Genomic DNA, 56,928 nt, shown 5'->3' on the forward strand with positions numbered 1-56,928 from the left:
CCGGAGCCGCGGGGGCGGCCGGAGCCGGGGCCGGAGCGGCCGGGGCAGCGGCGGCGGGGGCCGGGGCGGCCGGAGCCGGAGCGGCGGCCGGGGCGGCACCCGGGGCGCCGATGACGGCGAGCTTGGCGCCGACCTCGGCGGTCTCGTCCTCGCCGACCACGATCTCCAGCAGGACACCGGCGACCGGCGCCGGGATCTCCGTGTCGACCTTGTCGGTGGAGACCTCCAGCAGAGGCTCGTCCTCCGCGACATCCTCGCCGACCTGCTTCAGCCAGCGGGTGACGGTGCCCTCGGTGACGGACTCACCGAGCGCCGGGAGGACCACGTCCGTGCCGGTCGCGCCGCCGGCCGGGGCGGCCGGGGCAGCGGCGGCGGGGGCCGGAGCCGCGGGGGCCTCGGCGACCGGGGCCGGGGCGGGCTCGGCGACCGGGGCCGGAGCCTCGGCGGCGGCCGGGGCCGGGGCGGCCGCGGGCGCGCCCGTGCCGTCGTCGATGATGGCCAGCTCGGCGCCGACCTCGACCGTCTCGTCCTCGGCGACCTTGATGGAGGACAGCACACCGGAGACGGGCGAGGGGATCTCGGTGTCGACCTTGTCGGTCGACACCTCAAGCAGCGGCTCGTCGGCCTCGACGCGCTCGCCCTCGGCCTTCAGCCAGCGGGTGACAGTGCCCTCGGTGACGCTCTCACCGAGCGCCGGAAGGGTTACGGAAACCGCCATGGTTTCGGTTGCTCCTTACGAAATTGCGGAAGTCTGTGTCGTCGCGCCCGTTGACCGAAGGCTCAGTCGTGGGAGTGCAGCGGCTTGCCGGCCAGCGCCAGGTGCGCCTCGCCCATCGCCTCGTTCTGCGTCGGGTGGGCGTGGATGAGCTGGGCGACCTCGGCCGGCAGCGCCTCCCAGTTGTAGATCAGCTGGGCCTCGCCGACCTGCTCGCCCATGCGGTCGCCGACCATGTGGACGCCGACCACGGCACCGTCCTTCACCTGGACGAGCTTGATCTCGCCCGCGGTGTTCAGGATCTTGCTCTTGCCGTTGCCCGCCAGGTTGTACTTCAGAGCGACGACCTTGTCCGCGCCGTAGATCTCCTTGGCCTTGGCCTCGGTGATACCGACGGAGGCGACCTCCGGGTGGCAGTACGTCACCCGCGGGACACCGTCGTAGTCGATCGGAACGACCTTCAGACCGGCCAGACGCTCTGCCACCAGGATGCCCTCGGCGAAGCCGACGTGCGCGAGCTGGAGCGTCGGGACCAGGTCACCGACGGCGGAGATGGTCGGGACGTTCGTCCGCATGTACTCGTCGACCAGGACGTAGCCGCGGTCCATGGCGACGCCCTGCTCCTCGTAGCCCAGGCCCTGGGAGACCGGGCCACGGCCGACGGCGACGAGGAGGACCTCGGCCTCGAACTCCTTGCCGTCGGCGAGGGTGACCTTCACGCCGTTCTGCGTGTACTCGGCCTTCTGGAAGAAGGTGCCGAGGTTGAACTTGATGCCGCGCTTGCGGAACGCGCGCTCAAGAAGCTTCGAGGAGTTCTCGTCCTCGACCGGGACGAGGTGCTTCAGGCCCTCGATGACCGTGACGTCCGAGCCGAAGGACTTCCACGCCGAGGCGAACTCGACGCCGATGACACCGCCGCCCAGGATGATCGCGGACTGCGGCACGCGGTCCAGGACGAGGGCGTGGTCGGAGGAGATGATCCGGTTGCCGTCGATCTCCAGGCCCGGCAGCGACTTCGGCACGGAGCCGGTCGCCAGCAGGACGTGGCGGCCCTGGACGCGCCGGCCGTTCACGTCGACGGAGGTGGGCGAGGACAGCCGGCCCTCACCCTCGATGTAGGTCACCTTGCGGGACGCGATCAGACCCTGCAGGCCCTTGTACAGGCCGGCGATGACGCCGTCCTTGTACTTGTGGACGGCCGGGACGTCGATGCCCTCGAAGGTGGCCTTGACGCCGAACTGCTCGCTCTCGCGGGCCTGGTCGGCGATCTCGCCCGCGTGGAGCAGGGCCTTGGTGGGGATGCAACCCCGGTGCAGGCAGGTGCCGCCGACCTTGTCCTTCTCGATCAGGGCGACGTCCAGGCCCAGCTGCGCCCCGCGCAGGGCCGCGGCGTAACCACCGCTACCACCGCCGAGGATCACTAGGTCGAAAACGGTGCTGGCGTCGTTCGCCACGTCACGTCCTCCATGCATGTGCGCCTTGCGCCGATCTCCAGTGACCGGCGGGCGGCTGGTGTCCGGCCGCTTGATGCTTCGGCCCTTCGGTGGGGGCCCTGTCCTGCCGGGCTCCATCTTTGCACTTGTTCGAGGCGTACGAGACGCCGGGCCGGGGTGTGAGACGTCCCACTAGAGCGCCCGAAGGGGCGCGGGGCCGTATTCGATGTGCGGCTCCGCCGCGTGGGCGCGACCGGCCCCCACGCGGCGGAACGGCGATACGGCAGTGAGCCCCGAGCTCACGGACGAACGTCAGCCCAGGTCGCCGGAGGCGGTCTGCTCGGCCAGCCGGACCAGCGTGCGCACCGCCGAACCGGTACCGCCCTTCGGCGTGTACCCGAACGCCCCGCCCTCGTTGAACGCCGGGCCGGCGATGTCGAGGTGCGCCCAGGTGATGCCCTCGCCCACGAACTCGCGCAGGAACAGACCGGCGACCAGTCCGCCGCCCATCCGCTCGCCCATGTTCGCGATGTCGGCGACCTGGGACTCCATGCCCTTGCGCAGGTGCTCCGGCAGCGGCATCGGCCAGGCCGGCTCGCCGACCTCCTCGGCCGCCTCGTGCAGCGCGGAGCGGAACGCGTCGTCGTTGGCCATGACACCGAAGGTGCGGCTGCCCAGGGCCAGCATCATCGCGCCGGTGAGGGTCGCGACGTCCACGATCGCGTCCGGCTTCTCCAGCGAGGCCGCCCACAGCGCGTCGGCCAGCACCAGCCGGCCCTCGGCGTCGGTGTTGAGCACCTCCACCGTCTTGCCGCTGTACATGCGCAGCACGTCACCCGGGCGCACCGCGGAGCCGGAGGGCATGTTCTCGGCCAGCGCGAGCCAGCCGGTGACGTTGACCTCCAGGCCGAGGCGGGCGGCGGCGACGACCGCGGCGAACACGGCGGCGGCACCGCTCATGTCGCACTTCATGGTCTCGTTGTGGCCGGCCGGCTTCAGCGAGATGCCGCCCGAGTCGTAGGTGATGCCCTTGCCGACGAAGGCCAGGTGCTTGTCCGCCTTCGGGTGCTTGTACGACAGCTTCACCAGGCGCGGGGTCGCGGCCGAGCCGCCGCCGACGCCGAGGATGCCGCCGTAGCCGCCCTTGACCAGGGCCTTGTCGTCGAGCACCTGCACCTTGAGGCCGTGCTCCTTGGCCGCGGTCTGCGCGAGGTCCGCGAAGATGGCCGGCGTCAGGTCGTTCGGCGGGGTGTTGATCAGGTCGCGGGCGCGGTTCAGCTCCTCGGAGACCGCGACGGCGCGGGCGAGGGCACTCTTGTGGGCGGCGTCGCGCGGCTTGCCGCCGAGCAGCGCGGCCTCGGCGAGCGGCGCCTTGCTGTTCTTGCCCTTGGCGGAGCCGTTCGCGGCCTCCTTGTAGGCGTCGAAGGCGTACGCGCCGAGCAGCACGCCCTCGGCGATCGCGCCGACGGCGCCCGGCCCGTCGACGGGCAGCGCGAACGCGGCCTTCTTGGCACCGGCGAGCGCGCGGGCGGCCACGCCGGCCGCCTTGCGCAGCGCGTCGGCGTCAAAGCCGTCCGCCTCGCCCTTGGCGTCGGACTCGGCGCCCAGGCCCACCGCCACCACGAGCGGGGCCTTGAAGTCCGCCGGAGCGGGCAGCTTGGTCAGCTCGCCCTCGGCACCCGAGGCGCCGAGGGTCTCCAGGACGCCGGCCAGCTTGCCGCCGTACGCCATGTCCACGGCCTCGGCGCCCGGCGCCACGACGGGGCCCTTGGTTCCCTTGGCGACACCGATCACGATCGCGTCGGCCCGGAGGCCGGGCGCCGCGGAGGTGCTGAGAGTCAGAGCAGTCACGGTGGTGAATTCTCGCTTCCGATGTGAAGTTGCTGTGGCCGATGCGGGGTGGGTCGACCGGGCCCGGGAGCCGACCCTAGGTCCAGGCCTGGGGACAGGTGGCGACCGGGGCCTTCACCGTGTCGGCGGACACCCGCAACGAGACTACGCGCGTGCGGGCGTCCACTCATTCCCCCGGGTATTCACCGGACTGTGATGTCACGGCCACTCACCACCCCTTGGGCACGCCGCCCGGCGCACCGGAACCGGCCCGCCGCAAGGCGCCCTCGACGGAGGTGCCGGCCAGCCGGTCGGCCAGCGAGCGGCGGCCGGGGAAGAGCACCGGCAGCGCGTTGACCAGGAACAACACCATCGCGGCCGCCCAGAGCAGCAGCGACAGAAGGAAGTGGCCCTCGATCAGCAGCACGCAGGCCAGCGCGAACACCGCGACGTCGGCCGCGGTGGTGACGGCCGCGCGGCGCAGGGTGTGCCGGGACCGCCGCGGGGTGACCCGCAGGCCGAGCAGGCCCTTGCCGAGGGTGCGGCCGAGCAGTCGCAGACAGGCCCACTGGTACAGGAACGTGACGAGAACGAGTGCCCCGAAGGCCTCCTCCACGTCCAGCACCACCGAGTCCCACAGGGACAGCCCGAGGTGTTCGGAGGCGCCGACGACGTCGCCGCGCGAGGTGACGAGGTCGAGGCCGCCCTTCGTGGCCAGGGACGGGACGTCGGTGACGAGGGCGGTGATGCGGTGGAAGGTGAGGACGGCCAGCAGCACGGCCGCGCCCGTCACGAGTGCGAAATCTATGAACCAGGCCGTCCCGCGGCGCAGTTTCAGCACGGAGATCCCCCGATCGTGCTCACTTGTCCGTGTACGGGCGGAGAGCTTAGCGCTCAGTGGCCGAAGGCCAGTACCACCAGCGCCGCCGTGGCCGCCGTCTCCTCCAGCGCCCCGAAGACGTCCCCCGTGACCCCGCCGAACCGCCGTACGCAGCGCCGCAGCAGCAGCTCGGCCGCGGCCAGGGACAGCAGCACGGCGGCCGCCGCGCGGACGGTGCCGTACGCCCCGAACGGCACGCCCCCGGCCGCCGCCGCGAGCGTGCACAGCGCCGCGGCCACCAGCGCGCCGCGCGTCGGCACGACTTCGGCGACCGCCGCGCCGAGCCCCTCCGGGCGGGCCGACGGTACGCCGGTGCGGGAGGCCAGGGTGAGGGCGAGGCGGGCGGCCACCGCGCAGGTCAGGGCGGCCGCCGCGCCCCGGCCCCAGGAGTCGCCGTAGAGCTGGGCCAGCACGGCGACCTGGGCCAGCAGGGTCAGGACCAGGGTGAGGACGCCGAAGGGGCCGATGTCCGACTGCTTCATGATCCGCAGGGCGTCCTCCGCGGGCTTGCCGCTGCCCAGCCCGTCCGCCGTGTCCGCGAGGCCGTCGAGGTGCAGGCCGCGGGTCAGCGCCGCCGGTACGGCGACGGAGCCGACGGCGGCGAGCAGCGGGCCGGCGCCGAGGGCGAGCAGCAGCAGGCCGAGGCCGGCCGCCGCCGCGCCGACCACCAGCCCGGCCGCCGGTGCGGCCAGCATGCCGCCGCGCGCGGCCCCGCGGTCCCAGCGGTGCACCCGGACGGGCAGCGCGGTGAGGGTGCCGAAGGCGAAACGGAGGCCGTCGAGAGGCGAGGGTGACGAGGTCGTGGGCATCGGCGCAGGGTATCCGGCGGCCGTCGGGCCTCCCCGACCCCCGGCTGAAGCTCGGACCGGGCAGAGCTGAAGAAGACGGCACTTATGCGGGTAATGTGCGCACATGGGGCACTGGTGGGAGCGGAACATCCTCGAACCGGGCAAACTCCCGCTGCTGCTCGCCCTCGCGGCGTTCGTGCTGACCTTCCTGGTCACCCGGGTGATCACCCGCCTGATCCGGGCCGGCAAGGGCCCGTTCGGCAACGTCAGGGCGGGCGGGCTGCACATCCACCACGTCGTGCCCGGGGTCGTCCTCACCGTCGTCGGCGGCTTCGGCGCCGTCGCCAGCGACCGGCACGGCGTCGCGGGGGCGGGCTCCGCGGTGCTGTTCGGCATGGGTGCCGGGCTGGTCCTGGACGAGTTCGCGCTGATCCTGCACCTGGACGACGTCTACTGGAGCGAGGAGGGCCGCAAGAGCGTCGAGGCCGTCGTCCTCACCGCGGCGCTCGTCGGGCTGCTGCTCGCCGGGTTCTCCCCGTTCGGCGTCAACGACCTGTCCCAGCAGGAACTCCAGAGCCGGGGCACGGTCGCCGCCAGCATCACCGGGAACTTCCTCCTCTCGCTCATCGCGCTGAGCAAGGGCAAGGCCCGCACCGCGGTCTTCGGCGTGATCGTGCCGCTGGTCGCGCTCGTGGGCGCCGTCCGGCTGGCCCGGCCCGGCTCCCCCTGGGCCCGCCGCTTCTACGGCCGCCGCCCCCGCACCCGCGCCCGCGCGACCCTGCGCGCCTACCACCACGACCGCCGCTGGGCCGGTCCCCGGCGGGCGTTCCAGGACTTGATCGGCGGCAAACCCGATCCACGCCCGGCGCGGTCACCGGGCGGCCGTGGTTGACGGTGCCGCGGGCGGCTGCGGTACGTCTGCCGTGGCGGCGCGGCGGGGGCGGTCCCCGGGGGGAGGGCTTGACCGGCGGCAAGCCGGATCCAGGGCCGGCGCGCTGCCCGGTGGTCGCGGGTGACGGTGCGGCGTGGGGCGGTCCCCGGGGGTTTCAGTGCTTGACCGGTGGCAAGCCGGATCCAGGGCCGGCGCGCTGCCCGGTGGTCGCGGGTGACGGTGCGGCGTGGGGCGGTCCCCGGGGGTTTCAGTGCTTGACCGGGGGCAAGCCCGATCCGCGTCCGGTGCGGTTGCCGGGCGCGTGGCGCAGGCGTTGTCGCAGTTCGTGGCCGAACCGGTGGCGGACCGCCACCGCCAGGCACAGTGTCCCGACGGCCATCAGTGCGGCCAGGTGCTCCTTGCCCGCCAGGTTCTCCTTGACGAGCACCTCGGCCACCATGGCGACGGTCACCGCGCCCGCCGTGGCGTACGCGCCGTACCGCCAGGCCACGTACACGGCGAGTCCCACCACGGCCGCCGACGGGCCGGTGTCCACCACCTGTGCGTCCGTCCAGGGCAGCCCGAACGGGGCGTGCGTGCCGAGGGAGATGCCCACGCGCGCGTACAGGGTCCCGGCGAGCGTGGCGACGTACGCGATGGTCAGCGTCCGCCACCAGCCGATGCACACCTCGGCGATCCCGAACACCAGCAGGATCTGCGCGAGCGCACCCCACACGGGCAGGTCCAGCGCCGGCACGAAGAGGGAGAGAGGGGTGCGCAGCAGGGCCAGCCACAGGGGGTCCTCGGCCCGTACGGCGCCCATGTTCTGCACGAACTGATAGCCCCACTGCTGGTTCTGCACCCACTGGAGCAGAGCCGTCAGGCCCACTGCCGAGAGTGTCATCGGGATCGCCCGCAGGCGCCGCTTCAGCAGGGCGTCGCGCAGGGTGACGCACAGCAGCCCCCACTCCTCACGGGCCCAGCGGGCGAGCGTGCTCATCAGGTGTTCCTCATCCCCGTCGTCCCCGTGATCCCCGTACGGTCATCGGTGCGTGTCGAGATGCCTGCGGTGCAGCCACTTCGGCAGTCCCGGCGCCTCCAGGAAACCCTCCGCGCGGGCCGAGGCGAGTCCGATGCGCAGCAGGTCCGCGCTCTTCTCGAAGAGCAGGAACCGCGGCTCCCAGATGGGCCGGTACTTGGCGTTGGCGCGGTACAGCGACTCGATCTGCCACCAGCGGGAGAAGAAGCTGAGCAGCGACCGCCACAGCCGCAGCACCGGACCGGCACCGAGGCGCGCGCCACGTTCGAAGACCGAACGGAACATGGCGAAGTTCAGTGAGACCTGCGTGATCCTGATCTCGCACGCCCGGCGCAGCAGTTCGATGACCATGAACTCCATCAGCCCGTTGTCGGAGTCGCGGTCCCGGCGCATCAGGTCCAGGGACAGTCCGTGCGGGCCCCACGGCACGAAGGACAGCAGCGCGCGCAGCCTGCCCTCGGCGTCGGCGCACTCCAGCATCACGCACTGTCCGTCCTCGGGGTCCCCGAGCCGCCCCAGCGCCATGCTGAACCCGCGCTCGGTCGCCCCGTCGCGCCAGTCGTCCGCCCGCTCCACCAGCTGCGTCATCTCGTCCGCCGGGATGTCCGCGTGGCGCCGGATGCGCACCGTGTACCCGGCCCGCTTCACCCGGTTGTGCGCCTGGCGCACGGTGCGCATGGCCCGTCCCTCCAGGGTGAACTCGGCCACCTCCACGAGCGCCTCGTCGCCGAGTTCGAGCGCGTCCAGGCCGTGCCGGGCGTAGATCGTGCCCGCCTCCTCGCTCGCGCCCATCACCGCCGGGATCCAGCCGTGCGCCCGCGCCTCGGCCAGCCACGGATCGATCGCCCCCGGCCAGGCCTCGGGGTCCCCGATCGGGTCCCCCGAGGCGAGCGAGACCCCGCCGACGACCCGGTAGGCGACGGCCGCCTTCCCGGTCGGCGACCACACCACGCTCTTCTCCCGGCGCAGCGCGAAGTAGCCCAGCGAGTCCCGCTCGCCGTGCCGGTCCAGCAGGGCCCGCAGCCGTTTCTCGTCGTCCTCGGTCAGCGGGTCGACGGCGCGCCGGGAGCGGAAGGCGGCGTAGAAGACGGCGAGGACGAGGGCCGTGCTGAGCACGTTGATCGCGACGTTGGCCCAGTTCGGCGGGTCGATGCCGGGGAAGCGGGACTCGTCGGCGGCCACCGACACCAGGCGCAGGGCCCCGTAGTGCCAGCGCTCCAGGAAGGTCGAACGGGCCGCGTCCGGCGCCTCGTTGGTGAGGGTGATCAGCAGCCCGGCGAGCAGGGAGGCGGCGAGCCCGCCGCCGGTGGCGACCGTCGCGGCGAGCCGGGGGTTGGAGCGGTCGCCCTTGGCGTAGAACTCCCGGCGGCCGGCCAGCAGCGCGCCGACGAAGACGGCCGTGAGGCCGAGCGAGATCCAGTTCTGCGTGTACCGCCGGATCTCCGGGAACACCATGGCGAACGCGAACAGCGCCAGGAACGCCCCGCTCATCACCAGGTTGAGGATCCACGCCGCCCGTTTGCGACGGCGCATGGTGATCGCGAGGAACGCGGTGAAGACGCCCGAGGCGAAGCCGGCCGTCAGCAGGTATGGCGTGAAGTAGTCGTCCTGGTTGTGCCGGCGCACGTCCTGCCCGAGCGAGACCCAGACCGCGCTGAGGAAGTTGATGAAGGCGACGGTCCGCAGGTACCAGACGGCGAAGGCGGCGGCCCGTCGGGAAGCCCCGGTGGACCGCCGCCCCTGCTCACCCGGGCGCCCCGGTTCGGCTTGCGGTGGTACGGCAATTCGGGCATCTCCCATGGGGCAGGATCATATGGGGGCCGCCCTGGCGAACCACACTTTTCCGCCGGGGCGCCCCCCTCGTCCCGCTGACCCCGGGCGCTGCCGCTCTACTCCTCTTCCGCCGGTTCCCCCGCTGTCCCCGCCACCTCTGCTTCCCCGGGTTCCTTCGCGGAATTCCCGGAAAGTTCCTCCGGCTTCTCGGGCAGCTCCGCCGCCAGCGCCGCCGCGGAGCGGACCAGGGGCAGCGCGAGCAGCGCACCCGTGCCCTCGCCGACCCTGACGCCCTGCTGCAGCAGCGGCTCCAGCGCCATCCGGTCCAGCGCCTTCGCCTGCCCCGGCTCCCCGCTGTCGTGCCCGGCCAGCCACCAGTCCGGCGCCCGGAAGGCGATCCGCTGCCCGACCAGCGCACAGGCCGCGGCCACCACGCCGTCCAGGATCACCGGCAGCTTCCGTACGGCGCACTGGAGCAGGAACCCGGTCATCGCGGCCAGGTCCGCGCCGCCCACGGCCGCCAGCAGCTGCAACTGGTCCCCGAGCACCGGCCGGGCCCGCCGCAGCGCGTCCCGGATCGCCGCGCACTTGCGCATCCACGCCAGGTCGTCGATCGCGAGCCCGCCGCGTCCGGTCACCACCGACGCGTCGGTCCCGCACAGCGCCGCGATCAGGACCGCCGCCGGGGTGGTACCGCCCACGCTGATGTCGCCGAGCACGACCAGGTCCGTACCCGAGTCGGCCTCCTCGTCGGCGATCGCCATGCCCGCCCGCAGGGCCGCCTCGGCCTCGTCCGCGGTGAGCGCGTCCTCGATGTCGATACGGCCGCTGCCGCGCCGCACCCGGTGCCGTACGACGTCCTCGGGGAAGGCGTCCGGGTCGCAGTCCAGAGCCATGTCCACGACCCGTACGGGGACCTCCTGGCGCCGTGCGAGCACGGACACCGGGCTCGCGCCCTCCAGCACCGCCCGCACCAGCTGCCCGGCGCCGCCCGCCGGCCGCGCCGAGACGCCCAGCTCGGCGACCCCGTGGTCACCGGCGAAGAGGATCACCCGTGGCCGCTCTACCGGCCGTACCGGTGCGGCGCTCTGTGCGGCGGCCAGCCACTCGCCCAGCTCGTCGAGGCGCCCCAGTGCCCCGGGGGGCACGATCTGGCGCTCCCGCCGGGCCTCGGCGTCACGGCGAACACCCCCGTCAGGGCGCTCGATCAGATCGGTGAAGTCGTCCAGATTAAGCCTGCTCATTCGCCGAACAGTACCGCCAGCGAACGGCTCCTTCCGCGCCACGTCGCCACCACACCCGCATGACGTCTTTGCACCCAAGATCGGTATCCCATACGTTCCGTTTTGCAGCGGAATGTCGCACAGGGAGCCGCCCATGCCGACCTCGCCCCCCACCCCGCACACCGGGTCGCCCGCCGACCCGCACCACGAGCCGCGCCGCGCGGACTGCCCCTGGTGCGGCGGCAGGCGGCTGCGCACCCGGGCGCGGGCCACGCCGCCGCGCCGCCGCGGCCCGGGCACCTGCGCCGTGCAGCAGTGCCGCGACTGCGGGCACGCCTTCCAGAACCCCCGGCTCACGGCGGAGGGCCTCGCCCTGCGCCACCTGGCCTTCTACGCCAGCCACCTGGGCGACTTCGCCGACCGGATCCTGTCCCCGGGCGCCGTCCGCCGCCGGCACCTGGCCGCGGCCCATGCCGTGCTGGCGCTGGCCGAGCCGGAGAGCTGGCTGGACGTGGGCACGGGGCACGCCCGCTTCCCCGAGACGGCCAGGGAGGTCCTCCCGTACACGTCCTTCGACGGCCTGGACCCGACCCCGCGCGTCGAACAGGCCCGCCGGGCGGGCCGCGTCGAGGAGGCGCACATCGGCGATCTCACGAACCCCTGGGTCCTGCCCCGGCTGCGCTCGCGCTACGACGTGGTCAGCGTGTTCCACCACCTGGAGCACAGCCCCGACCCGCGCGCCGAACTCCGCGCGGCCCTGGCGGCGCTGCGCCCCGGCGGCCTCCTGCTGATCGAACTCCCGGACCCGCGCAGCCTGTTCGGGAGGCTGCTGGGCCGCCGGTGGCTCCCGTACGGCCAGCCCCGCCATCTCCACCTGCTGCCGCTGGCCAACCTGTGCGCGGAGCTGGAGGCCCAGGGCTGCACGATCCTCACGACGGACCGCCGGGCACCCCACATCCCCTACGACCTGTCGGCGGCGCTGTCCCTGTCCCTGGCCCAGGCGCCCTCGTTCCTCCGGCGGGCCTTCGGCCCCGCCGTCGCCGCGGCCTCGGCCCTGGACCACATCCTGGCGCCGCTGCTGCGCCGCACCCGCTTCTCGAACGCGTACCGCGTCCTCGCCCGCCTCGACCGGGCGCCCGGCGCGGGAGCCCGCCGCGATCAGCCCCGCAGCACCAGCGCCTGACCCGCCACCACCAGCAGCACCTGTTCGCACTCGGCCGCGAACGCCGCGTTCAGCCGCCCGAGTTCGTCCCGGTAGCGCCGCCCGGAGGCGGTGGCCGGGACGATGCCCGAGCCCACCTCGTTCGAGACCGCCACCACCGTCCGGCGCGTCGCGCGCACCGCGTCCGTCAGTTCGCGCACCCGCTCCCGCAGCAGCTTCTCGCCGCCGCCCGCCCACTCCGCGTCGTCCCACGCCCCCACGGCGTCCATCGCGTCCGTCAGCCACAGCGACAGGCAGTCGATCAGCAGCGGCGGGCCGTCCCGGCCCAGCAGCGGCACGAGGTCGGTCGTCTCCGTCGTACGCCACGAGCCCGGCCGCCGGTCCCGGTGCAGGGCCACCCGGGCCGCCCACTCGGTGTCCCCGCCGCGCACACCGCCGGTCGCCACGTACAGCACGTCCGGGAAGGACTCCAGGCGCCGCTCGGCCTCCACGGACTTGCCCGAGCGCGCCCCGCCCAGCACCAGGGTGCGGCGCGGCACGTCCGGCACGTCCTCGTACACCCCGACGGTCAGCGTCGTACCGTCCGGCACCGCCCGCGCCCCGGCCGCCGCCAGCCGCCGCCGCGTCTCCGGGCCGGGCGGCACGTCGTGGTCCAGGTGGACGGCGACCACGTCCGTCGTCGGGCCGGCCGAACCCACCGCCCGCAGCCGGGCCAGCGCGTCGGGCCGGCCCGCCACGTCCGCGAGGACCAGGTGGTACGACTCCGCCCTCGGCCCCTCCAGACCGGCCGGGGCGCCGCCCGGCGGCAGGTACAGCAGCCGCTGCCCGTCCGGTCCCGTCACCGCGTACCCGGTGCCGCCCGCGTCCATCGCGACCGCCCGCACCCGATGCCCCGTCAGCAGCGCCAACTCCCGCCCGTCCGGGACCCGGCCGGGCTGCGGCAGCCCGGCCGGCACCTCCACCGCCGGGCCGTCGTGCGGATGCGACAGCAGCACCTGCCGCAGCCCGCCGAGCGAATGCCCGGCCCGCGCCGCCGCGAACGCCACGCCCGGCGTGAGGTCGAGCAGCAGCGCCCCGTCCACCAGCACGGCGGTCGCCGCCCGGGCGTCCGGTCCGAGCGCACTCGCGCAGGCGGCACAGGGGCAGTCGGGGCGGGGCAGTCCGGCCGGGGCGCCGGTACCGAGCAGAGTCACTTCCACGGAATCGATTTTCGCCCGTCTGATCAGGTCTCGCGCTTCCGGCTAGTCTGCCAGCACGTGTTGGATCGAAGGAGGCCCTGCATGACGGCATGGACGTGGCGGTTCGAGAAGGCCGACGGGACGGAGGTCGAGCCCGCCGTGGAGCCCGAGGAGTTCACCACGCAGGGGGATGCCGAGTCCTGGATCGGCGAGCAGTGGCGGGCGCTGCTGGACGGCGGCACCGAGCAGGTGCGGCTGTTCGAGGACGGCACCGAGATCTACCCGGCTCCGATGAGCCTGCGCGCCGCCGCCGAGAGCTGAGGGCGGCGGGGGTACGGCCGTACGGCCGTACCCCCGGCCTCCCCTTCGCCGGTCCCTCACTGCTCGCCGAGCGTCACGTGCACCGTCTTCGCGGCGCCGCCCCGCTCGTACGTCACCGACGTCTTCTGGCCCGGCCTGTCCGCCGCCAGCGCCTCGGCGAGGGAAGTGATGGTGCTGATGGGCTGGTTGCCCAGCCTGGTGATGATGTCGCCCTGCCGCAGGCCCGCCCCGGCGGCCGCGCTGCCGGGCTTGACGCTGACCACCGCCACCCCGGCCGGCCGGTAGCTCGCGTCCACGACCGTCCGCCCGATGACGCCGAGCGCGGCCCGCCCCGAGTCGACGACCCTGCCTTCCTTCACGATCTGGCCGGCGATCGTCCTCACCATCGACGCCGGGATGGCGAACCCGATGCCGGGCGCCGCGCTGCCCCCGAGGGCGGGGTCGGCGGCGGCGAGCGTCGGGATGCCGATGACCTCCCCGTTCAGGTTGACCAGGGCGCCGCCGCTGTTGCCGGGGTTGATGGCGGCCGAGGTCTGCACCAGGTTGGCGAGCGTCGCGCCCGTACCGCCGCGCGAGCGGGTCTCGCTGACGGTCCGTCCGACCGCCGAGACGATGCCCTGTGTCACGCTGGACGACAGGCCGAGCGGCGAGCCCATGGCCAGCACGATCTGGCCGACGTCCACCTTCTCGGAGTCGCCGAACGTCGCCGCCCGCAGCCCGTCCGGCACCTTGTCCAGCTTGATCACGGCCAGGTCCTGCACGGGATACGAGTACACGAGGCTCGCGGTGAGCGGCTCCTCGCTGTTGGCCGTGGTCACCCTGAAGGTCTTGTCCTGCCCGACCACGTGCGCGTTGGTGACGATGTGTCCCCGGTCGTCGTACACCACCCCGGAGCCGAGCTCGTCGCGCGCCTGGATCTGCACGACCGACGGCAGGACCTCCTTGATCACCTTCTGGTACTGGCCCTGGAGATCGCTCGCGGCCATCGGGACGTCCGCCCGTGCCGTCGTCGGGGAGTCCTGGGCCGCCGGGGCGGAGGCGGGGGAGCAGCCGGCGACGAGGGCCGCGCAGCACACCAGCGCGGCAGCGGCCACGGCCCGGCCGAGGGCACGGGTACGGGTAGCGTCCATGCCCCGAGTCTCACCGGCCGCCGGTCACCCGGCCCGCGCTGTTCCTCCGAACGGGCGCGGGTGCCCGGCTCCGCCGGATCGGGGCGTCGTCGGCGGCCGTGTCCGTGAAGACCCGCACGCCGTACCGGGCGTGCGTCGGGGTCGTGTGGCCGGAGGTCCGGGCCGTGGTCGTGGGAAGGGGTGGGGGCGGCTGGTTCAGCCGCGTACGCCGCACAGGTGCAGCAGTGCCGCCACGCCGCGGTAGGGGTCGGTGCGGCCGGCCCGTTCCTCGGCTGCCAGGAGTGTGTCCAGGTCGTCCGGGATCGGGGCGTCGTCGGCGGCCGTGTCCGTGAAGACCCGCACGCCGTACCAGGCGTGCAGCGGGGCCGCGAGGCCGGCGAGCGTCGCGGTCAGCGTGGCCAGCCGGTCGGCCCGGACGTCCAGGCCCAGACGGTTGTGGTACGCCGTCGTGTCGTACGCGGCCAGGGCGCCCGCCCAGTCACCGCACAGGCCCGGGCGCATGGCGAGCGCGTCGCCGTTGCGCACCAGCAGGGAGAGCAGGCCGCCGGGGGCCAGCATCCGGGCCAGGCCCGCCACCAGCGGGTCGGGCTCCTCGACGTACATCAGCACGCCGTGGCACAGCACCACGTCGAAGCTGCCCGGCAGGAAGTGCACACCCGTGTCCCGCCCGTCGCCCTGCACCAGCCGGACCCGCTCGCGGATGCCCTCGGGCTGCGCGGCCAGCGCCGCACGGGCGGCGTCGATCATCGCCGCGTCCTGCTCGACGCCGGTGACCTGGTGACCGAGCCGGGCCAGCCGCAGCGCCTGCGTGCCCTGGCCCATCCCCACGTCGAGCACCCGCAGCCGCTGTCCGACCGGGAACCGCCCGGCTATCTGCTCGTCCAGCTGCCGGGCCACCAGCTCCTGCCGGACGACATCACGCAGCCCGCCCAGCCTGCGCAGCCAGGCACCCGCCGCATCCCCGGTGAAGGCGTCTGCGCTCAGGGCCGCTCTCCGCGCTTGACCTGCGGCTTGGGCAGCCGGAGCCGGCGCATCTGGAGGGAGCGCATCAGGGCGTAGGCGACGGCGCCCCGGGTGTTCTGCCCGGAGAACTTCTCCTTGAGGCGCTTCTTCAGCCGGAAGCCGCTGATCGCCCCGTCCAGCACGATGAGCACGATCACGATCAGCCACAGCAGCAGCGCGATGCTCTGGATCGCGCCCACCCTCACCACGCTCAGCACGAGGATGACCACGGCCAGCGGCAGGAAGAACTCCGCCACGTTGAACCGGGAGTCCACCCAGTCCCGGGCGAAGCGGCGCACCGGGCCCTTGTCCCGGGCCGGCAGATACCGCTCGTCGCCGGTGGCCAGGGCCTGGCGCTGGCGCTCCAGCGCCTGGCGCCGCTCCTCGCGCTGGCGCTTGGCGGCGTCCTTGCGGGTCGTCGGGGTATGGGCGACGCTGCGGCGCTGGGACTGGGCCTCACTGCGCTTGGGCGTGGGCCTGCCCTTCTTGGCCTGCGGGTCACGGGGCTGCTTGGAGTCGGTCACCTGCGCCTTGTCGGCGTGGGCCTTCTCTTCCTTGGCACGGCTACGGAACACAAAGACCAAGGGTAAGCGCTGCACCGGCATGGACCCCAGCCCAGTGGGGAACGATCCGGCAACGCCAGTCGTCGTTAGGGGACAGAGGGGACGTCACGACAGGGGGTCACCTACTCCTCACGCCGGAGCGGTACGGTCCGCAGTCGTCCTTGGGGATGAGCGCATCACTCCCCGAACAGTGCGGTAATGGAGTCAGGGCCCGTACTGTGGGTCCTGTCGCAGGATCTGTGAGCTGGAGTCCGTCAGAAGGGGGCGCGCGAAGCCCATGAGCGGTGTCATGAAGCGTATGGGGATGATCTTCCGCGCGAAGGCGAACAAGGCCCTTGACCGGGCCGAGGACCCGCGCGAGACCCTCGATTACTCGTACCAGAAGCAGCTGGAGCTGCTCCAGAAGGTGCGCCGGGGCGTCGCCGACGTGGCGACCAGCCGCAAGCGTCTGGAACTCCAGCTCAACCAGTTGCAGCAGCAGTCCTCCAAGCTGGAGGACCAGGGCCGCAAGGCGCTCGCGCTCGGCCGCGAGGACCTGGCCCGCGAGGCGCTGTCCCGCCGCGCCGCGCTCCAGCAGCAGGTCACCGACCTGGAGACGCAGCACGCGACCCTCCAGGGCGAGGAGGAGAAGCTCACCCTCGCGGCTCAGCGCCTCCAGGCCAAGGTGGACGCCTTCCGCACGAAGAAGGAGACCATCAAGGCCACCTACACCGCCGCCCAGGCCCAGACCCGCATCGGCGAGGCCTTCACCGGCATCTCCGAGGAGATGGGCGACGTCGGCCTGGCCATCCAGCGCGCCGAGGACAAGACGCAGCAGCTCCAGGCCCGCGCCGGCGCCATCGACGAACTCCTCGCCTCCGGCGCCCTCGACGACCCGACCGGCACGGCCAAGGACGACATCGCCGCCGAGCTGGACCGGCTCTCCGGTGGTACGGATGTGGAGCTGGAGCTCCAGCGGATGAAGGCCGAACTGGCCGGGGGTTCCCCGCAGCAGGCCATCGAGGGCGGTACCGCGCAGGGGCAGCCCCAGCAGCAGCCGCAGGACACCCCGCGTTTCGACAAGCAGTAGTCCGGCACCGGGGCCCGAGCCGAGGAGGCCGACGTGATCGTGCGGATCATGGGGGAGGGCCAGTGGCAACTGGCCGACTCCCACTTCCCTGAGCTGAACAAGCTGGACGACGAGCTGCTGGACGAGATGGAGAGCGGCGACGAGGAAGGCTTCCGCCGTGTCCTCGGCGCCCTCCTCGACGCCGTCCGCCGCCTCGGCGCTCCGCTTGCGGACGATGCGCTGGAGCCCTCGGAACTGATCCTTCCGTCGCCGGACGCCTCGCTGGAGGAGGTCCGGGAGATGCTCGGCGACGAGGGGCTGATCCCGGGCTGACCTCCGGGTGAACCGGGTGGTGCGTGACCACCCCGCCCGGCACGAGGACAGGGTGGCGCGAAGCCCCCGTACTGTTCCTCCTGTGAGCACTCTCGAACGCGCCCGTTGCAGCGTCAGGGCGCACCCGTGGGCCCTGGACGCGGGCCTCGCCGCGGGCGTGCTGGTGTGCATGATCGCGGGATCGTTCGTGACGCCGCGCGGGACCGACGGGGTCGCCTGGGGCGCCCGCACCCCGGCCGCCCTGAGCCTCCTCCTCATGCTGCTCGCCGCGGGCGCGCTCGTCTTCCGGCGCCGCACCCCCATGCCGGTGCTCGCCGTCACCGGCACGCTCGCCGTCGTCGAGTGCGTCACCGGTGACCCGCGCGCCCCGGTCACGATGGCCGCCGTCGTCGCCCTCTACACCGTCGCCTCGACCACCGACCGGACCACCACCCTGCGCGTCGGCCTGCTCACCATGACCGTGCTGACGGCCGCCGCGATGCTCGGCGGCCCCCTGCCCTGGTACGCGCAGGAGAACCTGGGCGTGCTCGCCTGGACCGGAATCGGCGCCACCGCCGGGGACGCCGTGCGCAGCCGGCGCGCGGTCGTGCAGGCCATCCGCGAGCGGGCCGAACGGGCCGAGCGGACCCGTGAGGAGGAGGCCCGGCGCCGGGTCGCCGAGGAGCGGCTGCGCATCGCCCGCGATCTGCACGACGTCGTCGCCCATCACATCGCCCTGGTGAACGTGCAGGCAGGGGTCGCCGCGCACGTCATGGACAAGCGGCCGGACCAGGCCAAGGAGGCCCTCGCCCACGTCCGCGAGGCCAGCCGCAGCGCCCTCGACGAGTTGCGCGCGACCGTCGGCCTGCTCCGGCAGTCCGGCGACCCCGAGGCACCCACCGAGCCCGCGCCCGGGCTCGGTCGGCTGGAGGAGCTCGCGGGCACCTTCCGCAGCGCCGGGCTCCCGGTGGAGGTGGCCCGCGCCGGACCGGACGCCGATCTGCCCGCCGCCGTCGAGCTGGCCGCGTACCGCATCGTCCAGGAGGCCCTGACCAATGTGCAGAAGCACGCCGGGACCGGTGCCAGGGCCGAGGTCAGCGTCGTCCGCGTGGGACCGGACATCGAGGTGACCGTGGTGGACGACGGCCCGGGCGGGCCGAGCGCACCCGGCACCGGCGGCGGGCACGGGCTGCTCGGCATGCGCGAGCGGGTCGCCGCCCTCGGCGGCACCCTCACCACCGGACCCCGCTACGGCGGCGGCTTCCGCGTCCATGCGATCCTGCCCGTCAAGACCCGCACCGAGACCCGTACGGCCTGAGCGCCGTACGACGGCCCCCGGGGGAGCCCGCATGACGATCCGTGTCCTGCTCGCCGACGACCAGGCCCTGCTGCGCAGCGCGTTCCGGGTGCTCGTCGACTCCGAGCCCGACATGGAGGTGATCGGCGAGGCCTCCGACGGCGCGGAGGCGGTCCGGCTGGCCAGGGAGCAGGGCGCCGACGTCGTCCTCATGGACATCCGGATGCCCGGCACGGACGGGCTCGCCGCCACCCGGATGATCAGCGAGGACCCGTCCCTCTCCGAGGTCCGCGTGGTCATCCTGACGACCTTCGAGGTCGACGACTACGTCGTCCAGGCGCTGCGCGCGGGCGCCTCCGGCTTCCTCGGCAAGGGCAGCGAGCCGGAGGAGCTGCTGAACGCCATCCGGGTCGCGGCGGGCGGCGAGGCCCTGCTGTCGCCGACCGCCACCAAGGGGCTGATCGCCCGCTTCCTCGCCCAGGGCGACGGCGACGACGGCCGCGACCCCGCGCGCTCCGAGCGGCTCGGCGCGCTCACCGGACGGGAGCGGGAGGTGCTGGTCCAGGTCGCCGGCGGCCACTCCAACGACGAGATCGCCGAGCGCCTGGAGGTCAGCCCGCTCACGGTCAAGACGCACGTCAACCGGGCCATGGCCAAGCTGGGCGCCCGCGACCGGGCCCAGCTCGTGGTGATCGCGTACGAGTCGGGGCTGGTCAGGCCGCGCACGGACTGATCTCCACCCCGGGGCCGACCCACGGTGTACTCCGTTCTCCACCCGGCGTACTGCGGGCGGAGTAGGGCGCGGATAAGGAAATGGACCCTGGGGCTACGGTTTCGCCCTCCGCGATGGGCGAGGGTGAGAGGGTCTGCCGCTCATAGATTGAGAGACCCTGACCCATGTCCTGGCTGTCGAGGTTCAGCCTGCGCCAAAGGGCCCTGATCGGCCTGATGTCGCTCATCGCGCTCGTCTTCGGGCTGATCGCGATACCCCAGATCAAGCAGCAGCTGCTGCCCACCATCAACCTGCCCATGGTCTCGGTGATCGCGCCGTACCAGGGCGCCTCGCCCGATGTGGTCGAGAAGCAGGTCATCGAGCCGATCGAGAACAACCTCCAGGGCGTCGACGGCGTCAAGGGCGTCACCTCGACCGCCAGCGAGGGCAACGCCGTGATCATGGCGTCCTTCGACTACGGCAACGACACCAAGCAGCTCGTCTCCGACGTCCAGCAGGCCGTCAACCGGGCCCGCAACCAGCTCCCGTCCGGCGTCGACCCGCAGGTCGTCTCCGGCTCGACCGACGACATGCCGACTGTCGTCCTCGCCGTCACCTCCGACAAGGACCAGCAGGCCCTCGCCGACCAGCTGGACAAGACCGTCGTACCGACGCTGAAGGACATCTCCGGTGTCGGCCGCGTCGCGGTCACCGGTGTGCGCGACCTCCAGGTCACGGTCACCCCGGACGGCGCGAAGCTGGCGCAGGCCGGTCTCACCCCCGCCGCGCTCGGCCAGGCCCTCCAGGCGGGCGGCGCGACCGTCCCGGCCGGCTCCTTCGACGAGGGCGGCGTGAACCGCACCGTCCAGGTCGGCGGCGGCTTCACCTCGCTCGCGCAGATCCAGGACCTGACGGTCACCGGCGAGGGCGGCGGCAAGCCCGTACGCCTCGGTGACGTGGCCGCGGTCAAGGAGCAGCCGGCCCCGGCCGACTCCATCACCCGCACCGACGGCAGGCCCAGCCTCGCCGTCAACGTGACCATGGACCACGACGGCAGCGCGGTCACCATCTCGAACGCCGTCAAGGACAAGCTGCCCGGCCTGCGCACGCAGCTCGGCTCGGGTGCCGACCTCACGGTCGTCAGCGACCAGGGCCCGGCCGTCTCCAAGTCCATCAAGGGCCTGACCACCGAGGGCGCGCTCGGCCTGCTCTTCGCGGTCCTCATCATCCTGGTCTTCCTCGCGTCGATCCGCTCGACGCTGGTCACGGCGGTGTCCATCCCGCTGTCCGTCGTCCTCGCCCTGATCGTGCTGTGGACGCGCGGCCTGTCCCTGAACATGCTCACGCTGGGCGCGCTGACCATCGCCATCGGCCGGGTCGTGGACGACTCGATCGTGGTCCTGGAGAACATCAAGCGGCACCTCGGCTACGGCGAGGAGCGGCAGGCGGCGATCGTCACCGCGGTGCGCGAGGTGGCCGGCGCGGTCACCTCCTCGACCCTCACCACGGTCGCCGTGTTCCTGCCGATCGGCCTGGTCGGCGGCATGGTGGGCGCCCTGTTCGGCTCGTTCAGCATCACGGTGACGGCGGCCCTGCTGGCCTCGCTGGTCGTGTCGCTGACGGTCGTCCCGGTCCTGTCGTACTGGTTCGTGCGCGCCCCCAAGGGCACCCCGGACGACGCGGCCGAGGCCCGGCGCCGGGCGGAGGAGAAGGAGGCGAACAGCCGCCTCCAGCGCGTCTACGTCCCCGTCCTGCGCTTCGCCACGCGCCGCCGCCTGACCAGCCTGCTGATCGCGGTCGTGGTCCTGGTGCTCACGTTCGGCATGGGCGGCATGCTGAAGACCAACTTCTTCGACCAGGGCGCGCAGGAAGTCCTCACGGTCAAGCAGGAGTTGAAGCCCGGCACCAGCCTCGCGGCCACCGACGTCCAGGCGAAGAAGGTCGAGCGGCTCATCGCCTCGACCAAGGGCGTCAAGGACTACCAGGTCACCGTCGGCTCCTCCGGCTTCATGGCGGCCTTCGGCGGCGGCACCGGCACCAACCAGGCGTCGTACCAGGTCATGCTGAAGGACTCGAAGTCGTACAACGACGTCCAAAAGCACCTGGAGGACGGGCTGAAGAAGCTCTCCGGCATCGGCACGACCACCGTGTCCGCCGGTGACGGCTTCGGCAACCAGAACCTGAGCGTGGTGGTCAAGGCCGCCGACCCGCAGACGCTGCGCACGGCGGCGGACCAGGTCCGCTCCACGGTCGCGGGCCTCGGCGGCGTCACGGACGTCACCAGCGACCTCTCGACCAGCGTGCCGCGGATCTCGGTCAGGGCCAACGCGAAGGCGGCGGCCGCCGGTCTGGACGACCAGAAGCTCGGCGCGCTGGTCGCGGAGGCGGTGCGCGGCACGACGGCGGCGAAGGCGACCCTCGACGACACCGAGCGCGACGTCGTGGTGCGGTCGGCCGAGCCCGCGACCACCCTGGCCCAGCTGAAGAACCTGCGGGTGGGCCCGGCCAAGCTGGGTGACCTCGCCACGGTGCAGGTGGTGGACGGGCCGGTGTCGCTGACCCGGATCGACGGGCAGCGCGCCGCGACCATCACGGCGAAGCCGACCGGTGACAACACGGGTGCCATCAGCACCAAGCTCCAGTCGAAGATCAAGGCGCTGAAGCTGCCGACGGGTGCCACGGCCGAGATCGGCGGCGTCACCTCCGACCAGAACGACGCGTTCAAGAACCTGGCCCTGGCCATGCTGGCGGCCGTCGCGATCGTCTTCATGCTCCTGGTCGCGACGTTCCGTTCGCTGGTCCAGCCGCTGATCCTGCTGGTCTCGATCCCGTTCGCGGCGACGGGCGCGATCGGCCTGCTGGTCGCCACCGGCACCCCGATGGGCGTCCCGGCGATGATCGGCATGCTGATGCTGATCGGCATCGTGGTCACCAACGCGATCGTGCTGATCGACCTGATCAACCAGTACCGCGGACAGGGCTACGGCGTGGTCGAGGCCGTGATCGAGGGCGGCCGCCACCGGCTGCGCCCGATCCTGATGACGGCCCTGGCGACGATCTTCGCCCTGCTGCCGATGGCCCTGGGCGTCACGGGCGAGGGCGGCTTCATCGCCCAGCCCCTCGCGGTCGTCGTCATCGGCGGCCTGATCACGTCCACCCTGCTGACCCTGCTCCTCGTCCCGACGCTCTACGCCATGCTGGAACTCCGCAAGGAGCGCCGGGCGAAGAAGCGGGCGGCGAAGAAGGGCACACCGGTCCAGGCCGAGTCCGCCTTGGACGAACCGGAGCCGGCCGGAGTGTAGGAGCCGGTTGTGCCGTCGGCCGGGCCCGCGTCGCAGCGCGGGTCCGGCCGACGCGTATCAGGCCCGGTGCACCGGGACGACGGCGTCGAGCAGTTCGTGAGATCGGGAACCGTTCCCCCGACCGTGGCACGAAAGGGGCGCCTCCCGACACCGGAAAGCGCCCCTTCCCCACGTACAGCCGAAGATGCCTACGGCAGCGCGAGCATCCGCTCCAGGGCCAGCTTGGCGAACGCCTCGGTCTCCTTGTCGACCTCGATCCGGTTGACCAGGGTGCCCTCGGCCAGGGACTCCAGGGTCCAGACCAGGTGGGGCAGGTCGATGCGGTTCATGGTCGAGCAGAAGCAGACCGTCTTGTCGAGGAAGACGATCTCCTTGCCCTCGGGAGCGAAACGGTTCGCCAGTCGGCGGACCAGGTTCAGCTCCGTGCCGATGGCCCACTTGGACCCGGCCGGCGCGGCCTCCAGGGCCTTGATGATGTACTCGGTCGAGCCGACGTAGTCGGCCGCGGCCACGACCTCGTGCTTGCACTCGGGGTGGACCAGGACGTTCACGCCCGGGATGCGCTCACGGACGTCGTCGACCGAGTCCAGGCTGAAGCGGCCGTGCACCGAGCAGTGGCCGCGCCACAGGATCATCTTCGCGGCCCGCAGCTGCTCCGCCGTCAGGCCGCCGTTCGGCTTGTGCGGGTTGTAGACCACGCAGTCGTCCAGGGACATCCCCATGTCGCGGACGGCGGTGTTGCGGCCCAGGTGCTGGTCCGGCAGGAAGAGCACCTTCTCGCCCTGCTCGAAGGCCCACTCCAGCGCCCGCTCGGCGTTCGACGAGGTGCAGATCGTGCCGCCGTGCTTGCCGGTGAACGCCTTGATGTCGGCCGAGGAGTTCATGTACGAGACCGGCACGACGTGCTCGGCCACGCCCGCCTCGGTCAGCACGTCCCAGCACTCGGCGACCTGCTCGGCCGTCGCCATGTCGGCCATGGAGCAGCCGGCGGCGAGGTCGGGCAGGACGACCTTCTGGTCGTCGGAGGTGAGGATGTCCGCCGACTCGGCCATGAAGTGCACACCGCAGAAGACGATGTACTCGGCCTCCGGGCGCGCGGCGGCGTCCCGGGCCAGCTTGAAGGAGTCACCCGTGACGTCGGCGAACTGGATGACCTCGTCGCGCTGGTAGTGGTGGCCGAGCACGAAGACCTTGTCACCGAGCTTCTCCTTGGCCGCGCGGGCGCGCTCGACCAGGTCCGGGTCGGACGGCGACGGCAGGTCACCGGGACACTCGACGCCCCGCTCGCTCTTCGGGTCGGCCTCACGGCCGAGCAGCAGCAGGGCGAGCGGAGTCGGCTGCACGTCGAGCTCCGGGGTCTGGGCGGTGGTCACGACACGCACCCTTTCTACTTTTCGTCTAACTGACGCTATCTATCATATCCGCTTCACGTCACTTTGACGATGGCCATAACGTCGATGTGACATGAATCCCGCTCCAGCCGCCCCGCGGGCCGCTGTCCGCGTCCTCGGCCATGTGCGAGCATGAAGACGGAAGCGAAACCGCGACAACGCGACTGCCCGGCCCGGAATGAATCCGCGGAAGCGCCGGTTGCACTGGTCGGCAAGCAGTCTCCGTACAACCCGGGAGAGATGTAGATGTCCGTATCGGACGAGACCACCACCGTCACCGACGGCATCATCCTGACCGACGCCGCCGCGGCCAAGGTCAAGGCCCTGCTCGACCAGGAAGGCCGTGACGACCTCGCGCTGCGCGTCGCCGTCCAGCCCGGCGGCTGCTCCGGCCTGCGCTACCAGCTCTTCTTCGACGAGCGCTCGCTCGACGGCGACGTGGTGAAGGACTTCGGCGGCGTCAAGGTCGTCACCGACCGCATGAGCGCTCCGTACCTGGGCGGCGCCACCGTCGACTTCGTGGACACCATCGAGAAGCAGGGCTTCACCATCGACAACCCGAACGCGACCGGCTCCTGCGCCTGCGGCGACTCCTTCAGCTGAGCCCGCCACGGCATGACGAAGGCGGCGGCCCCCTCCGCGGGGCCGCCGCCTTCGTCGTACGCCGGGGCTACCGCGCCGGTGCCCCGGTCTCCGGTCGCAGCGCGCCCGGCTTGGCCTGAGGGATCGGCGTGCCGTCCGCACCGACCACCGTCCGCCCGTCCAGCGGCGCGGTCAGCCGTACGGTCTTCACGTACTCCTTGGCGATCATCACGCACACCTTGTCCGGCCAGGGATGCTCGGTGACGGTGACGGTCACCCTGCCGTCGCTCTCCTTCGCCGCCGCCGAGTAGTCCGCGCACACCCCGCCGTAGAAGCTCACGGTCAGCTCCCGGTCGTCGGCCGTGTACCCCTCGACCTTCACGGTGTGCGGCTTCGGCGCCGTGCTCGGTCCGCCCGAAGGAGCCCCGCCGGAGGGAGCCCCGATGGAGGGCGCGGGCGTCAGGTACGCGGGATCGACCGCCGGATACGTCACCGTGTACGCACCGCCCGCCGCGTCGCCCCGCACCCGGAACAGCCAGGACGGCACCAGCGCCTGCTTCCCGGCGACGGAGTGCGCGGCGAGCCCGAACACCGCCTTGTCGACGGTGGCCGTGTCCGTCCCGGAGGTGCCGGCGTCCGCCCCGCAGGGCCGCTCGAAGCGGTCCTTGACCGGTACCGGACGGGTGCAGCCGCCGATCCCCATCCGGTGGTCGCCCTTCGGCGCCGCGTTCATCAGCTTCAACGTCTTCGCCGCGTCCAGGACCGGATACGTGTCGCCCTTCACCGGCGCCGCGAGCAGGCCGTGCCCGCCCGCCACCTCGCCCTGTCGGTCGACCGTCAGACCGGTCGTCCAGCCGTACGTCGGCAGCCCGCCGACCACCGGCTCCGCGTTCACCACCCGCTGGACGCCCATCACCTGGCTCGCGTCGACCTTCGCGTCGTCCAGCCCGGCCGCCTTCAGTACGGGGGCCGCCGCCGCGGTCGCCCTCGACACGCTCACCGCGCCGCCCGTCGGACCCATCGGGCCGTGCGTGCACAGGGCGCCCTTCGCGCAGTCGTCGGTGCCCGGTGCGTAGCGGCTGAAGGTCCAGCTGCCCGGCGCGTCCCGGTTCACCGTCAGGCTCGGGCCCGTGCCGTCCTTGCCGCCGACCCGCCAGATCCCGCCCTCGGCCACCGGCGTCCCGGCCACCCCGAGCGCCCGGGCGAGCCTGGTCACGGCGTCCTTGCCGACCTCGCCGCGCGGGGTGTACACCGGCGCGGAGCCGGGGCCGCCCGGCAGCCCGCCGTGGGCCACGTACGTCGCGCCGTAGGGGTCGTTGCTCCGGCCGTCCAGGGCGAGCGGCGGGGGAGTGGCCCCCGCGCCGGCCGCCCCCGGACCGCCGTCCGTACGACCGCCCGTGGCACCGCTCGCCGCGAGATAGGCGCCACCGCCGCCGACCAGCAGCACGGCGGCGGCCACGGAGAGGACGGCGACCCGGGACCGGCGCCGTCCGCCGTGCTCGTCGTCGGCGCGCTCCGCACGGTTCCCGGTGTGTGCGGAGCCCTCAAGGTGCTCGCGGTCCTCGGGTCGCTCGGTGTTCACCGCATCGCTCCTCGTTGGTCGAGGCAGGTCGTATCCCGCCTCCCCCTGGTGGGGGACGGCAATGGGACGCGTGAGGGGAGCGTGCGGTTCCCGGGCGGTGCGCCCGTGTGTCAGTCGCCGTAGTCGGACATCTCGTCCAGCAGCCGCGCGGAGCGCGTCGGCACGCTCACCCCATGGATACGGGACGGCGGCACCGGCCGCGACTCGGCATGCGCGGGCACCGACCAGCGCCCGGCCATCCGGGCGCAGTCGACGCGCAGCGTGGCGAGGTCGCCCTCCAGGTCGGCCGGGGCGGGGGAGTGGACCCTGAGGTTCGTCATGCTGGCACCGTAGGCTCGGCCGACGGTGCGAAGAAAGGCCTACTATGGGGTAGTTTTGCCAACTACAGCGGTGTCGCCCGACCGGGTAGCGTGAACTGTCAATCCAGCCTCCCGCAGGAGAATGCCCGTCGTGCGCATCGCAGTCACCGGCTCCATCGCCACCGACCACCTCATGACCTTCCCCGGCCGTTTCGCCGACCAGCTCGTCGCGGACCAGCTGCACACGGTGTCGCTCTCCTTCCTGGTCGACAACCTCGACGTGCGCCGCGGCGGCGTCGCCGCCAACATCGCGTTCGGCATGGGGCAGCTGGGTACGCGGCCGATCCTGGTCGGTGCCGCCGGCTTCGACTTCGACGAGTACCGGGCCTGGCTCGAACGGCACGGCGTGGACACCGACTCGGTCCGGATCTCCGAGACCCTGCACACCGCCCGCTTCGTGTGCACCACCGACGCCGACCACAACCAGATCGGCTCCTTCTACACCGGCGCGATGAGCGAGGCCCGCCTCATCGAGCTGAAGACCGTCGCCGACCGTGTGGGCGGCCTCGACCTGGTCCTCATCGGCGCCGACGACCCGGAGGGCATGCTCCGCCACACGGAGGAGTGCCGCTCGCGTGCGATCCCCTTCGCCGCCGACTTCTCCCAGCAGATCGCCCGGATGGCGGGCGACGAGATCCGGGTGCTGATGGAGGGGGCGACGTACCTCTTCTCCAACGAGTACGAGAAGGGCCTCATCGAGACCAAGACCGGCTGGAGCGACGCCGAGATCCTGGAGAAGGTCGGCCACCGCGTCACCACGCTCGGCTCGCGGGGCGTGCGCATCGAGCGGGCCGGCGAGGACCCGATCGAGGTCGGCTGCGCCGAGGAGGAGCGCAAGGCCGACCCCACGGGCGTCGGCGACGCCTTCCGCGCCGGCTTCCTGTCCGGGCTGGCCTGGGGCGTGTCCCTGGAGCGGGCGGCGCAGGTCGGCTGCATGCTCGCCACGCTGGTCATCGAGACGGTCGGCACGCAGGAGTACCAGCTGCGCCGCGCCCACTTCATGGAGCGCTTCACCAAGGCGTACGGGGACGAGGCCGCGCGGGAGGTCCAGGCCCACCTGGGCTGAGCCCGGCGCGGCTCAGCTCATCCTGCGCACCACGTACGCCGTCCCCCGCTCCGCCGGCTCCTCCCCGACGTACTCCTGCCCCCGCATCTCGCACCACGCCGGGATGTCCAGCCGGGCGGCCTCGTCGTCGGAGAGGACGCGGACCGTGCCGCCCACCGGCACGTCACCGAACACCTTGGCCAGTTCGATGACCGGGATCGGGCAGCGCTTGCCGAGGGAGTCGACGACGAGTTCCCCGGCTCCCCCGGCCGGTACGGCCGGCGCGGGGGCCGGGGCGCCCAGCTTCTCCCTGACCCCCGCCACGGCCCCCGGCAGCACCTCCAGGAACCGCGCCACGTCCGCCTCGGCCGCCCCCGGCGGCAGGGACACCCGGACGTTGCCCTCGCTCAGCACCCCCATCGCCTTCAGCACATGGCTGGGCGTCAGCGTGCTGCTCGTGCACGACGATCCGGACGACACGGCGAAACCCGCCTCGTCCAACGCGTGCAGCAGGGCCTCTCCGTCGACATAGAGACACGAGAAGGTGACGATCCCCGGCAGCCGCCGCTCGGGGTCGCCGACGACTTCGACGTCGGGCACGGTCGCCGGCACCCGCGTCCGGATCCGTGCCGTCAGCTCCCGCAGCCGCACCGCCTCCTGGGCCGCCTCGGCGCGTACCGCGCGCAGCGAGGCCACGGCCGCCACGATCGCCGGGATGTTCTCGAACCCGGGCGCCCGGCCCGACTCCCGTTCGCCGGCCGGTCCTTGGGCGGCGAACCGCACCCCCTTGCGGACGACGAGCAGTCCGACCCCGGGCGGCCCGCCCCACTTGTGCGCGCTGGCCGCGAGCAGCGACCAGCCGCCCCCGACCGGTCCCCAGCCCAGCGACTGCGCCGCGTCCACCAGCAACGGCACCCCGGCCGCCCGGCACACCTCGGCCACCTCGGCCACCGGCTGCACGGTCCCCACCTCGTGGTTGGCCGACTGGAGCACGGCGAGCGCGGTGTCCTCCCGGAGCGCGGCCGCGTAGGCGGCGGGGTCGGCGCGCCCGGTCCGCTCGACGGCCACCTTGGTGACCGTCCCGCCGCCCGACGCGTGCAGGTCGGCCGAATGGAGCACGGAGGAGTGTTCGACGGACGACACGATCAGGTGGCTTCCGACTCGCCGCCGCCCGGCCAACGCCCCCGCGACACCGGTGTGTACGGCCTGTGTCCCGGACGCCGTGAACACCACCTCGTCCGCGCGGCACCCCACCGCCTCGGCCGCCGCCTCCCGCGCCGCGTCCAACAACATCCGTGCCTTGCGCCCCTCCCTGTAGAGCCGAGCGGGATCGGCCCAGCCGTCGTCCAGGGAGGCCAACAGGGCCTGACGGGCGACCGGGTGAAGAGGAGCGCTGGAGGCAGCGTCAAAGTAGGCCATACGGCAACGTTAAGACCCCGGACGGGGCAGCCGGCCAAGGGGCGCGAGGAACCGCGCGACCAGCCACGACGAGCCCGCGCCCGCCAATTCAGCGAACCACCCGCTCCAGTAGGCACCCCTCCCCGCGAACCCTCGGAGAGGGTGGGCTAGGGTTTGGTCCGCATAAACATCCAAACCCCTGCCCGCCGCAGGGCGGCGACCGACCAGCGAGAAGGCCGCAGCCGACCGCGCGGGCGAGACTCTCGGGAAGGCGCTACGTGAGTCCCAACGGCTCCGACCGCTCGCCGCGGCGCCCGATGCGGCGGAAGCTGCTGCAGGCACTGACCGCGGGCCTGGTCCTGGCGACCGCAACCGGTTGCACATACAAGGACTTCCCCCGCCTTGGCATGCCCACCCCGACCACGGAAGAGGCTCCGCGGATCCTCTCCCTGTGGCAGGGCTCCTGGGCGGCTGCACTGGCCACCGGCGTGCTGGTGTGGGGCCTGATCCTGTGGAGTGCTTTCTTCCACCGGCGCAGCCGCACCAAGGTCGAGGTACCTCCGCAGACTCGGTACAACATGCCGATCGAGGCCCTGTACACGGTGGTCCCGATCATCATCATCTCGGTGCTCTTCTACTTCACGGCCCGGGACGAGTCGAAGCTCCTGGACCTCTCCAAGAAGCCTGACGTCACGGTCAACGTGGTGGGCTTCCAGTGGAGCTGGGGCTTCAACTACGTCGAGAGCGTTCCCGGTGTCTCCGGCGACGCGAAGACCGACAAGAACCTGGACGCCATTCCGGACCGGTTCAAGAAGGACTTCCCGGCGAACGCCGGCGGCGTCTACGACGTCGGCACGCCCGCCACGAAGAACCCGCAGACGGGCAACCCCGGTCCGACCCTCTGGCTCCCCAAGGGCAAGACGGTCCGCTTCGTCCTCACGTCCCGTGACGTCATCCACTCCTTCTGGGTGGTGCCGTTCCTGATGAAGATGGACGTCATCCCGGGCCACACCAACTCGTTCCAGGTGACCCCCAACCATGAGGGCACCTTCCTCGGCAAGTGCGCCGAGCTCTGCGGTGTCGACCACTCCCGGATGCTGTTCAACGTGAAGGTCGTTTCCCCGGCAGCGTACGAGGCGCACCTCAAGGACCTCGCCAAGAAGGGGCAGACCGGTTACATTCCCGCCGGCATCGCGCAGACGAGCCACGAGAAGAACCGGGAGACGAACAACCTGTGAGCATCCTCAACGAACCCCAGGGTGCCGCGGCAGCCGCAGGCTCGTACGCGGACGAGCTGCCGGTCAGGCGCAAGCAGCCCGGTAATGTCGTGGTCAAGTGGATGACGACCACCGACCACAAGACGATCGGCACGATGTACCTCGTGACGTCGTTCGCGTTCTTCCTGATCGGCGGCGTGATGGCGCTGCTCATGCGCGCCGAGCTGGCCCGTCCCGGCCTGCAGATCATGTCGAACGAGCAGTTCAACCAGGCGTTCACGATGCACGGCACGATCATGCTGCTGATGTTCGCGACGCCGCTGTTCGCCGGTTTCGCCAACTGGATCATGCCGCTGCAGATCGGCGCGCCCGACGTGGCGTTCCCGCGGCTGAACATGTTCGCCTACTGGCTGTACCTGTTCGGCTCGCTCATCGCGGTGGGCGGCTTCCTCACCCCGCAGGGCGCGGCCGACTTCGGCTGGTTCGCCTACTCGCCGCTGTCGGACGCGGTCCGCTCGCCGGGCATCGGCTCGGACATGTGGATCATGGGTCTGGCCATGTCCGGCTTCGGCACCATCCTCGGCTCGGTCAACTTCATCACGACCATCATCTGCATGCGCGCCCCGGGCATGACCATGTTCCGCATGCCGATCTTCGTGTGGAACGTGCTGCTGACCGCCGTCCTGGTCCTGCTCGCCTTCCCGGTCCTCGCGGCCGCGCTGTTCGCCCTGGAGGCGGACCGTAAATTCGGCGCCCATGTATTCGACGCCGCAAATGGCGGAGCATTGCTATGGCAACACCTCTTCTGGTTCTTCGGCCATCCAGAGGTGTACATCATCGCGCTACCGTTCTTCGGCATCATTTCCGAGGTCATTCCGGTCTTCTCCCGTAAGCCGATGTTCGGTTACATGGGTCTGATCGCCGCGACCATCGCGATCGCCGGTCTGTCCGTGACGGTGTGGGCCCACCACATGTACGTCACCGGTGGTGTGCTGCTGCCGTTCTTCTCCTTCATGACCTTCCTGATCGCCGTACCGACCGGTGTGAAGTTCTTCAACTGGATCGGCACGATGTGGAAGGGCTCGCTGTCCTTCGAGACGCCGATGCTCTGGGCGACCGGCTTCCTGATCACCTTCACGTTCGGTGGTCTGACCGGTGTCATCCTGGCCTCGCCCCCGATGGACTTCCACGTCTCCGACTCGTACTTCGTGGTGGCCCACTTCCACTACGTGGTCTTCGGCACGGTCGTCTTCGCCATGTTCTCCGGCTTCCACTTCTGGTGGCCGAAGATGACCGGCAAGATGCTGGACGAGCGCCTCGGCAAGCTCACGTTCTGGACGCTGTTCATCGGCTTCCACGGCACCTTCCTGGTCCAGCACTGGCTGGGCGCCGAGGGCATGCCGCGCCGTTACGCCGACTACCTGGCGGCCGACGGCTTCACCGCGCTGAACACGGTCTCGACCATCAGCTCCTTCCTGCTCGGCCTGTCGATCCTGCCGTTCCTCTACAACGTCTGGAAGACGGCCAAGTACGGCAAGAAGGTCGACGTCGACGACCCGTGGGGCTACGGCCGTTCGCTGGAGTGGGCGACCTCCTGCCCGCCGCCGCGGCACAACTTCCTCACCCTGCCGCGGATCCGCAGCGAATCCCCGGCGTTCGACCTGCACCACCCTGAGATCGCCGCTCTGGAGCAGCTGGAGCACTCCGGCGTCGGTGCCATCGCGGGCAGCAAGGAGGCCGGCAAGTGAAGATCCAGGGTCGGCTGTTCATCTGGCTGAGCGTCTTCATCCTGATCATGGCCATCGTGTACGGCGTGTGGTCGAAGGAGCCGGCCGGTACCACCGCGCTGTTCCTGGCCTTCGGCCTGAGCGTCATGATCGGCTTCTACCTGGGCTTCACCGCCCGGCGGGTCGACGCGGGCGCCCAGGACGACAAGGAGGCCGATGTCGCGGACGACGCGGGCGAGCTGGGCTTCTTCAGCCCGCACAGCTGGCAGCCGCTGCTGCTGGGCTTCGGCGGTGCGATCGCCTTCCTCAGCATCGCGGTCGGCTGGTGGCTGATCTACTTCGCCGCCCCGTTCATCATCCTCGGCCTGTTCGGCTGGGTGTTCGAGTACTACCACGGTGAGAACCGCACCCAGTAGCACACGAGAACGCGCGCCGGAAGCCCGGACACTCCATGTGGAGCGTCCGGGCTTCCGGCTGTCGTCGTTCATATGGAGCAGTGTCGATCCCTCGTACGGGTTACGTACCGGGTAAATGGGGTCAACACCTCATAGCGTGATCGTATGAACCACACTCCGCGGACCCGCACCGTCGTCAGCTGCACGCTGCTGGTGACCGCCCTCGGCGCGGGCGTCACCGCCTGCGGTTCGGACGGCAACCCCCTGTCGGCCAAGCCGTACGACGCGGCGGACCAGATCTCCGTCAGCGGCCCCGCCGGTGCGGGAAAGCGGGCCGACCCGGACAAGCCCCTGGAGATCACCGCCAACGACGGCGAGGGCCGGATCACCGACGTGACCGCCCAGGACGCCGCAGGACGCTACGTGGCGGGCGAACTCACCGCCGACGGCAGTCGATGGCACAGCACCTCCCCGCTGGCCGCCAACGCCCATTACACGATCGCGGTGAGCACGGAGGACGAGGACGGCGCGCCCGGCCGCAAGATCCTCACGTTCGACACCGGCAGGCCCACGGCCAAGAAGCGACTGGCCGTCACACTCGGCCCGGACTCGGGCGAGTACGGCGTCGGGCAGCCCATCACCGCCCAACTCGACCAGGAGATCAAGGACAAGGCGCAACGGGCCGTCGTCGAGCGCGCCCTGCGGGTGGAGTCCACGCCGTCCGTGCAGGGCTCCTGGTACTGGGTGAACGGCAAGGAACTCCACTACCGGCCCAAGGAGTACTGGCCCGCCCACGCCACCGTCACGGTGCACAGCAACCTGGACGGCATCAAGATCAGCGACCGGCTGTGGGGCGGCGCGTCCAAGCCGCTGAAGATCACCACCGGTGACCGGGTCGAGGCCGTCACGGACGCCGCCGCGCACCGGCTGACGGTCTACAAGGACGGCCAGGCGATCAGATCGATCCCCGTCACCACGGGCAGGCCCGGCTTCGAGACCCGCAACGGCGTCAAGGTCGTCCTGAACAAGAGCTACCTCGTACGGATGCGCGGCACCACGATCGGCATCGCCGAGGGCACCTCCGACTCCTACGACCTGAACGTCTACTGGGCCACCCGGGTGACCTGGTCCGGCGAGTACGTGCACGCCGCGCCCTGGTCCGTGGGCTCACAGGGCTCCGCGAACGTCAGCCACGGCTGCACCGGCATGAGTACGTCGAACGCCCAGTGGTTCTTCCACAACATCCGCGAGGGCGACATCGTCAAGGTCGTCAACTCCAACGGCAAGCAGATGGAGCCCTTCGGCAACGGCTTCGGCGACTGGAACGTCGACTGGAAGAAGTGGCGCCAGGGCACCGCCCTGGTGAGCGGCACGCCCGTCGGCCAGTCGGCGGCGGACAGGGTGAGACTCGTACCAACGGCGCAGTGAGAGTGCCCGGACGGGGCGCGGGGCCGCCGCGCCCCGAGCCGCTAGGCGCTCAACAGCCGCTTGTGCCGCAGCAGGGAGGCGAGCGAGGACGCGAACTCCACCGGATCCACCGGAAGGGTCACCGCGGCGTCCGCGCGGCTCCACGTGGCCAGCCAGGCGTCCTGCGGGCGGCCCATCAGCAGCAGCACCGGCGGGCAGTTGAACACCTCGTCCTTGATCTGCCGGCACACGCCCATGCCCCCCATCGGCACGGCCTCGCCGTCGAGCACGCACACGTCGATGCCGCCGCGGTCCAGCTCGCGCAGCACCGCGTCCGGGGTCGCGCACTCCACGAACTCGACAAAGGGGACGTCGGGAGCGGGCCTGCGCCCGGCTGCCAGCCGTACCTGTTCGCGGGTGTTGGAGTCGTCGCTGTAGACCAGCACGGTGGCGGTCGGCTGCATTGTTCCTCCGGGACGTCAGCGTCGTACGGACGGGACGGACAGGGCCGTTCGGGCGGAGCTTACTCCGGTCAAAGCGCCCATGAACACCACGTCAACACCGGTTCGGCGGGCAGCAACACTCCGAACGGCACCCCCCGGAGTGAGGGCGGGATAAGCGACCGACATAATGTCGGTCGTGGCGACAGCAACGACAGTAGAAACCGGGCACGCGCACCCGTCGGTCAACCGGCCGAACCTCACCAGCGTCGGAACCATCATCTGGCTGAGTTCCGAGCTGATGTTCTTCGCGGCCCTCTTCGCGATGTACTTCACCCTGCGATCGGTGACGGGTCCGGCGCACTGGAAGCACATGGCCGAAGCACTCAATGTGCCCTTCTCGGCGACGAACACCACGATCCTGGTGCTCTCCTCACTCACCTGCCAGCTCGGCGTGTTCGCGGCCGAGCGCGGGGACGTGAAGAAGCTCCGTGGCTGGTTCATCGTCACCTTCATCATGGGTGCGATCTTCATCGGCGGTCAGATCTACGAGTACACCGAGCTGGTGAAGAAGGACGGCATCTCGCTGTCCTCCGACCCGTACGGCTCGGTCTTCTACCTGACCACCGGCTTCCACGGCCTGCACGTGACAGGCGGTCTCATCGCCTTCCTGCTGGTCCTCGGCCGCACCTACATGGCCAAGAGGTTCACTCACGAGCAGGCGACCGCCGCCATCGTCGTGTCCTACTACTGGCACTTCGTCGACGTGGTCTGGATCGGCCTCTTCGCCACGATCTACTTGATCAAGTAGCGGGACCTCCCGCATCCAGAAGCATCGACGCTGAAGATCCTGACACCGGGGTAATCCGTGAAAAAGCTCTCCGCACGACGACGCCATCCGCTGGCGGCGGTCGTCGTCCTACTCCTCGCGCTGGCGGCCACTGGGGGGCTGTACGCCGCGTTCGCGCCCGCGGGCAAGGCGCAGGCCGATGAAACCTCCCAGTCCCTGACCATCACAGAGGGCAAGAAGCTCTACGAGGTCGGCTGCGCCAGCTGCCACGGCACCGGTGGCCAGGGCTCCTCCGACGGCCCGAGCCTGGTCGGCGTGGGCGCCGCGGCGGTCGACTTCCAGGTCGGCACCGGCCGTATGCCGGCGGCCACCATGCAGGGAGCCCAGGTCCCCCGCAAGAAGGTCGTCTACAACCAGACGCAGATCGACCAGCTCGCCGCGTACATCGCCTCGCTGGGCGCCGGCCCGAGCGTCCCCACCAAGGACCAGTACGGTCCGGACGGCGCGGACATCGCCAAGGGTGGCGAGCTGTTCCGCACCAACTGCGCGCAGTGCCACAACTTCACCGGCAAGGGCGGTGCCCTGACGCAGGGCAAGTTCGCGCCGAGCCTGGAGGGTGTCGCTCCGAAGCACATCTACGAGGCCATGCAGACGGGCCCGCAGAACATGCCGTCCTTCCCCGACACCACGATGTCGTCGAAGAACAAGAAGGACATCATCGCGTACCTGAACGCGGTCAACGGCGACAAGACGGAGAACCCGGGCGGTCTGGAGCTGGGCGGCCTCGGGCCGGTCAGTGAGGGTCTGTTCGCCTGGATCTTCGGCCTCGGCGCACTGATCGCGGTCGCCGTCTGGGTCGCCGCTCGGACCGCAAAGGCCAAGAAGTCATGAGTAGCCAAGACATTCCAGAAGAGAACCTGCCCGCTGAGCAGGAGCACGCGCACGGCGCCGTAAGCGTCGCGGACGAGGAGAACCCGTTCGCCGACCCGGGGCTGCCCCCGCACGAGCACCGGATCCAGGACATCGACGAGCGGGCCGCCAAGCGGTCCGAGCGCGTCGTCGCCCTGCTGTTCACGGTGTCGATGCTGGCCACCGTCGCCTTCATCGCCGCGTACCTGGCGATCCCGCACGACAAGTCGATCTTCGTCTTCCCGATCGGTCACCTCAGCGCGCTGAACTTCGCGCTCGGTGTGACCCTCGCGGTGGCGCTGTTCTGCATCGGCGCGGGCGCGGTCCACTGGGCCCGCACCCTGATGTCCGACGTGGAGGTCGCCGACGACCGGCACGCGATCGAGGCCTCGCCCGAGGTACGCGCGAAGGTCATGGCCGACTTCCGCCAGGGTGCCGCCGAGTCCGGCCTCGGCCGCCGCAAGCTGATCCGCAACACGATGTTCGGCGCGCTGGCCATGGTGCCGCTCTCCGGCGTCTTCCTGCTCGGCGGTCTCGGCCCGGCCCCGAAGGACAAGCTGCGGCACACCATGTGGGCCAAGGGCAAGCGCCTGGTCAACATGAACACGAACCAGCCGCTGCGCCCCGAGGACGTCGCGGTCGGCTCGCTCACCTTCGCCAAGCCCGACGGCCTGGAGGAGACCAGCGAGGACTTCCAGAACGAGATCGCCAAGGCCGCCCTGATGATCGTCCGGCTGCAGCCGGAGAACATCAAGGACAAGCGCGAGCTCGACTGGTCGCACCAGGGCGTCGTCGCGTTCTCGAAGATCTGCACCCACGTCGGCTGCCCGATCTCGCTGTACGAGCAGCAGACGCACCACGTGCTGTGCCCGTGCCACCAGTCCACCTTCGACCTCTCCGACGGTGCCCGAGTGATCTTCGGCCCCGCCGGCCACGCCCTGCCGCAGCTGCGCATCGGCGTGGACAGTGACGGTTACCTCGAAGCGCTCGGCGACTTCGAGGAGCCCGTCGGTCCTGCATTCTGGGAGCGCGGATGAGTACTGCAGCGAACGAATCCCCCCGCGCACGCGGGAAGGCCCCGGCCGGCGAGCGCGTCGCCGACTGGGCCGACGGCCGACTCGGGATCTACTCCCTGGCCAAGAGCAACATGCGCAAGATCTTCCCCGACCACTGGTCGTTCATGTTGGGCGAAGTGTGCATGTACAGCTTCATCATCATCATCCTGACGGGTGTCTATCTGACACTGTTCTTCCACCCGTCGATGAACGAGGTCGTGTACCACGGCTCGTATGTCCCGCTCCAGGGACAGCTGATGTCCGAGGCGTTCAACTCGACCCTGCACATCTCCTTCGACGTGCGCGGTGGTCTGCTCATGCGGCAGATCCACCACTGGGCCGCGCTGATCTTCCTCGCCGGCATGTTCGTGCACATGATGCGCGTGTTCTTCACCGGCGCGTTCCGCAAGCCGCGTGAGATCAACTGGCTGTTCGGCTTCCTGCTGTTCGTCCTCGGCATGTTCACCGGCTTCACCGGTTACTCGCTGCCGGACGACCTGCTCTCCGGCACCGGTGTCCGCTTCATGGAGGGCGCGATCCTGTCCGTGCCGATCGTCGGCACGTACCTGTCGATGTTCCTCTTCGGCGGCGAGTTCCCCGGTCACGACTTCGTGGCCCGGTTCTACTCGATCCACATCCTGCTGCTGCCGGGCATCATGCTCGGCCTGATGGTGGGCCACCTGATCCTGGTCTTCTACCACAAGCACACGCAGTTCGCGGGTCCCGGAAAGACCGAGAAGAACGTCGTCGGCATGCCGCTGCTGCCGGTCTACATGGCCAAGGCCGGAGGCTTCTTCTTCCTGGTCTTCGGCGTCATCGCGTTCATCGCGGCGGTCGCCCAGATCAACCCGATCTGGGCCATGGGCCCCTACCGTCCGGACCAGGTGTCCACCGGCGCCCAGCCCGACTGGTACATGGGCTTCTCCGAGGGCCTGATCCGGTTCATGCCGGGCTGGGAGATCAACCTCTGGGGTCACACGCTCGTCCTGGGTGTGTTCATCCCGCTGGTGATCTTCCCGCTGGTCCTCGTGGCGATCGCGGTCTACCCGTTCATCGAGTCCTGGGTCACCGGCGACAAGAGCGAGCACCACATCCTGGACCGCCCGCGCAACGCCCCGACCCGTACGGGTCTCGGTGTCGCCTGGATGACGCTGTACCTGACGCTGCTGGTCGGCGGCGGCAACGACCTGTGGGCCACGCACTTCCACGTGTCGATCAACGCCGTCACCTACTTCGTCCGGATCTTCTTCTTCGTCGGACCGGTCCTGGCGTTCCTCGTCACCAAGCGGATCTGCCTGGGCCTCCAGCGCCGCGACCGCGAGAAGGTGCTGCACGGTCGCGAGACCGGCATCATCAAGCGGCTGCCGCACGGTGAGTTCATCGAGGTGCACGAGCCGCTCAGCCAGGAGCAGCTGCACACGCTCACCGCGCACCACCAGTACGAGCCGGCCGCCATCGGTCCGGTGGTCGACGAGAACGGGGTCCAGCGCAAGGTCGGAACCTCGGAGAAGCTGCGGGCCAAGCTGTCCGACGCCTACTACGGCGAGGACAACCAGATCCCGAAGCCGACCGTCGACGAGTACAAGGAGATCACGAGCGGCCACGGCCACCACTGATCCCCGCGTCGCCACGCCACGCCGAAGGGCCCCGTCCGCAAGCCGGACGGGGCCCTTCGCCCTGTCCCGGGGCCGATAGGGTGGGATCGGACGACGATTTCGCAGGTACGACACTCAGGAGCGACCATGAGCGCTGTGACCCCCGCTGGAGGCGACACCGCGGCGGGCCGCTCCTGGCCCGCCCTGCTGAACGGCCTGCTGAACGGCGAGAACCTGTCCGCCGACGACACCGCCTGGGCGATGGACCGGATCATGCGCGGCGAGGCGACCGACGCCCAGATCGCCGGGTTCGCGGTGGCCCTGCGGGCCAAGGGACAGACGGTCGAGGAGATCACCGGCCTGGTCCGCACGATGTACGAGCACGCGAACGTGATCGAGGTGCCGGGCCGCACCGTCGACATCGTCGGCACCGGCGGCGACGGGGCGCGGACGGTGAACATCTCCACGATGTCCTCGCTGGTCGTCGCCGGTACGGGCGCCAAGGTGGTGAAGCACGGCAACCGCGCCGCCTCCTCCGCCTCCGGTGCCTCCGACGTCCTGGAGAAGCTGGGCGTCAACCTCGACCTCACGCCCCGGCGGGTGGCCGAGGTCGCCGAGGAGGCCGGCATCACCTTCTGCTTCGCGGTCAAGTTCCATCCGGCGCTGCGTCATGTCGGCGCCGCCCGCGGCCAGTTGGGCATCCGGACGGTGTTCAACCTGCTCGGTCCCCTCACCAACCCGGCGAAGGTGCGGTCCCAGGCGGTCGGCGTGGCCGTCGCGCGGGAGGCGCCGATCGTCGCGGGCGTGCTCGCGGAGCGCGGCAACTCCGCGCTGGTCTTCCGCGGCGACGACGGCCTGGACGAGCTGACGACGACGGCCACGTCCCATGTCTGGGTCGTGCGGGACGGCAAGGTCACCGAGGAGGTCTTCGACCCCCGCGAGGTCGGCATCGACCTCGTCCCCGTGGAGGCCCTGCGCGGCGGCGACCCGGCCCACAACGCGGAGGTGGCCCGCCGGCTGCTGGACGGCGAGCGGGGCCCGGTCCGGGACGCCGTCGTACTGAACTCGGCGGCGGCCCTCGTCGCCCTGAACCCGACGGACACCCCGCTCGCCGAGCAGCTCGCCGCCGGCATGGCCCGGGCCGTCGAGTCGATCGACTCGGGCGCGGCGAAGCGGGCGCTGGAGCGCTGGGTGGCGGCGACCAACGCATAGCGGTCGCGACGGGCGTCCCGCGATCCGGACCAGGGTTGCGGGACGACGATCAGTTGACGTAGGTTCCTGAACCAGGTCATGAGTGACAGTCATGAGGCCCCGGCCGACTGTCCGGCAACCCTCCGTCCGTGGCGGGGTGCCCCGGGTGAAGACCAGGTCGTAGGCAGCGAGGTCTACGGCAAGCGCGGACCCCTCGCACACTTCTGAGAGTGTGGGGCCAGGGGTCCTGGTCGTTCGAGGGAGCCTTCCGTGAGCAAGCGAATGCGATAGGGCCGCAGAGCCCCGCCTCCGCATCCCCTTTTCTCATCTTTCCGTACGCCGTTCCGTGGCTTCTTCGGCCTCTTCGGCTCCTTCGGCGTACGTCCTCACGGGAGTCCACCCATGTCTGTCTTCACCGCTGCCGCCGACCAGTCCGTCTGCGCCCCGCTGCCCGTTCTGGGCCGGGATGTCACCGTCCCGCTCGTGACCGGTGGCGAGGTCACCTACGCGGCGCTCGACTACGCGGCCAGCGCCCCCGCGCTCCAGCGCGTCTGGGACGACGTCGCCGCCTACGCGCCGTACTACGGCAGCGTCCACCGCGGCGCCGGCTACCTCTCGCAGCTCTCGACCGACCTGTTCGAGAACGCCCGCAGGACGGTCGCCGAGTTCCTCGGCTGCCGCGCCGACGACCAGGTGGTCTTCACCCGCTCGACCACCGACTCGCTCAACCTGCTCGCCCGTGCCCTGCCCGCCGGCTGCCAGGTCTTCGTCTTCGAGACCGAGCACCACGCCTCCCTGCTGCCCTGGCAGGACGCGCGGGTCACCTACCTCAACGCCCCGCGCACCCCGCGCCAGGCGGTCGAGACCCTGGAGCGGGCCCTCGCCGACCGCGACCCGTACGGCCCGGCCCTGGTCTGCGTCACCGGCGCCTCCAACGTCACCGGCGAGCTGTGGCCGGTGCGCGAGCTGGCCGCCGCCGCGCACGCCCACGGCGCCCGGATCGTCCTGGACGCCGCCCAGCTGGCCCCGCACCACCCGGTGGACGTGCGCGACCTGGACGTCGACTGGGTCGCCTTCTCCGGGCACAAGCTGTACGCGCCCTTCGGCTCCGGCGTCCTCGCGGGCCGCGCGGACTGGCTGCGCGCGGCCGAGCCGTACCTCGCGGGCGGCGGCGCGAGCCGCACGGTCACCCGGCGTCCGGACGGGGGAGTGGCCGTGGAGTGGCACGAGAGCGCCGCCCGGCACGAGGCGGGCTCCCCGAACGTCATCGGTGCCTACGCCGTCGCGTCGGCCTGCAAGGCGCTCACCGAGGCCGGCTGGGAGAACCTGGTGGCCCGCGAGGAGCACCTGATCGCGAAGGTCCGCGCGGGCCTGGCCGCGGTGCCGCAGGTGAAGGTGCTGTCCCTGTTCGGCGACGACGCCCCGCGCGTCGGCGTGATCTCCTTCGTGGTGGAGGGCTGGAACAGCTCCCACTTCGCCGCCGCGCTCTCCGCCGAGTACGGCATCGGCGTCCGTGACGGCCTCTTCTGCGCCCACCCGCTGGTCCGCACCCTGCTCGGCAGCGACCCCCAGACCCAGGGCGAGTGCGGCGCCCCCGAGGCGGCCCCCGGCGAGAAGTCCCTCAACGCCATCCGCGTGAGCTTCGGCGCGGGCACCCCCGACGAGCACGTCGAGCGCTTCGTGACCGCCGTGCGGGAACTGGTGACACAGGGCGCCCGGTGGACGTACCGCACGCAGGACGGCCGCTGCGTGCCGGCGGTGTGAGGGTTCGTACGCCCGTTCCGAGGCGGCTTTCAGCCGGTCAGGAGTCCAGTCCGATCGCGAAGGCCGCCTCCAGGTCGTGCTGGGAGTAGGTGCGGAACGCCACGTGGGTGTCGGTGGCCTCCACGCCGGGGATCTTGCTGATCCGGCCGGGGATGACGTCGGCCAGGTCCTCGTGCCGGCCCACCCGGACCATCGCGATCAGGTCGTACGTGCCCGTGACGGAGAAGACCTCGCTGACCGAGTCCAGCGAGGCGATCTGCTCCGCGATCTCGGGGATCCGGTCCACGCTGGTCTTGATGAGGACGATCGCGGTGATCACGGCTGGTTCTCTCCCTCGGGGGCCGGAGCTGGGGTGCACTTCACTCTAGTCCCACGCCCGTAGCGCACCCACGCGTAGAGGAAGCCCAGCCCGAACCCCACCAGGTGCGCCAGATACGCCACCCCGGGCCCCGCGGAGGCCTGGCTCGCCGCCGCCCACTGCACCGCCACCCAGAACGGCAGCACGACCCAGGCGGGGAACCGCAGCGGCACGAAGAGGAGGAACGGCAGCAGACTGGTCACCCGGGCCCGGGGGAAGAGATACAGGAACGCGCCGAGGACCGCCGAGATGGCACCCGAGGCGCCCACCAGCGACTGTGCGGAGTCGGCGTTGGCGACCGCGTACCCGAGCAGGGCCAGGTAGCCGCATCCGGCGTAGAACAGGGTGAACTCGATCCGGCCCATCCGCTCCTCCGTCATCGCCCCGAAGACGAAGAGGAACAGCATGTTGCCGAGCAGGTGCACCCAGTTGCCGTGGACGAACAGGGCCGTGGCGGGCGTGAGGATCTCGCGGGCCGGCCCGCCGAACAACTCGGCCGGCACCACGCCCCAGTGCCGGAAGTAGGCCTGCTGGGCGGCCGCGAGGGCCTCCCCGGAGCCGTAGCCGGGGGTGAACCCGGAGGCCGGGCCCAGCACGAAGATCAGGCTGCACAGCGCGATGAGCCCGTAGGTGATGGGTGCCGAGGTGCTCCGCACCGCTCTGAGAGTCCGGCCGGCCGTCGCGCTCCACTCGCTGATCATGAACACAGAGCATGACGTAACGGGATGCATGCCGACAGACCGCCTCGCCGTCGTGGACGGGCGGGCGGCGAGTCCCTGCCAGGCCGTAGGGTTACGGCCACACGCGTCGGCCGACGGCGCGGAAAAGAGCACGAGTAAGGAAGCGGACTGCCACGATGACGGTTCCCCTGCCGACCGCGACCACCCGGTGGCGCTGCACCCTGTGCGGCAACCTGACCCGGTTCGACGTGACCCGTTCGTCGAAGGTCGTCGAGTACGTCCATCTCGATCTGGCCGGCGACCCGACGGTGGAGGAGCGCGAGGTGGTCAGTGAGACCATCGAATCGGTGCGCTGCCGCTGGTGCAACGCGGTGGACCAGGTGGAGCTCGTGGACAGGCCGGGCGCCGACTCCTGAGAGGGAGACGGCCCCGTAGAGGCATTGGGGTGTGACGGATGGTGGAGACCGCAGGCGGGGGGCCGGGCGACGGCACCGCCGAGGTGCTTGACCGTCCGCTGCCCGACGGCGTGCGCCGACGGGTCGTGCAGATCGTCTCGGACGGCTTCGGCGGCCTGACCATGTCCGAACTGCCCGCCCAATTGCGGCAGTACGCCCGGTTCACCCCCAGTCGCCGGGCCAAGTTCGCCGGAAACGCGATGGCGGCGGCGCTGGAGACCGATCCGCTGTTCCGGCAGCGGATCGGGGAGAAGCTCAGAGAGGCGCAGCCGGAGCTCACCGGCGCCCTCGACTCCGGCTCCCCGCCCCCGGCCGCGGACCCGCTCGACGTGGCGGCCGCGGCCTACGTACTGCGCCCCGCGGGCTGGGTGAAGCTGGTCGCCGCGGCCGGCGAGGAGGCCCAGCGTGCGGACGCCGAGCGGGCGGACGAGGAGAGCCGGGTCGAGCTGGAGCGGCTGCGCGCCGAGCTGGCGCAGGCCCGCGAGCACACCCGCGCCGAGGCCGAACGGCTGCGCGCGGAGCTGGATTCGGCGAAGAAGGAGGCGGAGTCGCTGCACCGCAAGCTCCGGGCCGCCCACAGCGACGTCAAGCGCGGCGAGGCCGCTCTGCGCAAGGCGCAGACCGAGATGGACGCCGTACGGGCCGAGGCGCAGACGCAGGTGTCGGCCGCCGAGAGCGAGTCGCGGCGGCTCAAGGCCCGGCTCGGCGAGGCGGAGACGGCCCTGGAGGCCACCCGGCGTGCCGCCCGCGAGGGCCGCAGCGTGGAGGACATGCGGGTGCGGCTGCTGCTGGACACCCTGCTGGACGCCGCCCAGGGCCTGCGGCGCGAGCTCGCCCTGCCGCCGGTGTCCGTACGGCCGGCCGAGACCGTGGACGCCGTCGAGCCGGGCCGGATGACCCCGAAGGACATCGCGGCACGGGCCCTGTCCGAGCATGATCCGGCCATCCTCGACCAGCTGCTCGCGCTGCCGCAGGCGCATCTGGTGGTCGACGGCTACAACGTCACCAAGACCGGCTATCCGCAGATGCCGCTGGAGAAGCAGCGGCTGCGGCTCCTCGGCCAGCTCTCGGCGCTCGCCGCGCAGACCGGCGCCGAGGTGACCTGTGTCTTCGACGGCGCCGAACTGGCCGCGCCCGTGCTGCTCGCACCGCCGCGCGGTGTGCGGGTGCTGTTCTCGAAGCCGGGCGTGACGGCCGACGAGCTGATCCGGCAGCTCGTGCGCGCGGAACCGCCGGGCCGTCCGGTCATCGTCGCCTCCACGGACCGCGAGGTGGCGGACGGCGTCGCCAAGGCGGGTGCCCGACCGGTCGCTTCTGCGGTGCTTCTGAAGCGACTGTCCTGAAGGTTCAACGGGTATGCCCAATGCCCGAATTGGCATGATCTCTGCGCAACCTAGTGTCAACCCCGTCTCACGCCCCGTGAATTGTGTGCAAAGAATGCATAGAGTGACGGGATTTTTTGCCGTTGGGATTTGAACTGATCACGAGCGGGTCACTAGGGTCAGGGCTCGAACCTCCGAACGGGTGATCACTCACTCACTCACACGAAGGAGTTCGTCCCTCGTGGCGTCCCACCGTCGACCCAAGCAGCAGAGTCGCGCCCGCGTGACCGTGCTGACCACCGCAGCCGCCGCGGCCGTCGTGCTGAGCGCGAACGCCGCCAACGCCGCGCCGAGCCAGAAGCTCAGCAAGGACCAGGTCAAGGCCAAGGTCGACGACCTCTACTCGAAGGCCGAGCAGGCCTCCGAGAAGTTCGACGGGGCGAAGGAGAAGCAGCAGAAGCTGCAGAAGGAAATATCCACCATCCAGGACAATGTCGCGCGGGGTCAGCAGGACCTCAACAAGCTGCGCGACAGCCTGGGTTCGCTGGCCACCTCGCAGTACCGCTCCGGCGGCATCGACCCCTCGGTCCAGCTCTTCCTGTCGTCCAACCCGAACGACTTCCTCGACAAGGCCTCCACGCTCGACCAGTTGAGCGCCCAGCAGGTCGACGCGCTGAAGAAGATCCAGGACAAACAGCGCGAACTGGCCCAGGAGCGGGCCGAGGCCGGTGAGAAGCTCAAGGACCTCTCCGCCACCCGCGCCCAGCTGGAGCAGAACAAGAAGGACGTCCAGGCCAAGCTCGCCGACGCGCAGCAGCTGCTCAACACCCTGACGGCCAAGGAGAAGCAGCAGCTGGCCGACCAGCAGCAGCGCGCCGACCGCTCCGCCAGCTCGCGGGTCGACCTCGGCAACAGCAAGGCCGCCTCCGGCCTGGCCGGGGCCGCCTTCGCCGCCGCCCAGTCGCAGATCGGCAAGCCGTACGTCTACGGCGCCACCGGCACCGCCTCCTACGACTGCTCGGGCCTGACCTCCTGGGCCTACGCCCAGGCCGGCGTCTCCATCCCGCGCACCTCGCAGGAGCAGGCCACCATAGGCACCCGGATCAGCTCCATGAGCGACCTCCAGGTCGGCGACCTGGTCTTCTTCTACGGCGACATCCACCACGTCGGCCTGTACGCCGGCAACGGCCAGGTGCTGCACGCCCCGCACACCGGTGCCGTGGTCCGCTACGAGTCCATCTCCGACATGCCGTTCCAGTTCGGCGTCCGGGTCTGATCATGCCTCCGGGTGCCCGGGCCGAGTAGCCCGGCGCACCCCCGCGGACCCGCTGCGAAACGCGGACGCCGGGCGCCCGAACGGGCGAATCCCCGGAACCGGAACTGACTCCTCGCCCCGCCGATGACCTGCGTCAGCGGCGGGGTGTCCCGCTATGTCGCCTTCCGGGTCTTTGGCCCGGCCCCTCGCGTACGGCTACTGTCTGGCGCGCTCCCCCGACGCCGGGGCCTCCCCGTCCCCAGGCGCCGGGGGAGCGGTATCTGTCCGCCAGCAGAAGGACCGCCGTGGGGTCTCACCGCCGCCTTGCCTCCTCCGGATTCCACCGGGGCGCCGCCGCCCTGTGTGTCCTGTCCGCCGCAGCCACCGCGCTCGGCGCCGTACCCGCGCATGCGGCACCGCACGCCGACACCCGTGCCGAGGTGGACCGCCTCTACCAGGAGGCCGAGCAGGCGACCCAGGCCTTCGACAAGGCCCAGGAGCAGACCGACGCGCTGCGCCGCGAGGTGCACGACGCCCAGGACCACATCGCCCGGCAGCAGGCGCGCATCAACTCCCTGCGCGAGCAGCTCGGTGCGCTGGCCGGGGCGCAGTACCGGTCCGGCGGCCTCGACCCGACCGTCGCGCTGCTCTTCTCGGACAACCCCGAGGACTACCTCGACAAGGCCGCCACCCTCGACCGCATCGACGTCCAACAGGCGGGCCGGCTACGGGAGTTGAGCTCCGCGCTGCGGAACCTCGCGCAGGAGCGCTCGGAGACGGCCGGCAAGCTCGCCGAGCTGGAGAAGAGCCGCAGGGCCGTCGTCGTGCACAAGCGGACCGTGGAGAAGAAGCTCGCCAGGGCCCGGCAGCTGCTCGACGCCCTGCCGACCGACGCCCGCGACGCCTACGACCGCGCCTCCCGCGACAGCGGCATCGGCCTGCCCGACCTGACCGGCGCCGTCGCCCCCGACGCCCGCGCCGCGGCCGCCGTGGCCGCCGCCCAGGCCGCCCTCGGCCACCCCTACGTCTGGGGCGCGAACGGCCCCTCCGGCTTCGACTGCTCGGGTCTGATGCAGTGGTCGTACGCGCAGGCCGGGCTCCAGCTGCCGCGCACCTCGCAGGAGCAGCGCTTCGCCGGCCGGCAGATCCCGCTCTCCCAGGCCCGCCCCGGTGACCTGGTGGTCTACCGCTCCGACGCCAGCCACGTGGCCATGTACGTCGGCGACGGCAAGGTCATCCACGCCCCCTACCCGGGCGCCGCGGTCCGCTACGACCCCGTCGGCATGATGCCGATCTCCTCGGTCACCCGGCCCTGAGCGGGTGGCGCGCCGTTACGATCGGGAAGTGACTGGTCGCAGACGGGCGTGGCGGGCCGGGGCCGCGGGCCTCGCGCTGCTGCTGGCGCTGACCGGATGCGGCCTCGGCGCCGCTACGGCCGACTCCGCCCGCGCCGAGGTGCAGCAGCTGCTCGACCGGCGCTCGGCGGCCCTGCTCGGGCACGACGAAGGGGCGTACGCGGTCACGGGCGCCCGTGCCGAGTACGCCCGGCTGCGCGCCGTCCCGCTGGCGTCCTGGACCTACCGGGTCACCGACGTGCGCGAGAGCGGCTCCGGCGCCACCGCCGACGCCGAGCTGAGCTACCGCGTCGCCGGATACGACACGGCCCCGCTCGACGCGGACCGCACCCTCACCCTCGGCCGCACCGCCGACGGCGGGTGGTACGTCACCGCCGACGAACCCGCCCGGCAGGCCGGGCAGCAGTTGTGGGACCAGGGCACGGTGAGCGCCGTCCGGGGCGCGCACAGCCTGGTGCTGGGCATCGGCCGGACGGCCGCCGAGCTGCGCGCCTACACCGGGCTCGCCGACCGTGCGGTCCCGGCCGTCTCCGGGGCGTGGGGCACGGACTGGAGCCGCCGGGTCGTCGTCCTCGTCCCGGCGTCCCTGGACGGCATGGCCGCACTGCTCGGCTCGCCCGCCGCCGACTACCGGGGCATCGCCGCCGTCACCACCGGCGAGGCGGGAGGCTCCGCGCAGGCGCCCGCGGACCGGGTGGTGGTCAACCCGGACGCGTACGCCGGCCTCGGCGACCTCGGCAAACAGGTCGTGCTCACCCACGAGACCACCCATGTGGCCACCCGCGCGCACACCACCGCCGCGACCCCGCTGTGGCTCTCCGAGGGCTACGCGGACTGGATCGGCTACCTCGGCACCGGCCGCACCCCCACCGAAGTCGCGCCGGAACTGACCCGCGCCGTCCGCGGCGGCGAGGTGCCCACCGCCCTGCCCACGGACAGGGACTTCGGCTTCACCAGCGACCCGGTCAAGCTGGCCCAGGCCTACGAGAGCGGCTGGCTGGCCTGCCGGATGATCGTCGCCCACTGGGACACGGCCCGGCTGGACGCCTTCTACCGCGCCGTCGGCGCCCACCCGCAGCGTGCGGGCGCGGTCGAGGGCGCGCTGAAGAAGGTACTCGGCACGACACAGGAGGCGTTCACCGCGCAGTGGCGCGCGTACGTCAGGGCCCAGCTCGGCTGAGCGCGCCCGGTCAGGGGGAGACCGGGGCCTGACGGGGGTGGGCCGGTTCGGGCGGGAGGGGAGTGGTGGGGAGCGGGGTGACGGTCGCGCGCCACAGGCGGCGGCCCGCCGTGAGGGCGGCCACGGCCAGCAGGCCGTTGCGGACCACCATCAGCAGCACCCCGTACCGGTCGCTCGTCACCACGTGCACGAACCCGAGCGGGAACTCCAGGACCGTCACGAAGGACGCGACCACCACCATCAGCGCGGGCGCCCCCATCCGGCTCGCCCGGTACGACAGGCAGACCGCCGCCACGCCCACCAGCCACACCAGGTACTGCGGGCTGATCACGCGGCTGGTGACCGTGAAGAGCAGGACCGCCGTGAACGCCGCGTCCGCGAGGACGGTCGGCGTGCGGCGCGCCACCCGCAGCCGCCACAGCAGCAGCCAGCCGAACGCGGCCCCGGTCAGCGCCAGCGCCGCCGTGCTGACCTGGTCCACGTGCGGGCCGAGGAATTCGATCGAGCCGTAGTTCAGCAGCACCTGGCCGCTCCAGCCGAAGTGCCGGGCCACATGGAAGACCAGGGCGCCCAGCGACTCCACCTCGGTGCCCCGGTCCCGCTGGAAGCTCAGGAAGGCGAAGGCGCCCGGCATGGACACCGCGAACACGGCGGCGAGCCCGGCCGCCGTGATCGCCGCCGACGCCCAGGCCCGGCGCCGGAAGCAGCCCACCAGCAGCAGCGCCGGCCACACCTTCAGCAGCGCCCCGAACGCGGTCAGCGCGCCCATCACCCGCGGATGCCGGACGCCCGCCAGCAGCGCCGCGACGGCCACCGCGGTCACCATCACGTCGTAGCGGGCGTACACCGTCGGGCCGAGCAGCGGCACGCCAGCCACCCACACCCAGGCCCCGCGCAGCGACCGCCCGGGGCGCGGGCCCGGACGCACCAGCAGCCACAGCACGAGCGCGTCGGCGAGGAAGGCGAGCATGAAGAAGGCGTGCTCGTACGACAGGAAGGGCAGCGCGGCGGGGGCGAGCACCGGGAGGGCGGCGGCGGGCGGGTACTGCCAGGTCACGTCGTCCAGCGGGAACGTGCCCTGGCGCAGGACCTCGTACCAGCCGCGGTAGATCACCGACACGTCGGAGGTGACGTCCAGGCCCCCCGGGAAGATCCACACCTTGAAGACGAACAGCAGCAGCACGAGACGGGTGACGCCCCAGGCCGCGAGCAGCCATGCCAGGGACCGCCCGGCGCCCTTGGTCTCCACGTGATCCCCTTGCCGTTCGATTCCCGGTTCGCTGTCGGCCTCGCCTGCCCCATGATGTCGTGCCCGGCTGTGTACCTGCCACAGACCCCGCCGCACCGGGCCGCACACAGCCCGATCGGGCCCGGCCGGCCGGCGGCTCGTTCGGTAAGGTCGGCCACGATGCACAAGACCCTGATCGTCACCAACGACTTCCCGCCCCGCCCGGGTGGCATCCAGGCGTTCCTGCACAACATGGCCCTGCGCCTGGACCCCGGTCGGCTGGTCGTCTACGCCTCCACCTGGAAGCGCGGCCACGAGGGCGCCGAGGCCACCGCGGCCTTCGACGCCGAGCAGCCCTTCACCGTCGTACGCGACCCTACGACCGTGCTGCTGCCGACCCCGCGGGCGACCCGGCGCGCGACCGGGCTGCTGCGCGAGCACGGCTGCACCTCGGTGTGGTTCGGGGCGGCGGCCCCGCTCGGCCTGATGGCCCCGGCGCTGCGCGCGGCCGGCGCCGAGCGGCTGGTGGCCACGACGCACGGGCACGAGGCCGGCTGGGCCCAGCTGCCCGCCGCCCGGCAGCTGCTGCGCCGGATCGGCGAGTCGACGGACACGATCACCTATCTCGGCGAGTACACGCGCTCGCGCATCGCCACGGCGCTCACCCCGGCGGCGGCCGACCGCATGGTCCCACTGCCGCCCGGGGTCGACGAGAAGACCTTCCACCCCGGCTCCGGCGGCGACGAGGTCCGCGCCCGCCTCGGTCTCGCCGACCGCCCGGTCGTGGTCTGTGTCTCCCGCCTGGTCCCGCGCAAGGGCCAGGACACCCTCGTCCGGGCCCTGCCCCGCATCCTCGCGGCCGAGCCCGACACCGTGCTGCTGATCGTCGGCGGCGGCCCCTACGAGCGGGACCTGCGGCGCCTCGCCGACGAGACCGGCGTCGCGGCCTCGGTCCGCTTCACCGGCGCGGTCCCCTGGTCCGAGCTGCCCGCCCACTACGGCGCCGGCGACGTCTTCGCCATGCCCTGCCGCACGCGCCGCGGCGGCCTGGACGTCGAGGGTCTCGGCATCGTCTACCTGGAGGCCTCCGCGACCGGCCTGCCGGTGGTCGCGGGCGACTCCGGCGGCGCACCGGACGCCGTCCTGGACGGGGAGACGGGGTGGGTCGTGCGGGGCGGCTCCCCCGAGGAGGCGGCCGACCGCATCGTCCCGCTGCTCCAGGACCCCGGGCTGCGCCGCAGGATGGGGGAGCGGGGCCGCCAGTGGGTGGAGGAGCGCTGGCGCTGGGACCTGCTGGCGGAGAAGCTCAAAGCCCTTCTCTAAAACGTTCCGGAGAGTCTAGGCGGAACCGGAAAATCCGCACATGCTGCGCGCATGACAGCAAAACTGATGCAGCGTCAGCTGAGTAGACGTCACCTCCTGGGCATGATCGCCCTCCAGACCGCCGCCACGGCCGGTCTCACCCGCATCGGTCTCCCGTCCGCGCACGCCGCCGAACCGGCCGCGGTCGACAACTCCCCGGCCATCGTGGTCGGTTCGGGCTACGGCGGTGCCGTCGCCGCCCTCCGGCTCGGCCAGGCCGGCATCCGCACCCTCGTCCTGGAGATGGGGCAGCTGTGGAACACCGCCGGCGGCGACGGCAAGGTCTTCTGCTCCACCCTCGCCCCCGACCAGCGGTCCATGTGGTTCCGCACCCGCACCGAGGCCCCGCTCGCCACCTTCCTCTGGCTGGACGTGGTCAACAAGGACATCAGCTCCTACTCCGGCGTCCTGGACCGCGTGCACTACGACCACATGTCCGTCTACGTCGGCCGGGGCGTCGGCGGCGGCTCGCTCGTCAACGGCGGCATGGCGGTCACGCCCGTGAAGTCCTACTTCGCCGAGCAGTTCCCGACCGTCGACGCCGACGAGATGTACGGCACCTACTACCCGCGCGCCCGCACCGTGCTCGGCGTCAACACCGTCGACCCGGCCTGGTTCGAGTCCACCGAGTGGTACCGGTTCGCCCGCACCTCCCGGAAGGCGGCGGGCAACGCGGGCCTGAAGACCACCTTCGTGCCGAACGTCTACGACTTCGGCTACATGCAGCAGGAGGCCGCCGGCACGGCCGTGAAGTCCGCGCTCGCCGGGGAGGTCATCTACGGCAACAACCACGGCAAGCGCAGCCTCGACAAGACCTATCTGGCCGCCGCCCTCGGCACCGGGAACGTCACGATCCACACCCTGGAGAAGGTCACGTCGGTCAGCCGCGCCGGCGACGGGTCGTACGTCCTGAGCACCGACCGGATCGACACCACCGGCGCGGTCGTGGAGAGCCGGCAGTACAGCTGCACGTACCTGTTCCTCGGCGGCGGCAGTCTCGGCACCACCGAACTCCTCGTCCGCGCCCGGGACACCGGCACCCTGCCCGAACTGACCGCCGACGTCGGCGCCGGCTGGGGCACCAACGGCAACACCATGCTCGGCCGCGCCAACCACGTCTGGGACACCGTCGGCGCGAACCAGGCCACCATGCCGGTACTGGGCATCGACGACTGGGCCAACACCGACAACCCGGTCTTCGCCGAGATCGCCCCGCTGCCCATGGGGTTCGAGCACTGGGTCAGCCTCTATCTGGCGATCACCAAGAACCCCGAGCGGGCGTCGTTCTCGTACGACTCCTCGTCCGGGGCGGTGAAACTCGGCTGGACCCCCGCCCAGAGCGCGGTCTCGGTGGCCATGGCCAAGAAGCTGTTCGACCGGATCAACCTGGCCAACGCCACCATCTACCGCTACGACCTGTTCGGCTCCACGAGCAAGGTCTTCGCCGACGACTTCTGCTACCACCCGCTCGGCGGCTGCGTCCTCGGGAAGGCCACGGACGACTACGGCCGGGTGAAGGGCTACGACCGGCTCTACGTCACCGACGGCTCGCTCGTGCCCGGCAACATCGGCGTGAACCCGTTCGTCACCATCACCGCACTCGCCGAACGCACGATGGCGCGGGTCCTCGCCGAGGACACCGCGCCATGACACTCCGTCAGGAGACGTGCTGCTCCCGCTACTTCGCGTAGATCGCCTCGATCTCGTTCGCGTAGTCCTTCGCCACCACGTTCCGCTTGAGCTTCAGCGACGGGGTGAGGTGGCCCGACTCCTCCGTGAACTGGGAGGACAGAATGCGGAACTTCCGCACCGATTCCGCCTTCGACACCGCGGCGTTGCCGTCGTCGACGGCCGCCTGGATCGCCGCGTTCAGATCCGGGTCGTCCTTCAGCGACGCCGCGGTGGAACCCGCCGGCTTGCCGTGCTCCTCGGCCCACCGGCCCAGGAACTCCTCGTCGACGGTGACCAGCGCGCCCACGAACGGCCGCCCGTCGCCCACCACCATGCACTCCGCGACCAGCGCGTGCGCCCGGATGCGGTCCTCGATCACGGCCGGGGCGACGTTCTTGCCGCCGGCGGTGACGATGATCTCCTTCTTGCGGCCCGTGATCCTGAGGTAGCCGTCCTCGTCCAGGGTGCCGATGTCACCGGTGTGGAACCAGCCGTCGGCCAGCGCCTCGGCCGTCGCGCCCGGGTTGTTCCAGTACTCCTTGAACAGGTGCTCGCCGTGCAGCAGCACCTCGCCGTCGTCCGCTATGCGCACCACCGAGCCGGGCAGCGGCTGGCCGACCGTGCCGATCTTCTGCCGGTCCCAGGGGTTGAACGCGGTCGCCGCGCAGGACTCGGTCAGGCCGTAGCCCTCCAGGACCGTGAAGCCGATGCCGCGGAAGAAGTGGCCGAGCCGCTCGCCGAGCGGGGCGCCGCCGGAGATGGCGTACTCGCCCCGGCCGCCGAGCACCGCGCGCAGCTTGCTGTAGACCAGCTTGTCGAAGGTCTTGTGCTTGATCTTCAGACCGAGCGACGGGCCCGACGGGGTGTCCAGCGCCTTGCTGTAGGCGATAGCGGTGTCGGCCGCCTTGTCGAAGATCCTGCCCTTGCCGTCCGCCTGCGCCTTGGCCCGCGCCGAGTTGTAGACCTTCTCGAAGACGCGCGGCACACCGAGGATCAACGTCGGCCGGAACGCGGCCAGTTCGTCGGTGAGGTTCTTGATGTCCGGGACGCAGCCCAGCTTGATCGGCGCCATCATCGGGGCGATCTGCACGAGCCGCCCGAAGACGTGCGCGAGGGGCAGGAAGAGCAGCACCGAGCACTCACCGGTGCGGAACAGCGGCCGCAGCCGCTCGACGACGTTGCCGCACTCGGCGAAGAAGCTGCGGTGGGTGAGCACACAGCCCTTGGGGCGCCCGGTCGTACCGCTGGTGTAGACGATGGTGGCCGGGTCGTCGGCGCAGGCGAGCGAGCTGCGCTCCTCGACGGTCTGGTCCGACACGTCCTGGCCGAGCCGGCCCAGCTCCTCCACGCCCCCGGCGTCGATCTGCCAGACGTGCTTGAGGGCGGGCAGCGACTCGCGCACCGACTCCACCGCGGCGGCGTGACCCGCCTGCTCCACGATGCACGCGGTCGCGCCCGAGTCGGACAGGATCCACTGCACCTGCTCCGGCGAGCTGGTCTCGTACACCGGCACGGTGACCGCGCCCGCGCTCCAGATCGCGAAGTCCAGCAGCGTCCACTCGTACCGGGTGCGGGACATCAGGCCCACCCGGTCGCCCGGCTGCACCCCGGCGGCGATGAGCCCCTTCGCGGCGGTGTGCACCTCGGCCAGGAACTGCCGGGCCGTCACGTCCTGCCAGGCGCCGTCCTTGCGGGCGATGACGGCGACGTCGGGATGCTGCGCGGCGTTTCTGCGGACGATGTCGGTCAGATTGCCGTCCGCAGGGACCTCGTACAAAGCCGGAAGGCTGAACTCGCGCAAGACTGCTGCTCCTCATAGGGCGCCGACGCCACGACACTGTGTGATGCGACGGAGCGGTCCAAGGCTCGGGCTGGTGCTCGGGGCTTCGGTGGCTGAAATCCGGAGCACGACTGGACTGCCCGGACGTTACCCGCCGGTATGCCGTTCCCGACAGGGGGTCCCGGCGAGATGTTCGCTGCGTCACACAGGCTGGCGTTCCTTCGCGCACAGTAGTCCACGGCTGAACCGACCGGCCAGTAACCGCAGGCCCGACCGCCACTGTTCACGCACATCGCACAGGCCTACGCTTGATCGCCATGGCATCCACACCGTCCGGAAACCGACCCGCGGGCCCGCGTGCGGCGCGCGGTACGCGCATCCACGTCATCAGCGACGTGCACGGCAACGCGAAGGCCCTGGCGCGGGCGGGCGAGGGTGCCGACGCCCTGATCTGCCTGGGCGACCTCGTCCTCTTCCTCGACTACGCCGACCACTCGCGCGGGATCTTCCCCGACCTGTTCGGCGAGGAGAACGCGGACCGCATCGTCGAGCTGCGCACCGCCCGCCGCTTCGAGGAGGCCCGGGAGTTCGGCGCGCGGCTGTGGGCCGGCATCGGCGCCGACCGGGCCGGCGCCATCGAGAAGGCCGTGCGCAAGCAGTACGCCGAGATGTTCGCCGCGTTCCCCACCCCGACGTACGCCACCTACGGCAATGTCGACATGCCGCCTTTGTGGCGCGAGTACGCCCGCCCGGGCACCACGGTCCTCGACGGCCAGCGGGTGGAGATCGGCGGCCGTGTCTTCGGCTTCGTGGGCGGCGGCCTGAAGACGCCCATGCGGACGCCGTACGAGATCGACGACGAGGAGTACGCGGCGAAGATCGAGGCGGTCGGCGAGGTCGACGTGCTGTGCACGCACATCCCGCCCGAGGTCCCCGAGCTGGTCTACGACACCGTCGCCCGCCGCTTCGAACGCGGCAGCCGCGCCCTGCTGGCCGCCATCCGCCGCACCAGGCCCCGCTATTCGCTCTTCGGGCACGTCCATCAGCCGCTCGTGCGCCGGATGCGGATCGGCGCGACGGAATGCGTGAACGTGGGGCATTTCGCGGGGTCGGGCACGCCGTGGGTGCTCGAATGGTGACCGGCCCGCGGCCGGGCGGCCGGGGGTGCGGGAGACGGGGTGAGGGCGGCAGGTCGGTGGCGCGGTAGCCTTCACGCTGCACACACGTGCGCACGACGATCTCAGTACGGCCCGCATCTGGAGGAGCCACGGCGATGGCGGAACACACCAGCTCGAGCATCACGATCGAGGCGGCACCGGCCGACGTCATGGCGGTGATCGCCGACTTCGCGCGCTACCCGGACTGGACCGGCGAGGTGAAGCTGGCCGAGGTCCTGGAGACCGACGCACGGGGCCGCGCCGAGCAGGTCCGCCTCGTCATGGACGCCGGCGCCATCAAGGACGACCAGGTCCTCGGCTACACCTGGACCGGCGACAACGAGGTCTCCTGGAGCCTCGTGAAGTCCCAGATGCTCCGCTCCCTCGACGGCTCCTACCTCCTGAAGCCGGCCGGCCAGGGCGCCACCGAGGTCACCTACCGCCTCACCGTCGACGTCAAGATCCCCATGCTCGGCATGATCAAGCGCAAGGCGGAGAAGGTCATCATCGACCGGGCGCTGGCCGGTCTGAAGAAGCGGGTGGAGTCGGGAGAGGCGTCGGGAGAGGTGTCGGGGGAGAAGTAGTCACCCCCGGTCACACGCGCCGAGCCGCCCGCCCGGCACCGGTAGCGTTCACCCCTATGCGCACCATCCTGATCACGGGCCCCGGCGGCAGCGGTCGTACCACGGTCGCCGCCGCGACCGCGCTCACCGCCGCCCGCGCGGGCACCCGGACCCTCCTGCTGAGCGCCGACCGCACCGACACCCCCGGCGCGGCCCTGGGCTCCGCGACAGGACCGGCGCCGCAGGAGGCCGCGCCGAATCTCACCGCCTGGCGCCCCGACGCCACGATCCGCTTCCGCGAGGACCTCACCGCCTTCCAGTCCCGCGCCGCGAACGTCCTCGACCTGCTCGGCGCCGCCCGCCTGGACGCCGAGGAGGTCACCCCGCTGCCCGGCGCCGAGGAACTGTCCTTCCTGCGCGCCCTGCGGGACGCCGCCCTCAGCGAGCGCTACGACCTCCTCGTCGTCGACCTCCCGCCCCTCCCGCAGGCCCTCGCCCTGCTCGGCCTGGCCGAGGAACTGCGCCGCTATCTGCGCCGGCTGCTTCCGCCCGAGCGGCAGGCCGCCCGCGCGCTGCGCCCCGTCCTCGGCCGGCTGGCCGGCGTGCCCATGCCCGCCGACTGGCTCTACGAGACGGCGGCCCGCTGGGACGTCGAACTGGCCGCCGTCGAGGCCGTCCTCACCGACCGCGCCACCGCCGTGCGCCTGGTCGCCGAGCCCGGCCCGGCCGGTGCCGACGCCCTGCGCACCGCCGGCCTCGGCCTCGCCCTGCGCGGCCTGCCCGTCGAGGCCCTGCTCGCCAACCGCGCCCTGCCCGAGACCGCGCCGGAGAGCTGGCCGGCCGGGCTCCTCGCCCAGCAGCGCAAGGCCCTCGACGACTGGCGGGAGCTGCCCTACGACGTCCACCCCGTCCCCCACCTGGGCCGCGACCCGCGCGGCGGCGACGACCTCGGCTCCCTCGCCGTACCCCCCGTCAACCCGTCGACCGCCCCGGTCGGGTGGCCCGTCACCGACCGGATCGCCGAGGACGGCGTGCTCGTCTGGCACGTCCCGCTGCCCGGCGCGATACGGGACGAGCTGGACCTGATCCGGCGCGGCGACGAGCTCGTGATCAGCGCGGGCCCGTTCCGCCGGATC

The 56,928-nt window shown here is 71.6% G+C and carries 51 protein-coding genes and 1 riboswitch (1 of these 52 only partly in view); of the genes, 30 read left to right on the plus strand and 21 right to left on the minus strand.

Annotated features, from left to right (window positions below; all coding sequences use genetic code 11):
* The 5 genes from ACFC8N_RS37505 to ACFC8N_RS37525 form a co-directional block, all read right to left on the minus strand.
* Window positions 1-718, minus strand: a 718-nt coding sequence (locus tag ACFC8N_RS37505) for a biotin/lipoyl-containing protein (RefSeq protein WP_376293517.1), incomplete at its 3' end; no start/stop codon positions are given.
* A 62-nt stretch (window positions 719-780) separates the two neighbouring features.
* Complete coding sequence (gene lpdA, locus ACFC8N_RS37510) at window positions 781-2,169, minus strand: dihydrolipoyl dehydrogenase (RefSeq protein ID WP_356020817.1); 1,389 nt, start codon at window positions 2,167-2,169, stop codon at window positions 781-783.
* A gap of 291 nt (window positions 2,170-2,460) precedes the next feature.
* On the minus strand, window positions 2,461-3,999 hold the full coding sequence (locus ACFC8N_RS37515) for a leucyl aminopeptidase (protein ID WP_376293520.1): 1,539 nt from the start codon (window positions 3,997-3,999) through the stop codon (window positions 2,461-2,463).
* A gap of 208 nt (window positions 4,000-4,207) precedes the next feature.
* Window positions 4,208-4,819: an RDD family protein gene (locus tag ACFC8N_RS37520; protein WP_362820550.1), complete on the minus strand. Its 612-nt coding sequence runs from the start codon at window positions 4,817-4,819 to the stop codon at window positions 4,208-4,210.
* A 53-nt stretch (window positions 4,820-4,872) separates the two neighbouring features.
* The gene (locus ACFC8N_RS37525) at window positions 4,873-5,667 is read right to left on the minus strand and encodes an adenosylcobinamide-GDP ribazoletransferase (protein ID WP_376293523.1); all 795 of its coding nucleotides are present in this window, start codon (window positions 5,665-5,667) and stop codon (window positions 4,873-4,875) included.
* Between the two features lie 103 nt (window positions 5,668-5,770).
* Here ACFC8N_RS37525 and ACFC8N_RS37530 point away from each other — a divergent pair, with 103 nt between their 5' ends.
* On the plus strand, window positions 5,771-6,538 hold the full coding sequence (locus ACFC8N_RS37530; protein WP_356020826.1) for a hypothetical protein: 768 nt from the start codon (window positions 5,771-5,773) through the stop codon (window positions 6,536-6,538).
* 247 nt (window positions 6,539-6,785) lie between these two features.
* Here the strand turns inward: ACFC8N_RS37530 and ACFC8N_RS37535 are convergent, their stop codons facing one another.
* The 3 genes from ACFC8N_RS37535 to cobT form a co-directional block, all read right to left on the minus strand.
* A complete protein-coding gene (locus ACFC8N_RS37535) occupies window positions 6,786-7,517 on the minus strand; it encodes a hypothetical protein (RefSeq protein WP_356020828.1) in 732 nt (243 codons plus the stop codon).
* Window positions 7,518-7,559: 42 nt separating this feature from the next.
* Entirely contained in the window at window positions 7,560-9,356 is a 1,797-nt protein-coding gene (locus ACFC8N_RS37540) for a phosphatidylglycerol lysyltransferase domain-containing protein (protein ID WP_376293526.1), read from the minus strand.
* A gap of 89 nt (window positions 9,357-9,445) precedes the next feature.
* Window positions 9,446-10,573, minus strand: a complete 1,128-nt coding sequence (gene cobT, locus ACFC8N_RS37545) for a nicotinate-nucleotide--dimethylbenzimidazole phosphoribosyltransferase (protein ID WP_356020833.1) — start codon at window positions 10,571-10,573, stop codon at window positions 9,446-9,448.
* Between the two features lie 133 nt (window positions 10,574-10,706).
* Between cobT and ACFC8N_RS37550 the strand changes: the two genes are divergently transcribed.
* The gene (locus tag ACFC8N_RS37550; protein WP_356020835.1) at window positions 10,707-11,735 is read left to right on the plus strand and encodes a class I SAM-dependent methyltransferase; all 1,029 of its coding nucleotides are present in this window, start codon (window positions 10,707-10,709) and stop codon (window positions 11,733-11,735) included.
* On the opposite strand, the gene ACFC8N_RS37555 is transcribed toward ACFC8N_RS37550, so the two are convergent.
* Complete coding sequence (locus ACFC8N_RS37555; RefSeq protein WP_356020837.1) at window positions 11,711-12,913, minus strand: bifunctional adenosylcobinamide kinase/adenosylcobinamide-phosphate guanylyltransferase; 1,203 nt, start codon at window positions 12,911-12,913, stop codon at window positions 11,711-11,713. The genes ACFC8N_RS37550 and ACFC8N_RS37555 overlap by 25 nt on opposite strands.
* Window positions 12,914-12,994: 81 nt before the next feature.
* On the opposite strand from ACFC8N_RS37555, the gene ACFC8N_RS37560 reads away from it, so the two are divergent.
* Complete coding sequence (locus ACFC8N_RS37560; protein ID WP_356020840.1) at window positions 12,995-13,213, plus strand: hypothetical protein; 219 nt, start codon at window positions 12,995-12,997, stop codon at window positions 13,211-13,213.
* 56 nt (window positions 13,214-13,269) lie between these two features.
* Here the strand turns inward: ACFC8N_RS37560 and ACFC8N_RS37565 are convergent, their stop codons facing one another.
* The 3 genes from ACFC8N_RS37565 to ACFC8N_RS37575 all read right to left on the minus strand — a co-directional run bounded on the left by ACFC8N_RS37565 (window position 13,270) and on the right by ACFC8N_RS37575 (window position 15,950).
* The gene (locus ACFC8N_RS37565) at window positions 13,270-14,343 is read right to left on the minus strand and encodes a trypsin-like peptidase domain-containing protein (RefSeq protein ID WP_356020842.1); all 1,074 of its coding nucleotides are present in this window, start codon (window positions 14,341-14,343) and stop codon (window positions 13,270-13,272) included.
* Between the two features lie 195 nt (window positions 14,344-14,538).
* Window positions 14,539-15,240 carry a methyltransferase domain-containing protein gene (locus ACFC8N_RS37570; protein ID WP_356020843.1) on the minus strand — a complete coding sequence of 234 codons (702 nt, stop codon included), beginning with the start codon at window positions 15,238-15,240 and terminating at the stop codon, window positions 14,539-14,541.
* An 83-nt stretch (window positions 15,241-15,323) separates the two neighbouring features.
* The gene (locus tag ACFC8N_RS37575) at window positions 15,324-15,950 is read right to left on the minus strand and encodes a DUF3043 domain-containing protein (RefSeq protein ID WP_356020845.1); all 627 of its coding nucleotides are present in this window, start codon (window positions 15,948-15,950) and stop codon (window positions 15,324-15,326) included.
* A 235-nt stretch (window positions 15,951-16,185) separates the two neighbouring features.
* On the opposite strand from ACFC8N_RS37575, the gene ACFC8N_RS37580 reads away from it, so the two are divergent.
* From ACFC8N_RS37580 to ACFC8N_RS37600, 5 genes are all read left to right on the plus strand, one after another.
* Window positions 16,186-16,977, plus strand: coding sequence for a PspA/IM30 family protein (locus ACFC8N_RS37580; RefSeq protein ID WP_362820555.1), 792 nt, complete (start codon window positions 16,186-16,188; stop codon window positions 16,975-16,977).
* A gap of 33 nt (window positions 16,978-17,010) precedes the next feature.
* Window positions 17,011-17,289, plus strand: a complete 279-nt coding sequence (locus tag ACFC8N_RS37585; RefSeq protein WP_356020849.1) for a hypothetical protein — start codon at window positions 17,011-17,013, stop codon at window positions 17,287-17,289.
* 82 nt (window positions 17,290-17,371) lie between these two features.
* Window positions 17,372-18,586, plus strand: coding sequence for a histidine kinase (locus ACFC8N_RS37590; RefSeq protein WP_362820557.1), 1,215 nt, complete (start codon window positions 17,372-17,374; stop codon window positions 18,584-18,586).
* A 31-nt stretch (window positions 18,587-18,617) separates the two neighbouring features.
* Window positions 18,618-19,298 (plus strand): response regulator transcription factor, encoded by a 681-nt coding sequence (locus ACFC8N_RS37595; RefSeq protein ID WP_356020854.1) that lies wholly within the window; start codon window positions 18,618-18,620, stop codon window positions 19,296-19,298.
* Window positions 19,299-19,462: 164 nt separating this feature from the next.
* On the plus strand, window positions 19,463-22,579 hold the full coding sequence (locus ACFC8N_RS37600; protein ID WP_376293530.1) for an efflux RND transporter permease subunit: 3,117 nt from the start codon (window positions 19,463-19,465) through the stop codon (window positions 22,577-22,579).
* 188 nt (window positions 22,580-22,767) lie between these two features.
* On the opposite strand, the gene nadA is transcribed toward ACFC8N_RS37600, so the two are convergent.
* Window positions 22,768-23,952 (minus strand): quinolinate synthase NadA, encoded by a 1,185-nt coding sequence (gene nadA / locus ACFC8N_RS37605; RefSeq protein WP_356020859.1) that lies wholly within the window; start codon window positions 23,950-23,952, stop codon window positions 22,768-22,770.
* A gap of 264 nt (window positions 23,953-24,216) precedes the next feature.
* On the opposite strand from nadA, the gene ACFC8N_RS37610 reads away from it, so the two are divergent.
* A complete protein-coding gene (locus ACFC8N_RS37610; RefSeq protein ID WP_030340884.1) occupies window positions 24,217-24,573 on the plus strand; it encodes an iron-sulfur cluster assembly accessory protein in 357 nt (118 codons plus the stop codon).
* A gap of 67 nt (window positions 24,574-24,640) precedes the next feature.
* Here the strand turns inward: ACFC8N_RS37610 and ACFC8N_RS37615 are convergent, their stop codons facing one another.
* Complete coding sequence (locus ACFC8N_RS37615; RefSeq protein ID WP_376293532.1) at window positions 24,641-26,134, minus strand: hypothetical protein; 1,494 nt, start codon at window positions 26,132-26,134, stop codon at window positions 24,641-24,643.
* Window positions 26,135-26,244: 110 nt separating this feature from the next.
* Entirely contained in the window at window positions 26,245-26,454 is a 210-nt protein-coding gene (locus ACFC8N_RS37620; protein WP_356020863.1) for a hypothetical protein, read from the minus strand.
* A 130-nt stretch (window positions 26,455-26,584) separates the two neighbouring features.
* Here ACFC8N_RS37620 and ACFC8N_RS37625 point away from each other — a divergent pair, with 130 nt between their 5' ends.
* On the plus strand, window positions 26,585-27,559 hold the full coding sequence (locus ACFC8N_RS37625; protein WP_356020865.1) for a carbohydrate kinase family protein: 975 nt from the start codon (window positions 26,585-26,587) through the stop codon (window positions 27,557-27,559).
* A 12-nt stretch (window positions 27,560-27,571) separates the two neighbouring features.
* On the opposite strand, the gene ACFC8N_RS37630 is transcribed toward ACFC8N_RS37625, so the two are convergent.
* Window positions 27,572-28,957, minus strand: coding sequence for a cysteine desulfurase/sulfurtransferase TusA family protein (locus ACFC8N_RS37630; protein ID WP_376293535.1), 1,386 nt, complete (start codon window positions 28,955-28,957; stop codon window positions 27,572-27,574).
* A gap of 257 nt (window positions 28,958-29,214) precedes the next feature.
* Between ACFC8N_RS37630 and coxB the strand changes: the two genes are divergently transcribed.
* The 4 genes from coxB to ACFC8N_RS37650 all read left to right on the plus strand — a co-directional run bounded on the left by coxB (window position 29,215) and on the right by ACFC8N_RS37650 (window position 33,703).
* Window positions 29,215-30,174, plus strand: a complete 960-nt coding sequence (gene coxB / locus ACFC8N_RS37635; protein ID WP_356020870.1) for a cytochrome c oxidase subunit II — start codon at window positions 29,215-29,217, stop codon at window positions 30,172-30,174.
* On the plus strand, window positions 30,171-31,901 hold the full coding sequence (gene ctaD / locus ACFC8N_RS37640; RefSeq protein WP_356020873.1) for a cytochrome c oxidase subunit I: 1,731 nt from the start codon (window positions 30,171-30,173) through the stop codon (window positions 31,899-31,901). Before coxB ends, ctaD begins: the two co-directional genes overlap by 4 nt.
* Entirely contained in the window at window positions 31,898-32,296 is a 399-nt protein-coding gene (locus ACFC8N_RS37645) for a cytochrome c oxidase subunit 4 (RefSeq protein ID WP_071382877.1), read from the plus strand. The genes ctaD and ACFC8N_RS37645 overlap by 4 nt, the downstream gene beginning before the upstream one ends.
* 144 nt (window positions 32,297-32,440) lie before the next feature.
* Entirely contained in the window at window positions 32,441-33,703 is a 1,263-nt protein-coding gene (locus ACFC8N_RS37650; RefSeq protein WP_376293539.1) for an Ig-like domain-containing protein, read from the plus strand.
* A 41-nt stretch (window positions 33,704-33,744) separates the two neighbouring features.
* Here the strand turns inward: ACFC8N_RS37650 and ACFC8N_RS37655 are convergent, their stop codons facing one another.
* Window positions 33,745-34,146, minus strand: coding sequence for a hypothetical protein (locus ACFC8N_RS37655; protein WP_356020878.1), 402 nt, complete (start codon window positions 34,144-34,146; stop codon window positions 33,745-33,747).
* 166 nt (window positions 34,147-34,312) lie between these two features.
* Between ACFC8N_RS37655 and ACFC8N_RS37660 the strand changes: the two genes are divergently transcribed.
* The 6 genes from ACFC8N_RS37660 to ACFC8N_RS37685 all read left to right on the plus strand — a co-directional run bounded on the left by ACFC8N_RS37660 (window position 34,313) and on the right by ACFC8N_RS37685 (window position 41,426).
* Window positions 34,313-34,933, plus strand: coding sequence for a heme-copper oxidase subunit III (locus ACFC8N_RS37660; protein ID WP_071372384.1), 621 nt, complete (start codon window positions 34,313-34,315; stop codon window positions 34,931-34,933).
* A gap of 57 nt (window positions 34,934-34,990) precedes the next feature.
* Window positions 34,991-35,803 (plus strand): c-type cytochrome, encoded by an 813-nt coding sequence (locus ACFC8N_RS37665; RefSeq protein WP_356020881.1) that lies wholly within the window; start codon window positions 34,991-34,993, stop codon window positions 35,801-35,803.
* Window positions 35,800-36,858, plus strand: coding sequence for a Rieske 2Fe-2S domain-containing protein (locus ACFC8N_RS37670; RefSeq protein WP_356020884.1), 1,059 nt, complete (start codon window positions 35,800-35,802; stop codon window positions 36,856-36,858). Before ACFC8N_RS37665 ends, ACFC8N_RS37670 begins: the two co-directional genes overlap by 4 nt.
* Window positions 36,855-38,492, plus strand: a complete 1,638-nt coding sequence (locus ACFC8N_RS37675) for a cytochrome bc complex cytochrome b subunit (RefSeq protein ID WP_376293541.1) — start codon at window positions 36,855-36,857, stop codon at window positions 38,490-38,492. The genes ACFC8N_RS37670 and ACFC8N_RS37675 overlap by 4 nt, the downstream gene beginning before the upstream one ends.
* Window positions 38,493-38,618: 126 nt before the next feature.
* Window positions 38,619-39,683, plus strand: a complete 1,065-nt coding sequence (trpD, locus tag ACFC8N_RS37680; protein WP_356020888.1) for an anthranilate phosphoribosyltransferase — start codon at window positions 38,619-38,621, stop codon at window positions 39,681-39,683.
* Between the two features lie 74 nt (window positions 39,684-39,757).
* Window positions 39,758-39,874: riboswitch (SAM riboswitch) on the plus strand.
* A 190-nt stretch (window positions 39,875-40,064) separates the two neighbouring features.
* Window positions 40,065-41,426, plus strand: coding sequence for an aminotransferase class V-fold PLP-dependent enzyme (locus ACFC8N_RS37685; RefSeq protein ID WP_376293543.1), 1,362 nt, complete (start codon window positions 40,065-40,067; stop codon window positions 41,424-41,426).
* Between the two features lie 37 nt (window positions 41,427-41,463).
* Here the strand turns inward: ACFC8N_RS37685 and ACFC8N_RS37690 are convergent, their stop codons facing one another.
* Together ACFC8N_RS37690 and ACFC8N_RS37695 are read right to left on the minus strand one after the other, a co-directional pair.
* Complete coding sequence (locus ACFC8N_RS37690; RefSeq protein WP_356020892.1) at window positions 41,464-41,745, minus strand: Lrp/AsnC ligand binding domain-containing protein; 282 nt, start codon at window positions 41,743-41,745, stop codon at window positions 41,464-41,466.
* The gene (locus ACFC8N_RS37695) at window positions 41,742-42,485 is read right to left on the minus strand and encodes a rhomboid family intramembrane serine protease (protein ID WP_376293545.1); all 744 of its coding nucleotides are present in this window, start codon (window positions 42,483-42,485) and stop codon (window positions 41,742-41,744) included. The genes ACFC8N_RS37690 and ACFC8N_RS37695 overlap by 4 nt, the downstream gene beginning before the upstream one ends.
* 155 nt (window positions 42,486-42,640) lie before the next feature.
* On the opposite strand from ACFC8N_RS37695, the gene ACFC8N_RS37700 reads away from it, so the two are divergent.
* The 5 genes from ACFC8N_RS37700 to ACFC8N_RS37720 all read left to right on the plus strand — a co-directional run bounded on the left by ACFC8N_RS37700 (window position 42,641) and on the right by ACFC8N_RS37720 (window position 48,031).
* Window positions 42,641-42,880: a hypothetical protein gene (locus tag ACFC8N_RS37700; RefSeq protein ID WP_071372391.1), complete on the plus strand. Its 240-nt coding sequence runs from the start codon at window positions 42,641-42,643 to the stop codon at window positions 42,878-42,880.
* 38 nt (window positions 42,881-42,918) lie between these two features.
* On the plus strand, window positions 42,919-44,262 hold the full coding sequence (locus ACFC8N_RS37705) for an NYN domain-containing protein (protein WP_376293548.1): 1,344 nt from the start codon (window positions 42,919-42,921) through the stop codon (window positions 44,260-44,262).
* Window positions 44,263-44,482: 220 nt separating this feature from the next.
* Window positions 44,483-45,517, plus strand: a complete 1,035-nt coding sequence (locus ACFC8N_RS37710) for an NlpC/P60 family protein (RefSeq protein WP_376293550.1) — start codon at window positions 44,483-44,485, stop codon at window positions 45,515-45,517.
* A 284-nt stretch (window positions 45,518-45,801) separates the two neighbouring features.
* Window positions 45,802-46,812: an NlpC/P60 family protein gene (locus ACFC8N_RS37715; RefSeq protein WP_356020901.1), complete on the plus strand. Its 1,011-nt coding sequence runs from the start codon at window positions 45,802-45,804 to the stop codon at window positions 46,810-46,812.
* A gap of 28 nt (window positions 46,813-46,840) precedes the next feature.
* Window positions 46,841-48,031 carry a hypothetical protein gene (locus tag ACFC8N_RS37720; RefSeq protein ID WP_376293552.1) on the plus strand — a complete coding sequence of 397 codons (1,191 nt, stop codon included), beginning with the start codon at window positions 46,841-46,843 and terminating at the stop codon, window positions 48,029-48,031.
* A 10-nt stretch (window positions 48,032-48,041) separates the two neighbouring features.
* On the opposite strand, the gene ACFC8N_RS37725 is transcribed toward ACFC8N_RS37720, so the two are convergent.
* Window positions 48,042-49,280: a glycosyltransferase 87 family protein gene (locus tag ACFC8N_RS37725; RefSeq protein ID WP_356020906.1), complete on the minus strand. Its 1,239-nt coding sequence runs from the start codon at window positions 49,278-49,280 to the stop codon at window positions 48,042-48,044.
* Window positions 49,281-49,439: 159 nt separating this feature from the next.
* On the opposite strand from ACFC8N_RS37725, the gene ACFC8N_RS37730 reads away from it, so the two are divergent.
* Together ACFC8N_RS37730 and ACFC8N_RS37735 are read left to right on the plus strand one after the other, a co-directional pair.
* Entirely contained in the window at window positions 49,440-50,582 is a 1,143-nt protein-coding gene (locus ACFC8N_RS37730; protein WP_376293554.1) for a glycosyltransferase family 4 protein, read from the plus strand.
* A 51-nt stretch (window positions 50,583-50,633) separates the two neighbouring features.
* Window positions 50,634-52,271, plus strand: a complete 1,638-nt coding sequence (locus ACFC8N_RS37735) for a GMC oxidoreductase (protein WP_376293557.1) — start codon at window positions 50,634-50,636, stop codon at window positions 52,269-52,271.
* A gap of 28 nt (window positions 52,272-52,299) precedes the next feature.
* Here ACFC8N_RS37735 and ACFC8N_RS37740 read toward each other — a convergent pair whose 3' ends face one another.
* Window positions 52,300-54,093: an AMP-dependent synthetase/ligase gene (locus ACFC8N_RS37740; protein ID WP_362820566.1), complete on the minus strand. Its 1,794-nt coding sequence runs from the start codon at window positions 54,091-54,093 to the stop codon at window positions 52,300-52,302.
* A 296-nt stretch (window positions 54,094-54,389) separates the two neighbouring features.
* Here ACFC8N_RS37740 and ACFC8N_RS37745 point away from each other — a divergent pair, with 296 nt between their 5' ends.
* The 3 genes from ACFC8N_RS37745 to ACFC8N_RS37755 all read left to right on the plus strand — a co-directional run.
* Complete coding sequence (locus ACFC8N_RS37745) at window positions 54,390-55,211, plus strand: metallophosphoesterase (protein WP_356020916.1); 822 nt, start codon at window positions 54,390-54,392, stop codon at window positions 55,209-55,211.
* 134 nt (window positions 55,212-55,345) lie between these two features.
* Complete coding sequence (locus ACFC8N_RS37750) at window positions 55,346-55,813, plus strand: SRPBCC family protein (RefSeq protein ID WP_356020918.1); 468 nt, start codon at window positions 55,346-55,348, stop codon at window positions 55,811-55,813.
* Between the two features lie 56 nt (window positions 55,814-55,869).
* A protein-coding gene (locus tag ACFC8N_RS37755) for an ArsA-related P-loop ATPase (RefSeq protein WP_362820567.1) crosses the window boundary here: on the plus strand, window positions 55,870-56,928 show its 5' portion. Its footprint extends 117 nt past the window's final position; the window shows 1,059 of its 1,176 coding nt (coding positions 1-1,059); its start codon is at window positions 55,870-55,872; its stop codon lies off the right edge, out of view.

This window comes from Streptomyces sp. NPDC055966 (genome assembly GCF_042269865.1).
Lineage (GTDB): Bacteria > Actinomycetota > Actinomycetes > Streptomycetales > Streptomycetaceae > Streptomyces.

Excerpts from the sequence above, each read along its gene's own strand:
- ACFC8N_RS37525 (WP_376293523.1), bottom strand. The coding sequence starts at position 5,667 with ATGCCCACGACCTCGTCACCCTCGCCTCTCGACGGCCTCCGTTTCGCC.
- ACFC8N_RS37530 (WP_356020826.1), top strand. The coding sequence starts at position 5,771 with ATGGGGCACTGGTGGGAGCGGAACATCCTCGAACCGGGCAAACTCCCG.
- ACFC8N_RS37535 (WP_356020828.1), bottom strand. The coding sequence starts at position 7,517 with ATGAGCACGCTCGCCCGCTGGGCCCGTGAGGAGTGGGGGCTGCTGTGC.
- ACFC8N_RS37540 (WP_376293526.1), bottom strand. The coding sequence starts at position 9,356 with ATGGGAGATGCCCGAATTGCCGTACCACCGCAAGCCGAACCGGGGCGC.
- cobT (WP_356020833.1), bottom strand. The coding sequence starts at position 10,573 with ATGAGCAGGCTTAATCTGGACGACTTCACCGATCTGATCGAGCGCCCT.
- ACFC8N_RS37550 (WP_356020835.1), top strand. The coding sequence starts at position 10,707 with ATGCCGACCTCGCCCCCCACCCCGCACACCGGGTCGCCCGCCGACCCG.
- ACFC8N_RS37560 (WP_356020840.1), top strand. The coding sequence starts at position 12,995 with ATGACGGCATGGACGTGGCGGTTCGAGAAGGCCGACGGGACGGAGGTC.
- ACFC8N_RS37565 (WP_356020842.1), bottom strand. The coding sequence starts at position 14,343 with ATGGACGCTACCCGTACCCGTGCCCTCGGCCGGGCCGTGGCCGCTGCC.
- ACFC8N_RS37575 (WP_356020845.1), bottom strand. The coding sequence starts at position 15,950 with ATGCCGGTGCAGCGCTTACCCTTGGTCTTTGTGTTCCGTAGCCGTGCC.
- ACFC8N_RS37580 (WP_362820555.1), top strand. The coding sequence starts at position 16,186 with ATGAGCGGTGTCATGAAGCGTATGGGGATGATCTTCCGCGCGAAGGCG.
- ACFC8N_RS37595 (WP_356020854.1), top strand. The coding sequence starts at position 18,618 with ATGACGATCCGTGTCCTGCTCGCCGACGACCAGGCCCTGCTGCGCAGC.
- ACFC8N_RS37600 (WP_376293530.1), top strand. The coding sequence starts at position 19,463 with ATGTCCTGGCTGTCGAGGTTCAGCCTGCGCCAAAGGGCCCTGATCGGC.
- ACFC8N_RS37610 (WP_030340884.1), top strand. The coding sequence starts at position 24,217 with ATGTCCGTATCGGACGAGACCACCACCGTCACCGACGGCATCATCCTG.
- ACFC8N_RS37620 (WP_356020863.1), bottom strand. The coding sequence starts at position 26,454 with ATGACGAACCTCAGGGTCCACTCCCCCGCCCCGGCCGACCTGGAGGGC.
- ACFC8N_RS37630 (WP_376293535.1), bottom strand. The coding sequence starts at position 28,957 with ATGGCCTACTTTGACGCTGCCTCCAGCGCTCCTCTTCACCCGGTCGCC.
- ACFC8N_RS37650 (WP_376293539.1), top strand. The coding sequence starts at position 32,441 with ATGAACCACACTCCGCGGACCCGCACCGTCGTCAGCTGCACGCTGCTG.
- ACFC8N_RS37655 (WP_356020878.1), bottom strand. The coding sequence starts at position 34,146 with ATGCAGCCGACCGCCACCGTGCTGGTCTACAGCGACGACTCCAACACC.
- ACFC8N_RS37660 (WP_071372384.1), top strand. The coding sequence starts at position 34,313 with ATGTCGGTCGTGGCGACAGCAACGACAGTAGAAACCGGGCACGCGCAC.
- ACFC8N_RS37670 (WP_356020884.1), top strand. The coding sequence starts at position 35,800 with ATGAGTAGCCAAGACATTCCAGAAGAGAACCTGCCCGCTGAGCAGGAG.
- ACFC8N_RS37675 (WP_376293541.1), top strand. The coding sequence starts at position 36,855 with ATGAGTACTGCAGCGAACGAATCCCCCCGCGCACGCGGGAAGGCCCCG.
- trpD (WP_356020888.1), top strand. The coding sequence starts at position 38,619 with ATGAGCGCTGTGACCCCCGCTGGAGGCGACACCGCGGCGGGCCGCTCC.
- ACFC8N_RS37685 (WP_376293543.1), top strand. The coding sequence starts at position 40,065 with ATGTCTGTCTTCACCGCTGCCGCCGACCAGTCCGTCTGCGCCCCGCTG.
- ACFC8N_RS37695 (WP_376293545.1), bottom strand. The coding sequence starts at position 42,485 with ATGATCAGCGAGTGGAGCGCGACGGCCGGCCGGACTCTCAGAGCGGTG.
- ACFC8N_RS37700 (WP_071372391.1), top strand. The coding sequence starts at position 42,641 with ATGACGGTTCCCCTGCCGACCGCGACCACCCGGTGGCGCTGCACCCTG.
- ACFC8N_RS37705 (WP_376293548.1), top strand. The coding sequence starts at position 42,919 with ATGGTGGAGACCGCAGGCGGGGGGCCGGGCGACGGCACCGCCGAGGTG.
- ACFC8N_RS37730 (WP_376293554.1), top strand. The coding sequence starts at position 49,440 with ATGCACAAGACCCTGATCGTCACCAACGACTTCCCGCCCCGCCCGGGT.
- ACFC8N_RS37735 (WP_376293557.1), top strand. The coding sequence starts at position 50,634 with ATGACAGCAAAACTGATGCAGCGTCAGCTGAGTAGACGTCACCTCCTG.
- ACFC8N_RS37745 (WP_356020916.1), top strand. The coding sequence starts at position 54,390 with ATGGCATCCACACCGTCCGGAAACCGACCCGCGGGCCCGCGTGCGGCG.
- ACFC8N_RS37750 (WP_356020918.1), top strand. The coding sequence starts at position 55,346 with ATGGCGGAACACACCAGCTCGAGCATCACGATCGAGGCGGCACCGGCC.